The organism is Rhodococcus sp. 1168 (genome assembly GCF_002091955.1).
In the GTDB taxonomy this organism is placed as follows: Bacteria; Actinomycetota; Actinomycetes; order Mycobacteriales; family Mycobacteriaceae; genus Rhodococcoides.
Genome location: NZ_MKKY01000091.1, coordinates 345797 through 403467 on the forward strand (window position 1 = coordinate 345797; position 57671 = coordinate 403467).

The 57671-nt window shown below is 62.5% G+C and carries 51 protein-coding genes and 1 pseudogene (2 of these 52 running past the window's edge); 40 read left to right on the top strand and 12 right to left on the bottom strand.

The annotated features are described in order from the left end of the window. Together BJI47_RS22500 and BJI47_RS22505 are read right to left on the bottom strand one after the other, a co-directional pair. Window positions 1–552, bottom strand: the 5' end (the start) of a protein-coding gene (locus tag BJI47_RS22500) for a HAMP domain-containing sensor histidine kinase (RefSeq protein WP_088945776.1). It extends 840 nt beyond the left edge of the window; 552 of the gene's 1392 nt are visible here — the first part of the coding sequence; its start codon is at window positions 550–552; its stop codon lies off the left edge, out of view. Between the two features lies 1 nt (window position 553). Next, the gene (locus BJI47_RS22505; RefSeq protein ID WP_088945918.1) at window positions 554–1216 is read right to left on the bottom strand and encodes a response regulator transcription factor; all 663 of its coding nucleotides are present in this window, start codon (window positions 1214–1216) and stop codon (window positions 554–556) included. A 442-nt stretch (window positions 1217–1658) separates the two neighbouring features. Between BJI47_RS22505 and BJI47_RS22510 the strand changes: the two genes are divergently transcribed. Genes BJI47_RS22510 through BJI47_RS22525 form a run of 4 tightly spaced genes read left to right on the top strand, consistent with a single transcriptional unit; the run spans window position 1659 to window position 5398 of the window. After that, complete coding sequence (locus tag BJI47_RS22510) at window positions 1659–2915, top strand: class I SAM-dependent methyltransferase (protein ID WP_088945777.1); 1257 nt, start codon at window positions 1659–1661, stop codon at window positions 2913–2915. Beyond that, the gene (locus tag BJI47_RS22515) at window positions 2915–3709 is read left to right on the top strand and encodes a glucose-1-phosphate cytidylyltransferase (protein ID WP_088945778.1); all 795 of its coding nucleotides are present in this window, start codon (window positions 2915–2917) and stop codon (window positions 3707–3709) included. Before BJI47_RS22510 ends, BJI47_RS22515 begins: the two co-directional genes overlap by 1 nt. Beyond that, complete coding sequence (locus tag BJI47_RS22520) at window positions 3706–4356, top strand: PIG-L deacetylase family protein (RefSeq protein WP_088945919.1); 651 nt, start codon at window positions 3706–3708, stop codon at window positions 4354–4356. Before BJI47_RS22515 ends, BJI47_RS22520 begins: the two co-directional genes overlap by 4 nt. A gap of 1 nt (window position 4357) precedes the next feature. Then, a complete protein-coding gene (locus tag BJI47_RS22525) occupies window positions 4358–5398 on the top strand; it encodes an NAD(P)-dependent oxidoreductase (RefSeq protein ID WP_088945779.1) in 1041 nt (346 codons plus the stop codon). 19 nt (window positions 5399–5417) lie between these two features. On the opposite strand, the gene BJI47_RS22530 is transcribed toward BJI47_RS22525, so the two are convergent. Further along, a complete protein-coding gene (locus BJI47_RS22530) occupies window positions 5418–5990 on the bottom strand; it encodes a dTDP-4-dehydrorhamnose 3,5-epimerase family protein (RefSeq protein WP_088945920.1) in 573 nt (190 codons plus the stop codon). A gap of 73 nt (window positions 5991–6063) precedes the next feature. Here BJI47_RS22530 and BJI47_RS22535 point away from each other — a divergent pair, with 73 nt between their 5' ends. Then, on the top strand, window positions 6064–7209 hold the full coding sequence (locus BJI47_RS22535; RefSeq protein WP_088945780.1) for a transferase: 1146 nt from the start codon (window positions 6064–6066) through the stop codon (window positions 7207–7209). Continuing rightward, entirely contained in the window at window positions 7206–8654 is a 1449-nt protein-coding gene (locus BJI47_RS22540; protein WP_088945781.1) for a sugar transferase, read from the top strand. Before BJI47_RS22535 ends, BJI47_RS22540 begins: the two co-directional genes overlap by 4 nt. 24 nt (window positions 8655–8678) lie before the next feature. Here the strand turns inward: BJI47_RS22540 and BJI47_RS22545 are convergent, their stop codons facing one another. Next, complete coding sequence (locus BJI47_RS22545) at window positions 8679–9518, bottom strand: glycosyltransferase family 2 protein (RefSeq protein WP_088945921.1); 840 nt, start codon at window positions 9516–9518, stop codon at window positions 8679–8681. 256 nt (window positions 9519–9774) lie between these two features. Here BJI47_RS22545 and BJI47_RS22550 point away from each other — a divergent pair, with 256 nt between their 5' ends. From BJI47_RS22550 to BJI47_RS22580, 7 genes are read left to right on the top strand one after another with little or no spacing between them, the layout of a single operon-like run. Further along, on the top strand, window positions 9775–10836 hold the full coding sequence (locus BJI47_RS22550) for a glycosyltransferase family 4 protein (RefSeq protein ID WP_088945782.1): 1062 nt from the start codon (window positions 9775–9777) through the stop codon (window positions 10834–10836). Further along, window positions 10833–11969: a glycosyltransferase family 4 protein gene (locus BJI47_RS22555; RefSeq protein ID WP_088945783.1), complete on the top strand. Its 1137-nt coding sequence runs from the start codon at window positions 10833–10835 to the stop codon at window positions 11967–11969. Before BJI47_RS22550 ends, BJI47_RS22555 begins: the two co-directional genes overlap by 4 nt. Window positions 11970–11980: 11 nt before the next feature. After that, window positions 11981–13264 carry a lipopolysaccharide biosynthesis protein gene (locus BJI47_RS22560; protein ID WP_088945784.1) on the top strand — a complete coding sequence of 428 codons (1284 nt, stop codon included), beginning with the start codon at window positions 11981–11983 and terminating at the stop codon, window positions 13262–13264. Further along, complete coding sequence (locus tag BJI47_RS22565; RefSeq protein ID WP_088945785.1) at window positions 13264–14268, top strand: glycosyltransferase; 1005 nt, start codon at window positions 13264–13266, stop codon at window positions 14266–14268. Before BJI47_RS22560 ends, BJI47_RS22565 begins: the two co-directional genes overlap by 1 nt. Window positions 14269–14328: 60 nt before the next feature. Further along, a complete protein-coding gene (locus tag BJI47_RS22570) occupies window positions 14329–15723 on the top strand; it encodes a hypothetical protein (RefSeq protein ID WP_254900751.1) in 1395 nt (464 codons plus the stop codon). A gap of 3 nt (window positions 15724–15726) precedes the next feature. After that, window positions 15727–17130 (top strand): polysaccharide biosynthesis tyrosine autokinase, encoded by a 1404-nt coding sequence (locus BJI47_RS22575; RefSeq protein ID WP_088945786.1) that lies wholly within the window; start codon window positions 15727–15729, stop codon window positions 17128–17130. Next, complete coding sequence (locus BJI47_RS22580) at window positions 17127–18503, top strand: glycosyl hydrolase family 28-related protein (RefSeq protein WP_088945787.1); 1377 nt, start codon at window positions 17127–17129, stop codon at window positions 18501–18503. Before BJI47_RS22575 ends, BJI47_RS22580 begins: the two co-directional genes overlap by 4 nt. 1 nt (window position 18504) lies before the next feature. On the opposite strand, the gene BJI47_RS22585 is transcribed toward BJI47_RS22580, so the two are convergent. Next, entirely contained in the window at window positions 18505–19614 is a 1110-nt protein-coding gene (locus BJI47_RS22585; protein WP_088945922.1) for a glycosyltransferase, read from the bottom strand. Window positions 19615–19906: 292 nt separating this feature from the next. On the opposite strand from BJI47_RS22585, the gene BJI47_RS22590 reads away from it, so the two are divergent. Next, on the top strand, window positions 19907–20605 hold the full coding sequence (locus tag BJI47_RS22590) for a GNAT family N-acetyltransferase (protein ID WP_088945923.1): 699 nt from the start codon (window positions 19907–19909) through the stop codon (window positions 20603–20605). Here the strand turns inward: BJI47_RS22590 and BJI47_RS22595 are convergent. Then, the gene (locus BJI47_RS22595; protein WP_088945788.1) at window positions 20547–21962 is read right to left on the bottom strand and encodes a polysaccharide pyruvyl transferase family protein; all 1416 of its coding nucleotides are present in this window, start codon (window positions 21960–21962) and stop codon (window positions 20547–20549) included. The two genes, BJI47_RS22590 and BJI47_RS22595, sit on opposite strands and share 59 nt — an antisense overlap. 178 nt (window positions 21963–22140) lie before the next feature. Here BJI47_RS22595 and BJI47_RS22600 point away from each other — a divergent pair, with 178 nt between their 5' ends. The 10 genes and pseudogenes from BJI47_RS22600 to BJI47_RS22635 all read left to right on the top strand — a co-directional run bounded on the left by BJI47_RS22600 (window position 22141) and on the right by BJI47_RS22635 (window position 28892). Then, entirely contained in the window at window positions 22141–23490 is a 1350-nt protein-coding gene (locus BJI47_RS22600) for a glutamate-1-semialdehyde 2,1-aminomutase (RefSeq protein ID WP_088945789.1), read from the top strand. Window positions 23491–23677: 187 nt separating this feature from the next. Next, a pseudogene (locus BJI47_RS24845) lies at window positions 23678–24050 on the top strand (FAD:protein FMN transferase); the annotation flags it as partial. Window positions 24051–24074: 24 nt separating this feature from the next. Beyond that, a complete protein-coding gene (locus tag BJI47_RS24850; RefSeq protein ID WP_254900775.1) occupies window positions 24075–24218 on the top strand; it encodes a hypothetical protein in 144 nt (47 codons plus the stop codon). After that, the gene (locus tag BJI47_RS22610) at window positions 24218–24775 is read left to right on the top strand and encodes a ferric reductase-like transmembrane domain-containing protein (RefSeq protein WP_088945790.1); all 558 of its coding nucleotides are present in this window, start codon (window positions 24218–24220) and stop codon (window positions 24773–24775) included. Before BJI47_RS24850 ends, BJI47_RS22610 begins: the two co-directional genes overlap by 1 nt. Next, window positions 24772–25677: an NADH-quinone oxidoreductase subunit F gene (locus tag BJI47_RS22615; RefSeq protein WP_254900752.1), complete on the top strand. Its 906-nt coding sequence runs from the start codon at window positions 24772–24774 to the stop codon at window positions 25675–25677. The genes BJI47_RS22610 and BJI47_RS22615 overlap by 4 nt, the downstream gene beginning before the upstream one ends. Window positions 25678–25698: 21 nt before the next feature. Further along, on the top strand, window positions 25699–25989 hold the full coding sequence (locus BJI47_RS24855; protein WP_254900772.1) for an NADH-ubiquinone oxidoreductase-F iron-sulfur binding region domain-containing protein: 291 nt from the start codon (window positions 25699–25701) through the stop codon (window positions 25987–25989). After that, window positions 25968–26222 carry a ferredoxin gene (locus BJI47_RS22620; RefSeq protein ID WP_088945791.1) on the top strand — a complete coding sequence of 85 codons (255 nt, stop codon included), beginning with the start codon at window positions 25968–25970 and terminating at the stop codon, window positions 26220–26222. The genes BJI47_RS24855 and BJI47_RS22620 overlap by 22 nt, the downstream gene beginning before the upstream one ends. A 280-nt stretch (window positions 26223–26502) precedes the next feature. Beyond that, on the top strand, window positions 26503–26754 hold the full coding sequence (locus BJI47_RS22625) for an SHOCT domain-containing protein (RefSeq protein ID WP_088945792.1): 252 nt from the start codon (window positions 26503–26505) through the stop codon (window positions 26752–26754). A 483-nt stretch (window positions 26755–27237) separates the two neighbouring features. Further along, a complete protein-coding gene (locus BJI47_RS22630) occupies window positions 27238–27741 on the top strand; it encodes a Chromate resistance protein ChrB (RefSeq protein WP_254900753.1) in 504 nt (167 codons plus the stop codon). Beyond that, window positions 27738–28892: an MFS transporter gene (locus tag BJI47_RS22635; RefSeq protein WP_254900754.1), complete on the top strand. Its 1155-nt coding sequence runs from the start codon at window positions 27738–27740 to the stop codon at window positions 28890–28892. The genes BJI47_RS22630 and BJI47_RS22635 overlap by 4 nt, the downstream gene beginning before the upstream one ends. 58 nt (window positions 28893–28950) lie before the next feature. Here BJI47_RS22635 and BJI47_RS22640 read toward each other — a convergent pair whose 3' ends face one another. Genes BJI47_RS22640 through BJI47_RS22655 form a run of 4 tightly spaced genes read right to left on the bottom strand, consistent with a single transcriptional unit; the run spans window position 28951 to window position 33615 of the window. Continuing rightward, window positions 28951–31611, bottom strand: coding sequence for an ABC transporter permease (locus BJI47_RS22640; protein WP_088945794.1), 2661 nt, complete (start codon window positions 31609–31611; stop codon window positions 28951–28953). Next, window positions 31608–32276, bottom strand: coding sequence for an ABC transporter ATP-binding protein (locus BJI47_RS22645; protein ID WP_088945795.1), 669 nt, complete (start codon window positions 32274–32276; stop codon window positions 31608–31610). Before BJI47_RS22645 ends, BJI47_RS22640 begins: the two co-directional genes overlap by 4 nt. A gap of 35 nt (window positions 32277–32311) precedes the next feature. Beyond that, on the bottom strand, window positions 32312–33025 hold the full coding sequence (locus tag BJI47_RS22650) for an ABC transporter ATP-binding protein (RefSeq protein WP_088945796.1): 714 nt from the start codon (window positions 33023–33025) through the stop codon (window positions 32312–32314). Continuing rightward, window positions 33022–33615: a hypothetical protein gene (locus tag BJI47_RS22655; protein WP_088945797.1), complete on the bottom strand. Its 594-nt coding sequence runs from the start codon at window positions 33613–33615 to the stop codon at window positions 33022–33024. Before BJI47_RS22655 ends, BJI47_RS22650 begins: the two co-directional genes overlap by 4 nt. 297 nt (window positions 33616–33912) lie before the next feature. Between BJI47_RS22655 and BJI47_RS22660 the strand changes: the two genes are divergently transcribed. Next, the gene (locus BJI47_RS22660) at window positions 33913–35199 is read left to right on the top strand and encodes a competence/damage-inducible protein A (RefSeq protein WP_088945925.1); all 1287 of its coding nucleotides are present in this window, start codon (window positions 33913–33915) and stop codon (window positions 35197–35199) included. 300 nt (window positions 35200–35499) lie between these two features. Here BJI47_RS22660 and BJI47_RS22665 read toward each other — a convergent pair whose 3' ends face one another. Both BJI47_RS22665 and BJI47_RS22670 read right to left on the bottom strand, forming a co-directional pair. Further along, window positions 35500–37815 carry an MMPL family transporter gene (locus BJI47_RS22665; protein WP_088945798.1) on the bottom strand — a complete coding sequence of 772 codons (2316 nt, stop codon included), beginning with the start codon at window positions 37813–37815 and terminating at the stop codon, window positions 35500–35502. Next, window positions 37815–38351 (bottom strand): SRPBCC domain-containing protein, encoded by a 537-nt coding sequence (locus tag BJI47_RS22670; protein WP_217808572.1) that lies wholly within the window; start codon window positions 38349–38351, stop codon window positions 37815–37817. Before BJI47_RS22670 ends, BJI47_RS22665 begins: the two co-directional genes overlap by 1 nt. Window positions 38352–38627: 276 nt before the next feature. Here BJI47_RS22670 and BJI47_RS22675 point away from each other — a divergent pair, with 276 nt between their 5' ends. The 15 genes from BJI47_RS22675 to BJI47_RS22740 all read left to right on the top strand — a co-directional run. Beyond that, window positions 38628–40373 (top strand): fatty acyl-AMP ligase, encoded by a 1746-nt coding sequence (locus BJI47_RS22675; protein WP_088945800.1) that lies wholly within the window; start codon window positions 38628–38630, stop codon window positions 40371–40373. After that, the gene (locus BJI47_RS22680) at window positions 40370–42184 is read left to right on the top strand and encodes an acyl-CoA dehydrogenase family protein (RefSeq protein WP_088945801.1); all 1815 of its coding nucleotides are present in this window, start codon (window positions 40370–40372) and stop codon (window positions 42182–42184) included. Before BJI47_RS22675 ends, BJI47_RS22680 begins: the two co-directional genes overlap by 4 nt. Then, on the top strand, window positions 42181–43818 hold the full coding sequence (locus tag BJI47_RS22685; RefSeq protein WP_088945802.1) for an acyl-CoA dehydrogenase: 1638 nt from the start codon (window positions 42181–42183) through the stop codon (window positions 43816–43818). Before BJI47_RS22680 ends, BJI47_RS22685 begins: the two co-directional genes overlap by 4 nt. An 84-nt stretch (window positions 43819–43902) precedes the next feature. Continuing rightward, window positions 43903–44163: an acyl carrier protein gene (locus BJI47_RS22690; RefSeq protein WP_088945803.1), complete on the top strand. Its 261-nt coding sequence runs from the start codon at window positions 43903–43905 to the stop codon at window positions 44161–44163. Beyond that, window positions 44160–47159, top strand: coding sequence for a type I polyketide synthase (locus BJI47_RS22695; RefSeq protein ID WP_176225012.1), 3000 nt, complete (start codon window positions 44160–44162; stop codon window positions 47157–47159). Before BJI47_RS22690 ends, BJI47_RS22695 begins: the two co-directional genes overlap by 4 nt. Next, window positions 47159–48163 carry a 3-oxoacyl-ACP synthase III family protein gene (locus tag BJI47_RS22700; RefSeq protein WP_088945805.1) on the top strand — a complete coding sequence of 335 codons (1005 nt, stop codon included), beginning with the start codon at window positions 47159–47161 and terminating at the stop codon, window positions 48161–48163. The genes BJI47_RS22695 and BJI47_RS22700 overlap by 1 nt, the downstream gene beginning before the upstream one ends. Further along, window positions 48160–49884, top strand: coding sequence for an HAD-IIIC family phosphatase (locus tag BJI47_RS22705; RefSeq protein WP_088945806.1), 1725 nt, complete (start codon window positions 48160–48162; stop codon window positions 49882–49884). Before BJI47_RS22700 ends, BJI47_RS22705 begins: the two co-directional genes overlap by 4 nt. A 2-nt stretch (window positions 49885–49886) precedes the next feature. After that, a complete protein-coding gene (locus tag BJI47_RS22710; RefSeq protein ID WP_088945807.1) occupies window positions 49887–50120 on the top strand; it encodes an acyl carrier protein in 234 nt (77 codons plus the stop codon). Then, the gene (locus BJI47_RS22715; RefSeq protein ID WP_176225013.1) at window positions 50117–50905 is read left to right on the top strand and encodes a 2-oxo acid dehydrogenase subunit E2; all 789 of its coding nucleotides are present in this window, start codon (window positions 50117–50119) and stop codon (window positions 50903–50905) included. Before BJI47_RS22710 ends, BJI47_RS22715 begins: the two co-directional genes overlap by 4 nt. Before the next feature lie 4 nt (window positions 50906–50909). Next, a complete protein-coding gene (locus BJI47_RS23860; protein ID WP_125458792.1) occupies window positions 50910–52016 on the top strand; it encodes a S9 family peptidase in 1107 nt (368 codons plus the stop codon). Next, window positions 52013–52738, top strand: coding sequence for a thioesterase II family protein (locus BJI47_RS23865; RefSeq protein WP_125458793.1), 726 nt, complete (start codon window positions 52013–52015; stop codon window positions 52736–52738). The genes BJI47_RS23860 and BJI47_RS23865 overlap by 4 nt, the downstream gene beginning before the upstream one ends. Next, complete coding sequence (locus BJI47_RS22725; protein WP_088945810.1) at window positions 52735–54030, top strand: MFS transporter; 1296 nt, start codon at window positions 52735–52737, stop codon at window positions 54028–54030. Before BJI47_RS23865 ends, BJI47_RS22725 begins: the two co-directional genes overlap by 4 nt. Continuing rightward, window positions 54027–55532, top strand: coding sequence for an MFS transporter (locus BJI47_RS22730; RefSeq protein ID WP_088945811.1), 1506 nt, complete (start codon window positions 54027–54029; stop codon window positions 55530–55532). Before BJI47_RS22725 ends, BJI47_RS22730 begins: the two co-directional genes overlap by 4 nt. Then, window positions 55529–57046, top strand: coding sequence for a class I adenylate-forming enzyme family protein (locus BJI47_RS22735; protein WP_088945812.1), 1518 nt, complete (start codon window positions 55529–55531; stop codon window positions 57044–57046). Before BJI47_RS22730 ends, BJI47_RS22735 begins: the two co-directional genes overlap by 4 nt. Continuing rightward, window positions 57043–57671, top strand: partial view of a phosphopantetheine-binding protein gene (locus BJI47_RS22740; RefSeq protein ID WP_088945813.1) — the 5' end (the start) only. Its footprint extends 919 nt past the window's final position; 629 of the gene's 1548 nt are visible here — the first part of the coding sequence; it begins with the start codon at window positions 57043–57045; the stop codon falls past the right edge of the window. Before BJI47_RS22735 ends, BJI47_RS22740 begins: the two co-directional genes overlap by 4 nt.

Genomic DNA, 57671 nt, shown 5'->3' on the forward strand with positions numbered 1-57671 from the left:
GACCCAGCGCGACAGGGCGGCAGCGATCACCGCGACAGTAGCAAGAATCAGCAGGGCCCCAACAGCGATGACCAGCCACGCCACGGCAACGTCCCTGCGGACGGCATCGGTGGACGCTGCGATCACCACAGCACCGTCGACCTGCGTACCCCCGCCGACCGGGGCGGCGATCAACACCGAGGAGTGCGACCATGGCGTCACACTCGACGGGGGGTGCCCACGTTGGTTCCGAAGCGCTCCTGCCACCGCCTGCTGCACGTCGGCTCGCTCGATATCCAGACCCGCCATCGCACGAGGCTCACCGGAGCGATCGACGATGACGATCCCCTCGTCGTACAGACTGTTGTAGCGCTGCAGGGACTCTCGGAGGCGAGGTACACCGGATTCGCCTTCTCGTGAACTGAGTTCGGCGAAAAAGGTTGCTGCAGCCGCCCGGTTCTCGCCGAATCGTTGGGCTCGTTCGCGGCCGACCAGCAACCCCAGGGGCACCGACAGTGCGAGAACGACGACGGTAGAGTAGATCATCAGCACCACGAGGACACGGCGACGCATCTCACGTGTCCCAGCGGTAGCCGAAGCCGCGAATGGTGACGATGGTGCCGGGTCGCCCGAGCTTGGAACGCAACGCCGTCATGTGCACGTCGAGTGTGCGTGAGATCGCGACGTAGGCATCACCCCAGATGGCGTCCATCAACTGTTCCCGGCTGACGGCTTCACCGCGTCGCGTCACGAGATGAGCGAGGAGTTCGAACTCCTTGGTCGTCAGTGCAATGTCGTGTCCGTCGACTTCCGCAGTGCGGCCGACGAGATCGACGACGATGTCGCCGAGAACCAGACCGTCGTCGGTGGCAGGTTCGCTCGACGCGATTCGACGCCGCGCCGCAACCTCGAGTCGCGCGTGCAGCTCGCCCAACCTTGCAGGTTTGACGACGTAATCGTCCGCGCCGCCGCGAAGGGCCCGAACCACCGAGCGTTCGTCGTCACGCGCAGTCAGCACCACCACCGGGACCGAACTCAACGTCCGAAGCTTGCGGAGAACCTCCAGGCCATCCATATCCGGCAGACCGAGATCGAGCAGCACGACGTCCATGTCGTGGTAACCCAGCAACAAATCGGCACCGCGGCGCATGCGGACAGGCGCATGCCCCACGAGGGTCAGCGCATCGGTCAGCGCGTCACCGACCCCGTCGTCGTCCTCCACCACTGCAATGCGCATCCACGCCAACATAGGCCAGCGCGGCAGCTAGTTTTCCAGCGCCTCCTCTGTAAGCATCGAGTCCTGGCGTTTTCAACGACCTGGTCGAGAACATGTTCTTCAGCGTGCACGTAGCCGGCATTCGGTTCTCGAACCCTTGCGTGGCGCAACCGATTTACGGTCTCACGCCCCTGAAATGCACCTTCAGAGCTCAAAAATGTAGCGAAGTCCGACGCTTCCGTCTCGACATCCGGTATCGCCCGAACCCGTATTGACACATGTTACAGCCATGTTTCAGTACCTTTATCGGTTTCTATCTCGGTTTTTTCTACCTAGTCGGACTATTCACCCATTAAAAGCTTGTATAGCAACCGGAGGTGTGGTTAATTGGGGGAGAAGATCGACTGTGACAAACGTCACAGCCTGAATGGCCGTCGGGGGTCGACTCTGAGAAGGAGTCAGTGTGCGCTGCCGACTGTGCGATTCCGACCGAATGCGTAGCATCCTGGATCTGGGCGCTACACCGCCGTGCGAACTCTTCCTCACAGAGTCGGGCCTGGACATGCCCGAGATTACGTACCCACTTCACCTGCGACTGTGCGAAGACTGTCTACTGCTACAGATTCCGGCCTTGATAACTCCGGAAGCCACTTTCACCGAATACGCCTACTATTCATCGTTTTCAGATTCCTGGGTCGAACACGCGCGTGAATTCGTCGTCTCCTCGGTCTCTCGCCTCCACCTGGACGCTGCATCCTTGATCGTGGAGGTCGCAAGCAACGACGGGTACCTACTGCAACACTGCAACGATGCCGGCATCCGCTGTCTTGGAATCGAGCCGTCACACAACGTGAGCGAAGCTGCTCGCGAACGTGGAGTTCCCACTCTCACAGCATTTCTCGACGAGGACCTCGCAGGTCATGTACGGGCCGAGTACGGACCAGCCGACCTGGTGGTCGCAAACAACGTATACGCCCACATTCCCGACCTGCTCGGCTTCACGCGCGCACTTCGCACCCTGGTAGCCGACGATGGTTGGTTGAGTATCGAGGTTCACCACGCATTGAATCTCGTCCTGGAAGCACAATTCGACACCGTCTACCACGAGCACTTCCAGTACTACACAGTGCTGTCCGCTTCCCGGGCGCTCGCGACAGCGGGCCTTGCGGTCGTCGACGTTGAGTTGCTCGACACTCACGGCGGATCGATTCGTCTCTGGGCCCGTCCCGACGCTGCTCGGGACGTACCGACCCCCCGCGTCGCCCAGGTTCTGAAGCAGGAGGAGTCGGCGGGACTGCACGATGTCGATGGCTACCTTGCACTGGAACCGCAGGCCCGAGCGGCGCGGCAGGAGGTACTGCAGTTCCTGCTCGAGTGCCGTTCCAACAACAAAACCGTCGTGGGCTACGGCGCTCCAGGTAAGGGAAACACCCTCCTGAACTACTGCGGGATCCGCCCAGATCTGCTCGAGTACACAGTGGACCGCAATCCGTACAAGCACGGACGCTTCACACCCGGCACCAGGATACCGATCCTCGATCCGGCGATGATCCGAAAGGATCGACCCGACGTCGTGCTGGCGCTTCCCTGGAATCTCGAAGTCGAATTGACCGAACAGCTGCACTACATCACGGAGTGGGGCGGAGAGTTGGTCTTTCCACTGCCCACTCTTCATAGTGCTTCTTTCGAATCTCCCTCCGAATCAAGGAGTCTCACATAATGAAGGTAGTCCTGTTCTGCGGTGGATACGGCATGCGTATGCGCAACGATCGCAATGACACCATCCCGAAACCGATGCAGATGGTTGGGCCACGCCCCCTCCTGTGGCACGTGATGCACTACTACGCACATTTCGGACACACCGAGTTCATTCTGTGTCTCGGCTACGGTGCGGATGCGATCAAGAACTTCTTTCTCGATTACCGCGAAGCCGAATCGAACGATTTCGTTCTGCACGGCAACAAGATAGAGCTGTTGCATTCCGATATTGCCGACTGGTCTATTACCTTCGTCGATACCGGCTTGGAATCGGCGATAGGCGAACGGCTCCGCCGTGTCAGGGAGCACCTCGATGAAGACAGGTGCTTTCTTGCAAACTACGCAGACGTCCTCACCGATGCTCCCCTCGACGACGTCATCGCTCAGTTCCACGAGTCCGGTGCTGCCGCTTCGATGCTCGTCGTACCGCCGCAGTCCTCGTTTCACTGCGTACACGTCGCAGAGAACGGCGAGGTGAAAGAGATCATTCCGGTCGGGCAACTACCTGTCTGGGAAAATGGCGGATACTTCGTCCTGACCGACGAGATCTTCGATTTTCTCCCACCTGGCGGCGATCTGGTTGCGGACGTATGCGGAACACTTGCGGGAGAAGGCCGCCTGTTCGGATACCGACACGGCGGGTTCTGGAAGCCCGCAGACACCTTCAAGGAACGCGCCGAACTGGATGCCAACTACTCCAAAGGCATACATCCGTGGATGGTGTGGGAACACTCGTTGCCGGTGCCGAGCTCATGATCGAGTTGCGCACGTCCAAGCTGAGCGAGGTGGCGGTGCTCGGCGCGCATTGCGACGATATTGCAATCGGGCTGGGTGGGACCCTGCTGATGCTGTCGTCTGCGCACCCCCGACTCCGTGTCCACGCTTTCGTTCTGTCCGGCAGTGATTCTCGTCGCGAAATCGAGGAACGACACGCGTTGGCTGCCCTGTGTCCAGGAGCCGAACTGGAATTCACTATTCTCGATATTCCCGATGGCCACGCTCCCGCGTACTGGGACCCGATCAAGTCCGGGCTAGAGGGTTTTCGACGATCATGCGAACCTGACGTGGTATTCGCGCCACACCGAGGCGACGCGCACCAGGATCACCGACTCCTGGCAGAACTGGTACCGACAGTGTTCCGCGACCATCTGGTGCTGGGGTACGAAATCCTCAAATGGGAGGCCGATACCCCGCGACCGACGATCTACCACCCTCTTACGCGCACAGTCGCAGAGGAGAAGGCGCGATTGCTCATGAAGCACTATCCATCACAAACTTCTCACGACTGGTTCGACGAGGAAGCATTTTTCGGGCTCTCCCGGTTGCGGGGAGTGCAGAGCAGGCAAGTCCACGCGGAGGCGTTCACCCTCGACAAGGCCACGATCCGATTCGGAAGGAACTGACATGCGTGTACTCGTCACAGGCCATCGCGGCTACATCGGGTCGATCGTCACTCCCCTACTTCGCGCCGCCGGCCACGATGTCGTCGGACTCGATTCGGGGTTGTTCGCTTTGTGTCTGCTCGGGCCGGCGCCCGAGAATCCTCCGGAGTTCGACGTCGACCTTCGTGACGTCACCGAAGCCCATCTGCAAGGAATCGACGCCGTGATCCACCTCGCGGCGTTGTCGAACGACCCGCTCGGGTCGCTTGCCCCTCAGATCACCCATGACATCAACCATCACGCATCGGTCCGGTTGGCACACCTCGCAAAGAACGCGGGCGTGCGGCGATTTCTGTATGCTTCGACCTGCTCGGTGTACGGCTCGGCGGGTGCTGACCTGGTGAGGGAAGATGCTCCCCTCCGCCCCTTGACGCCTTACGCGGAGAGCAAGGTTCGCGTCGAGGACGACGTGGCGGCCATCGCCGACTCGGGGTTCTCACCCGTTTTCTTGCGAAACGCCACAGCGTTCGGATTCTCGCCGTGCCTACGCGCCGACATCGTGCTCAACAATCTCGTCGGAAGGGCGGTGTTGACCGGCAAAGTCCGAGTCCTGTCGGACGGGACTCCGTGGCGCCCGCTGGTGCATGTGCAGGACATCGCGGCTGCGTTCACATACGCGCTTACCGCACCGACCGACAAAATTCACTGTGCTGCATACAACGTCGGCACCGAGGCCAACAACATGACGGTGGAACAGATTGCGGGAGCCGCAGCGGACGCAGTACCCGGATCCACGGTCCTCGTCACAGGCGATACCGGACCTGATCCGAGGTCGTACCGGGTGGACTTCTCGGCAATTCGCTCCGCTTTCGACGGCTACGACCCCCAGTGGAGCGTGGCCGACGGCGCCGCGGAACTGTACGAGAACTACACCCGCTGGGGACTCACCGAATACCTGTTTTCGGAACGATTCACCCGCCTGAACCATCTCGAAAAGCTCTTGGCAGCCGGCGTTCTCGATGCATCGCTTCGATTTCAGTTGATCGGTGCGGGTTGTGAATGACCTGCGGGGCTGCCGGCGCCTACGCCGACTCCATGAGCTGGGACCAACTGCCCGCCGCAGCGTCCCGAGTACTGACATGCGATACCGGCAACGGCCAGGGTATCGCGAGCTCGGAGTCGGAATATGCCACGGCGATGTCTTCTCGCGGGTCATGCTCTCGATCGATCCGATAGCAGACATCGGCGGTTGGGGTCAGCGCCTGGAAACCGTGCAGGAATCCCGAGGGAACGTAGAGAAGCGCGAACGCCACATCATCGAGAGTGAAAGCCTGCTGTACACCGAAAGTGGGCGATTCCCTTCTGATGTCGACCAGCACGTCGAATACTGCACCGTGCGAGCATCGTACAAGTTTGGCCTCTCCACGTCCCGACCGTCCGTGCATTCCGCGAACCACGCCCCGGTTCGATCTCGACTGCGAATCCTCGATGAAATCGCTGGCGCGCGTCGGAACTCGCCGGTTCTGTCGACTCTTCGAAAGTTCCGAGTCGAACAGGCGCGATTCGAAGGTCCGGGTGAACAGTCCGCGCTCGTCCCTGAATGGTTCAGGGGTGAACAGCAACACGTCCGCGAGTTCCGCAGTTTCGACACGCATGTAGTCATTCTGCCGCATCTCTGCAGGCGAAACAGGCAGATCCGGCACGCTCGGATTTCGAAAGTGTGACGCGATGGTCTGCAGAGGTTGCTCGTGCACCGAAACCGACCGAGTACTCGATCTCGGACGGGTGCCGGCCGCCGATTTCTTCCCACTCGCATCCACTCCGAACTCATCGGAGGAATCGGTCCATCCGCTCACGATGGCACTCTGCCGGGCCTGCGGTCTGGCGCAGCTCGAAGACGACGACACCACAGCTGAAGAACCACGCGGTATCGAACCGCAAGTCTTGCGGGATCAGGCGGCCCAGGCCGTTCGAATTGTCAGCGAAGCCGGCGCTCTGACGGGCGACACAGTGATGGAATTCGGCAGCCCGCACGGCGGTAGCTGGCTACCATTGCTCGCCGAGCGGGGACTGCGTTCGCCGCCGCACGCTACCAGGGCCGCGGTGGTAGTCGACTGTTTCGGAGCTATGCACGAACCAGACCAGCGCGAGGCCTTCCGACATCGGGCGGCAGCCACAGCCGACGACGGTGTGCTCCTGATCCAGTTCCATTCCCTACGCGCGATCGTCGGGGGCGGGCAGTGGAACGCGTTGCGCCACGGTCACTTCGCTTACTACTCGCTGACCGTCCTGCGCAGTCTGCTCGCGAACGTCGGAATGTGCGTCACGGCTGTGTGGGAGTTCGATCTGTACGGTGGCACCGTCTTGGTGGCGGCCCGCCACCGGCCAACCGGGCCGCTACCGGCCGACGTTCGTTGCATGCTCGCCGACGAACAGGCCGTAGGTCTCGGTGACCCTGTAGTGCTTCGTTCCCTGCAGCGCGCTGCGGACGAGCAAACAGCCGTGCTGTACGAGTGGCTGACCCTGATGGCCCGTCGAAATCTGCGCATCTTCGCGTACGGAGCCGCGTCTCGGGCTGTGCCGCTGTTCGCCAAGGCCGGTGTCGATCGCAGCCTCGTCACCGCCGTCGCCGATGTCTCTCATGCCAAGCAGACGCGGCGGATGCCCGGCACCGATGTGCCGATAATCTCCCCCGAGCAGTTGGTCGAGGCCCGCCCGGACCACGTTCTGCTCACCCTGCCCGAACTCCTCCCCGAGGTACGAAGTCGGATTCCAGCACTCGCCGGGCGATGGGTGGTCCCCCCGACGCATGCAGTCGGCGATGAATTCGGTGCATACCGTACGACGGGCGTCCGACTGGCGGCGGAATCATGACCACAGCGTCCCGTCGGACAGTGCTCGGCGCCCATCGCCCCCGTCCGCGGACCACTACGACCTCCACCGCCCGCCATGCCACCGGCATCGTCCCGATTCCCTCGGACACACCCAGCCGGCTGATCAGCCGGATCAGTGCGCACGTTGACCTCTACGCGCTGGCCGGCGATCTGATCGTCCTCCTCTTGGTCTGCTGGTTCGTTCGGATCGATTACCCGGTGCCGGCAGCTCTGATGCTGGTGTCTGCCATGGCAGTGATGGGCGGATATCGCACCCATCTGACGCTGTCGGTGCTCGACACTCTGCCGCGGACGGCGATGGCCAGCGTGTTGGCGTCTGTAGGAACGCAATTGGTGTTGGCGTCGAGGACCGAACTGATGGACGCAATAGAGTTGACCGTCGTAACACTTGCTGCGGTGATACTTTCACGAAACCTCACCTATGGAGCAGAACGATTCCTCAGGAGGAAGCTCACTCGTCGACACCGCACGGTGATAGTAGGCAGCGGTTCGATCAGTTCGATGCTTGCGGACAGCATGGTGGCGGAGCGTTCGTGCGGACTCGAGCTGATCGGGGTACTCGACGACTCTCCACAGATCATGACCGACAAGCGATCGGTGGCGGTCCTGCCTTTGCGTGGCCGCCTGAACAGGTTCCTCACCACTGAACACGTAGATACGGTCGTACTCGCCTTTTCCACGATCCGTGACAGCGACATGCTGAGCATTCTGCGCACGTGCGATCGCATCGACTGCGAAATTTTCGTTGTGCCCCGGTTGTGGGAAATGACAGCAGTGTCCGGTGACATGGACCGTATCGGCGCGATCCCATTGACCAGAGTCCGCAGAGCAGCGCATCGGTCACTGACGTGGGGCGTGAAGCTCTGGACGAGCCGGGTACTGAGCGCAGCGCTGCTTTTGTTGCTGTCGCCGCTGCTTCTCGCCACCGCTGCCGCGGTCTATTTCTCCGACCGTTCGGCACCGATCTTGTTCCGACAGGAACGTATCGGGCTGGATGACCGCAAGTTCGAACTGCTCAAATTTCGCACGATGAAACCAACCAGCGAGGATGAGTCGGCGACGAACTGGTGCATCGCCGACGACACACGCGTCGGGCGCCTCGGTCGGATCATGCGAGCGACCTCGCTCGACGAACTGCCCCAGTTGTGGAACGTCGTCCGCGGCGACATGACTCTCGTCGGACCACGACCCGAACGTCCGTATTTCGTTGCAAAGTTTTGCGGGACCATCCCAAACTATTCGGCACGCCATCGCGTGCCCGCAGGACTTACGGGATGGGCCGCGGTGAACGGGTTCCGCGGAGACACCTCGGTCGAGGAGCGAGCTCGCTACGACAACTACTACATCGAAAACTGGGGACTGTGGTTCGACGTCAAGATCATGCTCCGAACGTTGTCCGCGGTCCTGATGATGAAAGGTCGATGATGCATCGAGCGGAGGCCTGTCGACTTACACACCGACTGCGGGGTGACGCGGTACGAGGGCGTTGGCTCGCACCACTACCCGCGCGAAAGCGGCTCGCACCAAACGCATGTCACCCGCCAATACGTCGGCACCGGTTACGAATTCCGGGTATTCGCGCGCGATGCGATGATGAAATCGCAGCAATTCCGACAACTTGCTGTAGGTCGAGGTTTGGCTACACAGATTGAACGTCGAGTCGCGCCACGCGGCGACACGTTCCGAAATCCCAAAGAACATGCCGCACACACAGACTCGCGCGAACAGGTCCACGTCCATGGGAAACACAAGGTCTCCGCGAAATCCACCTACACTGTCGAAGTTCTCTCGCCGGAACATCGCAGCAGCTGTAGGACCGAAGTCGGCGGGGCCTCGGCGAACGATGAGTCGCATCAGTGATCGCGGGGTCTGGAGTCCCTCCAAGCCTGGTACACCGAGTCCAGCCTCCCGTACTTCACCGGCCTCGTCGATCACGTCGAACCGTGCGGACGATATCGCGATTCCTCGGTCGTCCATCACGCGTACCTGTGACTCCAGCGATCCGGGAAGCAGGATATCGTCCGCGCAGACGACCTTGACCAGCTTGCCGGTGGACAGTGCCACGGCCTTGTTCCAGTTGTCCCCGATGGACAACACGACTTCGTTGCGGATTACTCGCACACGAGAATCGTCGACGGAATGCGCAATCACGCCGGTGTCGTCCCCGCTCGCGTTGTCGAGCACGATCACCTCTACATCGACATCCTGGCTGAGAATCGACCGCAAGGTCGTGTCGAGGGTGCGGCCAGCGTTGTACGCGGGAACGCAGATTGAGACCGAAGCAACCATTGCGCCACACCCACTTGCCGATTGCGCATCGAGATCGTATCGAACGATAGCACGCGTCGTCGCATCCATGCCTTCGAAAAGCAGAGTGCAAAAGTTTACAACGGAAGTCGCACAACGACATCGAACGCCACCGCACCGCGGTAGAGTTCGATCATTCGGTACCGAATGGATCGAAACTGCAGCACCCGACAACGACAGCCGTCACATGAGACTCAACTCGTATTCCGCGCAGTCCTCGAGAGTTATCCGGCTCCACATGACTGGATCGGAGTGGAACTCGGCCGTTCCTGGTGGATTGAATCGATATTTCACCGACTTGTACTGTGCACTGGACCGACGCTCCGACATCGAGGTCTCCGCGGTGGCGTTCGGCAGCCCCGTGCCAGGAGGGCAGTCCTGGGGCAGCGTCGGCGGATCAACACTGCGCCGTTGCTCGACAGCTTTTCTCGACCCTACGGCGTTGCCCCGCCGTACTGTCATCGACCGACACTTCTGCCTCTACGGACGCTCGGCGATGACGTATCCCGGCAATCATCGGCTCGTGGTGCATTTTCACGGCCCATGGGCAGACGAAAGTCGGATGGCGGGTTCGACGGAGATCGCGGCGCGGGCCAAGTACATGATCGAGCGAGTTCGCTATGCCGGCGCCGACCGATTGGTGGTGCTGTCCAACTACTTCCGGCAATTGCTCGTCGAGCACTACCGTGTACCGCCAGACGACATCAGTGTTATTCCACCCGGTGTCGATCTCGACCGCTTTCGCTCGACCGACAGAGAGCATCCCGCACCGATGGTGCTGTGCGTCCGGCGTCTCGAACGCAGGATGGGAATTCATGTGCTCATCCGATCCTGGCGATCGGTCGTAGCGGCACACCCCGATGCTCGCCTCGTCATCGTAGGTACCGGCACCCAGGGATTCGCGTTGCGCTCCCAGGCCGCGGAATCCGGTTGCGGGGGGTCGATTTCGTTCGAAGGCCACGCCACCGACGAGCGACTGACCCAATTGTACGAACAAGCAGCCCTGACCGTCATCCCCTCGGTCGCGTTGGAGGGGTTCGGTCTTTTCGCACTGGAATCCTTGGCCTCCGGTCGCGCTCCGATCGTGACCGAGTGCGGTGGTCTTCCCGATTCCGTCAGAGAACTCGACGCCTCCCTGATCGTTCCGGCCTCGGATGCGGATGCACTCGGAGATCGAATCGTTCGTGGATTGAACGGGCAGGTTCCCGGACCACAGCAGTGTCGGGCCAGGGCGGAGTCGTTTTCGTGGGAATCGTCCTCTGCGCGCCACATTTCGATGTACGAGAAATTAAGCTCATGACCAAGGTTCTTTTCGTCACCCACACTGCCGCGCCGTCCGGTGCAGAGTTGGCCACACTTCGCCTGGCAATTTCTCTGCACGACATCGACGTCGGTGCAGTGTTCACCGAAGACGGGCCGATGGTTGCGCGCATGCGTGCACAGGGGATCGACACTGTGGTACTGCGCAACACCTTCGACAGCCGTTCGATCACAATCGCGAACCGGACACCCCGTCGACTCATTTGCGGATTCGTCGGTCTCGTCAAATTAGGCTGGGGGGTCGGTGCGGCAGCCAGGGATTTCGGAGCGACCGTCTTGGTGGCGGAGAGCACCAAAGCACTGGTAGTCGCCGCCGTCGCGGCGCGACGTGCGCACTTACCGCTTGTCTGGCACGTGCACGATCGGATTTCCGTTGCGTATTTCGGGCGCATCCTGTCAGTCCTCATCCGGATGTTCGGATGGGTGTTCAGCCGCGGGTACATTGCCAACAGCAGATCCACGATGAGCCTGCTCTTCACCTGGCGCAGAGAATCGCTCGTCGCCTACCCCGGTGTGCTTCTCGACGATCTGGACGATCGAGAAGATCAACGCGATCCGACAGAAACGATCGTCGCCGTGGTGGGTCGCCTGACACCGTGGAAGGGTCAGGATCTCTTTCTGCGTGCACTTGCCGATGTGACAGTGCGTCCTAGGCTCGTCTACCTCGTCGGGGGAACATTTTTCGACGAGGAGCCATTCCGTGACGAACTCAGGCGCCTGACTGCGACACTCGACCTGCCCGTTACCTTCACCGGGCACGTCGACAACCCTGGCGTTTTCATGGGACGCGCCGACATTCTGGTCCACTGCTCGGTCGTGGCAGAGCCGTTCGGGCAAGTCGTGGTGGAAGGCATGCATGCCGGCTGCGCGGTCATCGCTACGCAGCCGGGCGGCACTACCGAGATCGTCGACTCCGGCGTGAACGGGTTGTTGGTCGATGGTGGTGATCAGCAACAACTCACCGATGCTCTGAATATCTTGATCGGAGACCGTGAACTACGTCAGCGACTGTCGGTCGCAGGCAGGCTGCGTGCCTCACAGTTCGACGTCTGCGTTTCTGCTCGCGCAGTAGGACTGTTCCTCGAGGACATCGCCTCGCGCGTGGCGAAATGAGAGGGGCAAGAATGCGCGAGGATCGGACGCTGAGCCGCCTTGTTGCGATCGTCCGCGACATCTGTTTCGTCAGCTTCGGAAAGTACGGCCAGTACCTCGTCACGGTCGTGACCCTCCCCTTGGCTGCGCGATTGCTCGGCACCGAGGGGCTCGGCTTACTGGCAATCGGCATGGCGTCTTACTTCATCGGTTCCATGCTCGTCGATTTGGGCATCACGACATTTCTTGCCGCCATGATGAACGGCGCAAACGTCAATCAGCTTCGGGGTAGCTATCTGGCAATCCGAGTGGGGACCCTCGGAGCTATCGGAATCGGCCTGATGACGAGCATCGTGATCGGTGTCGACATCCACGTGCACATGGTCTTGCTCGGGATGTTCGCGGGTGGGTTCTGGTCCATGTCGGAAGACTGGGTTCTGATCGGGCAGGGTCGCTTCGGTGCCTCCATGGCCTACCAGGGCGCAGGACGACTCGGATACCTCGTACTACTGGTGATCGTCCTACCGCAACTGCCCACTGCATCGGTCGCAATCCTGTGCCTTCTAGCCTCGTCCACCCTGACTGTGTCGCTGACCTGGCGAGACTCTTTCAAGAAGTTCGGCCGTCCGGAGCGTCCACGTCAGGTCAAGACGATTCTCAGAGTCGGCGTACCGGTTCTCACGTCGCGATTACTGGTGACGAGCTACGGCCAGGGGGCTGCGGCGGTGTATTCGTCCGTACTCGCCGCGTCTTCGCTCGGACTCTTCGCGGCCGGCGACAGGCTCGTACGCGCCGTCCAGTCGTTGCTCGACCCGATCGGCTTCGCGATGCTACCGAGGATGGCACGCAACAGCCAAGACACTCTGTTCTGGCGGCGCGCAGTCCAAGCACTGCTTGCGTGCGTATGTGCGGCCGCCCTGGCGACTGCCGCATTGTGGATGGCCGCGCCGACGCTGATCGACATGGTCTTCGGCAGCGCTTTCGCCGACGCTGTCCCACTGTTGCGGGTCGAGGTGCTCATTCTCCCCGCGACCGCTGTGTCTTCGTTCATCACCACCGCCATACTGCCGGTGCGACAGGACACTTCCGGTGTCTTGATCGGCGCAATCGTCGGAACTTCGATAGCCGCTATCGCGCTGTATTTCGCGTTTCGAACACACTCGGTCTGGGCGCTGGTCTACGGCACACTGTGCTGCGAGTTCATCGTCGCGTGCTGGTACCTCCTGAGGTTGAGGAGGCTCGTCGTACGTGACAGAAGCGCACGGAAAACCGAGCCGTGTTTGATCCACAGCGCCGTTCTCGAGGAGCATCTCTGATGAAAATCCTGTATATCGGTGACGATTGGGTCGGTAGCAATGCGCGTTCTCTTGCAAACGGTTTCCGCCAAGCGGGTCATGAAGTCGTCATGATCGACTCGACGTCGGTGACGCTTCCGAACCGGTTGTCACCACCCTGGATCTACTCGAAGATCAAGCATCGACGCGCCTCCTGGAGCGTCGATGCAGTTCACACCCGGATCGACGACATAGCTGCCGAGTTCCGGCCGGACATAGTTTTCGGCTTCAAAGCGATTCATCTGAACCAGCAACGACTACTCGATGTTCCAGCCAGACTGCACGTCCATTACAGTCCCGACGACGTTTTCAACCAGTGCAACACCACTCCCGGCTACCTCGAGTTCGAGGGCGAGTGGGACCTCATCGTCACAACCAAACGCTACAACGCACCCGAGTTGCTCGAGCGTGGAGCGCGGGCAGTGAAATTCGTCATGAGTGCTTACGACCCGGCCTGGCACCACCTCGCCGCGCGCCGTGGCGCGCGGCGGTACCTGATCGGCTTCATCGGCGCATGCCGTCCCGATCGTCGCGATCACGTTGTTGCGCTCGCAAGGCATTACGGCGCTGCGATGCTTGTCCGCGGGCCGGGTTGGCGGCGCGTTCCGGAGTTGCAGAGCACACCGGCCAGGGTCGGAGGGCCTGTGTACGGCGAGGACTTCTCGTCCGAGATATCCTCCGTCACAGCCAATCTCGTACTTCTCAATTCGGCGAATCGTGATACTCACACGTGCAGGACGTTCGAAGTTCCGGCGTCGGGTGGTCTTTTCGTGGGTGAACGAACCGCCGAGCATGCAGACCTTCTTGCAGACGGCACAGAATGCGCTCTCTTTTCGAACCAAGACGAACTGAGAGCGATCGTGGACATGTGCGAAAAGTGGCCTGACAGAGCACACAGGATCGCCGAGTCGGGGTACCGCCGCATCGTGGGGGGCAGTCACCGATATGTGGATCGAGCTCGGGAGATCGTCGATGCGATCGGGTAGCGCTGTTGTCTCGTGCAGCGCCTGGAACTCCGACAGCGCCAGCGAATCGGAGCCCCAGCGATGAACGACGCCGTATACGAGGTTCTACTCGTCGTCGGAGCGCTGACGACGATCACGGTGGCCGCGATGCGGATCAAAGGAATCGTCCGTGTCTTTCTCATCGCTCAAGCTGCGTATTGGAGCTTGTCCTACGTGGTGCGGCCCATCGTTCTCCTGTGGGTGCAACCCCAACCTACCTATGGCGACAGCGTGGCCGACCCGCGGTTGTCCACCATCGGGTACGACCGCGGGATCTCGTTGATCCTTCAACCGGTGGTGTTCGGATTGTGGACCCACGCAATCGTCGTAATCGGATACACGATCTGGATTCGACGGCGGGCAGACGGCAACCGGAACACAGTCATTCAGCCGCGATCGATCGCGGATGGCAATTTGATCCCTACCCTCTGGACTGCTTTCGGAATTGGGATGTTTGGACGCGCGCTCCTGTACGCAACCGGTTCCAGTGCCACAGCCGGTCAGACGCAAAGCTCCAACCCCATCCTCAGTTTCATCACACTGATGGCGGTCATCGGAACCCTGGGGCTCATCGTCTTCCTTCGCCTCGACAATCCCCGGGTCACTTTCGCAGTTATTGGATGCCTGACGATCATTGAGCTGCTCTGGACGGTCGCAGTCGAATCGAAGACACCGATCATGGGCGCCGCCTTGGCGATCGCAGTTCGTTTTGCGCTTACCGGGTGGACGAGGGTCAAGATTGGTGCAATCGCGGCGATTTCGGTTTTGGGAATCGCTGCATTCGGGTGGCTCCAATCCTTCAAAGCATCCGATCTGGCGAAATCACAATCCGCGGTGCTGGATGCAAGCTATCCACAGATCCTGCAGCCATTTCTGAGCATTCTGCGACGGTTCGACCTCTTGGAGGCCGCGACGGACAGCTACTACATGGGGGGCCGTCCATGGCTCACGATGACAGAAGTCGCCCACCATGTGATCTTCAGTTTCGTGCCCGAACAGTTGGTCGGGGGGACCAAGTTTCATGCGGGGACCGCGTGGGCGAACGAGGTTCGTGGCGCGTCCGTCGATATGTCGAAAGTATCGGTCTCGCTCGCCGAGGGAAACATCAACGAGGGTTTCGTCCTCGGCGGGTACCCGGGGGTGGCTGTGGGCGCGGTTTTCACGTTCGTGTTGGTGCTGAGTTGCGTATGGGCGCTGCGCACCCGACACATATTTCTCATCTCTATTGGTCTGTTGATGATCGAGGTTCCGGTCTTCTTCGAACGTGGGATTCTCGGGAGCGCGGAACTGATCGGGAAGTCGGTTCAAGCAGCGGTGTTGATCTGGATCATCTATCTAGCTGTCGGGGAAGTTCGAAGGCGACCTGGGCAATCTTCGAATAATCAATCGTCGTATCTGGGCACACAGCTCCTCGATGCGGCGCGAGAGAAGGAGTAAGCGATGCGATTGATCGACTTTTGGCACATAGCCCGCAGGCGTTGGATGATCATCGTGGCGTGCACGCTACTTTGCCCACTCGCTATCCTCGGCTACAGCGCTTCCCAGCCGACCACATATCAGTCGTCGAGTCGTCTATACGTGACGATGGCGACCGGAACTTCGGTGAACGATGTCTACCAAGGCGGACTCGCGGCGCAGCAACGCGTCACGTCGTATGTAAACCTGGTCAACAGTTCCAATGTCGCCCAACGAGTCATCGATGCACTGTCGTTGCCGCTCACCGTCGGCGAGTTGCAGAGCAAGATACACGCCTCCTTTCCGCCCGCAACAGCACTTCTCGACATCACCGTCACCGACTCGTCCGCCGAGGGCGCCAAGATGCTGACCGACGCGGTCGTGGCCGAGCTGAGGACTCTGGTCGGTCAACTGGAGACGATACAAGCGGACGCAGCACCTGCCGCGAGGGTTTCCGTAGTCGATCCCGCAGCCGTTCCGACGACGGCCACCGGCCCGAGCACCACACGCCTCCTGGCGCTCGGCCTTCTCGCCGGGCTCGCATTGGGTTGCGTGGCTGCGCTTGTCCGAGACCGTACCGACCGCAGACTCCGTACATCGAACCAGCTCGAGGACGTTGTGACGGTTCCTGTTCTCGCCATCGTCGACGTGGGTGAACCCGGGGCGAACGGCGAGGTGCGTCGACTACGCGCTCGGTTGTCGCGAGCGATGGGTGGCATCCGAGGGACGACCACGATGCTGACGAGTCTCTCGGCGCGTTCACAACCGGACATTACGGTGGACCTGTCGAAGTCATTCGCCGATGCAGGCAGACAGGTCGTGGTCATCGATGCCGACACCTCCGGTCACGGAATCTCCAAATATTCGGGCTTGGAGGCGGATCCGGGCCTGGCTGAATTGCTTCGCACGACGTTGCCGCCGATCGAGGCGCTATCGACCTACTCGATACCCGGAATCAGTGTGCTGTGCCTCGGCTCGGTCGATGAACAAACCTGCGATCTGCTGGCATCCGACCGGTTTGCTGAAATCTTAGGCATCCTCCGAGCCAAGTTCGATCACGTCATCATCGACACCGCTCCGATAGCGACTGCGGCAGGGGCTCTCTCGGTATCCGCCTTCTGCGACGCGACAGTTGCCGTGGTGGAGCTCGGGAACACGACGTCGCCCGAGGTGCTGGGGGCCCTGTCGACGTTCGAGCAGGGCGGTTCCGGGCTGATCGGCGTCGTCGCGGTCTCGAGGAGGCCTTCGCGGTCGTTCAGCAAGGTCTTTCATCGATCGGAATCGAGGCACCGAGCAGCGCATGTGATCGCCGACATCAACGCTGACTCGGTCGTGACCTACGACCGAGAACCTGCCCCCTGCAGTCCTGGCGAACCGGCGAACCGGTGAACGACGATCACGTGTCGCGCCGACGACTGCTAGCGGCTTCACTGGGTGCCGCAGCAGCTCTACCTCTCGCAGCAGCGTGTGCATCGCCTACCGGAAGTCCCGGGAACGGAAATTCCGGCAACGAGTTCGAATCGCCGAACGTTACGGATGCGCCCTCTGCGCGCAACGTCCGAGACTTCGGAGCTGTAGGCGACGGAATAGCTGATGACACAGCGGCGATTGCACGGGCATGCGCCGGTAGCGCCGGCCCCCTGGTCTTGTACATACCCGCTGGCACCTATCGCGTCACGGAATGGCCCCAACTCTCCGACTACGCAACGGTACTCGGCGACGGTCGTGATGCAACTACGATCGAATACGACGGCGACCGCCCACTGATCAATCTCCGTGGCGTACACCGAGTGAGCTTTGCGCGCCTCGACATCTATGTGACAGGAACGAATGGTGCAGCGGTGTCCTTGTCCGGGTGTTTCAGATGCTCGTTCGATTCTGTCGTACTGCGCGGTGGCCACGTCAGTGAGAATTACCCTGAGTTCGCCGAACAGCGTGGGGTGATTCTCGACGAGAACACCGGCGGCACAGCATTTATCAACTGCGACATCGGCAACTTCGGCTACGGACTCACAACCAGTTGCATTCAGAACTACGTTACGTCTTCGAAGTTCGCGAGCAACTACATCGGTGTGCTGGGAACAGGGAATGACCATAATGCGGGATTATCGATGGTCAACGTCGAATTCGTCTCCGACACCGATCCGAACACCACCGACAAACATGTGCTCATCGACGGCGCGGCGAATGATTGGTGGTTCACCAATGTGTGGTTCGAGGGCGCCGACGTCGCAATGTCGGTCGGCGATCTCGATCGCGGTGGACCAGCGCAATTCGGCTTGGTCAATTGCAAGATTGCGGCCATCACGGTCTGCGTGGACTTTGTCTATTGTCGACAACCGTATCTCGCCAACATCCAATTCGATTCCGATACCGACAGTCCAGCAGTCGAATTGCGAATCGATCCCAGAGGGTGCCCAGAGGGCACGGCGGTGAATCTGCTCTCCAGCACCTCATCGGACGTCGATCCAACATCGTTTCCCAAAGGTTGGAATGTAACCGGTCGGGGTCGAATCAGCGGAGCCACATTCGTTGGAACCGTGTCCACAGTCGCAGGGTCGGACAACGCGGACCTATTGCAGGCCCAGGACTCGGAGGGCAGGGTGCTTTCGGCAGTTCTGGCGAACGGGGCCTGGCTCAGCGAACGGCCCGACAGTGGCGTGATCCTCAAAGACTCGGCAAACAAATACTGGCGAATATCGGTATCGACCGATGGCAGCCTCGAGACCTCTCCCCTGGGCGAGCAACGACCGTCCGGTTGAGTCAGGTTCCGGACACCTCATCGACGACCGCTTGCATCTTCCGCCGAAAGGCTTGATGCGAAAACTGTTCGGCGTGTGCACGAATGACGGATTCGTCGTAGTTCGAACCGTCGAACCCCAGCATCGCCGACGCGAACTCCGCGACCAGCTCGCGGTCGGATGCACCTCGAACGAATTGGCCTGTAACGCCCGGAACCACACTATCGAGAACGCCCCCGCTACCGAGCGCGATAACCGGTGTGCCGCAGGCCATTGCTTCCACGGGCACTATTCCGAAATCCTCGACACCCGGCATGAGAAGCGCGCGGGTCCGACGATGCAAGCTCAACAACTGCGTATGCGTCACGCGGCCGAGGAAGGTAACCGTCGGACCCGCAATACTTCGGCAATAGTCGAGGCTACGGCCACCACCGGCAACCACCAGACGCGTTTTTGCGGCGTTCGCTGCCAGAATCGCCACATCCGGCCGCTTGTACGGCACCAATCTTCCGGCGAGCAAGAAGAAGTCTTTCCGCACGATATCCAGGTCGGGTGTGAATGCCTCGGTGTCCACGGGCGGGTGCACCACGGCCGCTTCACGATTCCAACACTGCTCGATGCGCTGCTTGACCATAGTCGAATTCGCCACCAAGCGACTCAGCCTCGGGGCGGCAGCGATCTCAGCTCGACGGGCAGATGAAGCCAGCATTGTCAGGGCCGCTGCACCCACCCTTCCGCCGGCTTCTCCTCGACGTAGTGACGCGTTCCATGCCCAACGTGCGGGGCTGTGAACATACGCAATGGTGGAAGCCGAAGTCGCGAAGGCTGCTTGGGTGGCGAAGGCATGATGGCTGATGATCACCACTTCCGCGTCGCCGAAGTCGATCCGCCGAAAGTAGCTTGGCATCAAGGGCATCAAGGGAGCGTACGAGCGCTCACCACAGCAACGGTACAACCGGTTGAGAAGCGCGGTTTCCGGCGTCGTTCGCAGTCCCGAGGGGATTCCGCAAGCGCGCACGATCGGAACGTGTACGCGGGCTTGCGGCCATTGTTTCGATAATTGTTCGACAACCTTCTCCGAACCGGCCACTTCAGTGAATCGTTCGTGAACCAACGCGATACGCGGCGTCATCGTCGCGCACCGAAAACGCCGGTGCGGCAGCAGATGAGTGACGTTTCCCTCCGCCACGATCTTGTACACCGTGTGCATGGACCGACAGTCAGAAACACGCCGCCCATCCCTCTCGATTGTCGTTCCCGACCATCACGGAGAACGTTACCCGCACGCCTTCCCCGCTGGGTAGACTATGTTCCCGTTGCGGGTGGCATCGGGCTTCGAGTTCGGTGTCGATATATGACTGCACTCGCTGTCCGAGGTGCAGCACCACCTGCGCATTCCGACCCTTGCGGCCAGAGGTGAGAGTATGAAGCGCTACCGTCCACTGGTTGTGCTCGGCGCCGTCTGCAAGTTCTATTCGCGGCCGATCAGGCATTGGGCCGAGTCTCGTGGGGGCCGCGGACCGAACTTTCGACTCGGTCCGCTCACTCTGCCGGGCCATCGGCTGATTCTTCGGTCCCCGCGACTGGCGGACGCTTCGGCATGGCGGTTTCTCCGATTGCGCGATCAGCAGTCGATAGAGCCATTCTGGGTGTCATCGACTCGCCCCTGGGCGGAACGCCATACAGAGGGCGCATGGGTGGACGACTTGCTGTATATGCGCAAAGAGGCTCGTGCAGGTCGCGCCCTTCCTCTGGTCATCGAAGTCGACGGTAGATTCGTCGGCCAACTGAACCTCGATCACATCGACAGGTGTGCAAAGAATGCCGAGATGGGGATCTGGCTCGACTCGGAGTGCAGAAATTTGGGCATCGCCACCACCGCCGGCAACCTGCTCTTCGACTACGTGTTCAATACCCTCGGACTGCGCAGAGTCACCGCGCCCGTGTGTGTCGACAATCGGCGTGCGGAGCACAGCGCGAAGCAGTTCGGGTTTCGCCGCGAGGGCACGATGGTGAGCTACCTCGATGTCGGCGGGCAGCGCAAGGATCACGACCTATATGCGATCACTTCGGAAATGTGGGCGGTTCGATCGGGCGGGGGTTCGTTTGCCTCGACACAGTAGCCTCGTGCTCGACCAACTCGGCAGCACGGGCGAATGCAAGACGGCTCGCGTCGATTTGTTCGAGGGCACGAGCGAGCAACACCGACCTCGTCTCGGAAGCAGTGTCCCAGGCATTGCGCATTGCCAGAGGCAATCGATCGGCGACGTCGTCCCGGTCGAGCCTCACGACGTCGATCCCGCTGTCGAACATCGAACCCAAACCACCGAACTTGTCGTCGTAATACTGCGAAGTCGACAGCGCAACCACGGGAATTCCTTGCGACAGAGCGAATACCGCTGTGTGATAGGCGCCCGTGACGACTATTCTGCATCTACCGACCTCACGCGCCAGTGCGCGGGCCCGGGTGAAACGCCCGAGTGGGCGTGCCACCGCAGGGAAACCGGCAAGGAGGGGAAGAGTCGATCGGCGATCTTCCGAGTCGTGCTCGGAGACAATGAGGGGCACCAACTTGGCGCCTGTCTCGGCGGCCACCCCACGAGCAATGCGTCCCACTGAGTCCTGCACCGAGGAGCCGACCGGCGCATAATCCGCAACTCGCAAGCACACGCCGATGTCTGTCCCGAGTTCTTCTCTCCGCAGGCAATAAGCAAGTTCGACTGCGTCGTCACCTGTCACCACGATTCGCTCGGACCGTACACCGAGCGAGCGTAGGAGGTCCGGACCCCGTCGGTCCTCGCGAACCGCGATGAAGTCGACCTTGGGTAGCACCGCAGCCGCTCGTTCGATCAGTTCGGGGTCACGTATCGGACCTATCCCCTGTCCCAACATCACCGCAGGGATCCGATGGGTTACTGCGTATTCGAGGAGATCCAAGGTGCGCATGGTCTGAAACTTGTCGACGTCGGCCAGATAACCGCCGCCGATCGCGATCACCAAAGAAGCGTCGGCCACCGCATTCGGTAGCAGACCACCATCGCGGCTCAACGCCACTCGGGCGGGGTTTTTCGTAGTCGAGGACGACTCACCCGCTTTGGGCTTCGTTGCACGCACTGGCGCGACCGCGGTCCGCACCAATCTCTCGATACGCGTCATCGCGGCGACACAAACACGCAAGACGGGCCCAGCCACCGTCGGTCCGAAAAACCCGGGAACTCGACCCAGTCGATTCCAGCTCGACCAATCACCACCCGTCGAATAGCTGACGGGTTCTGCAGCGGGCTCGAACGCCCTGAGGAGAGACGGCCTGTTGGTAAGAACGCCGATCCGTGCAGAAGGCCACCGCTGCGCGATTCTACGAATTGTGATGTCGAGAATCGCTAGGTCGCCCTTGTTGCCGAGCCAGTACTCACCGTTCTCCAATAGAATGCGGAACTCGCGCTTGTCCACTGTCATCGAAGGAGCCTCGCTACTCGCCATGGCAACAGCTCCTTGGACTTCCGACGACTCGACTCGAAGATACCGCAGCTCTCGCTCGACCGCCGCGGTTCGAGCCCAGAAACCATGCTCCCCACTGGGACTTCACCGGTTCACCACTGGGATCGGTATCGCTGGTGCCAGAATAGGAACGAACACCCCTCGAGCTTGGAGCTCGGCCATGACCTATCCCACCGCGGGCGCACCTCGATCGTTCGATCGCTCCGACACGATGCAGTCGCGTCTACACCACTTGGTTCCCGGCGGCGCCCACACGTATTCCCGTGGTGCCGATCAGTATCCCGAGCACATGGCTCCGATTCTGGTGGGCGGATCCGGTGCTCGGGTGTGGGACGTCGACGGGAACAGTTTCGTCGAATACGGCATGGGTCTGAGATCGGTGACCCTGGGCCACGGGTACAGACCTGTCGTCGATGCGGTGTCCGCCACCATTGCCAACGGCACCAATTTCAGTCGGCCGACCGAATTGGAGCTGCAGGCAGCCGAAGACTTCCTCGAACTCGTTCCAGGGGCCGACATGGTCAAGTTCGCCAAGAACGGATCCGACACGACGACAGCGGCAGTGAGACTTGCACGCGCCGTCACAGGCCGCACCGTGGTTGCGGTCTGCGATCAGCCGTTCTTCTCCGTGGACGATTGGTTCATCGGCACCACTCCCATGAATGCTGGGATCCCCACCGAGCACGTGAACTCGACCGTCCGATTCCAGTTCAACGACCTCGAGTCCCTCTCTCGTGTGTTGACCCTGCATCGCGTTGCGTGTGTCGTGCTCGAGGCGGCAACGGCCACAGCCGAACCAGTTCCCGGATTCCTCGAGGGGGTTCGTCGCCTCTGCGACAACCACGGTGCGTTGTTGATTTTCGATGAGATGATTACCGGATTCCGGTGGTCGGAGCACGGTGCGCAGTCCGTCTACGGGGTCCGTCCCGATCTCTCGTGCTGGGGAAAAGCAATGGGAAACGGATTTCCAGTAGCGGCTCTCGCGGGGCGGCGGGAGTTCATGGAACTCGGCGGACTCAGAACAGACGAGGATCGTGTGTTCCTACTGTCCACTACCCATGGTCCCGAAACCGGTGCGTTGGCAGCATTCCGCGCTGTCGTCCGCGCCTATGCCGACGAGGATCCGATCGGACGGATGGAGCGCGCCGGCCGAAGGCTCGCCGACGGTGTCACTGCCGCCGCCGAGGAACTGGAATTGGGCAGGTACTTCCAAGTGTCGGGTAGGCCGTCGTGCCTGGTTTTCGTGACCCGTGGCCCCGACCTCGAGCGCTCCCAGGAATACCGAACCCTGTTTCTGCAAGAAATTCTTTCCCACGGGGTGCTTGCCCAGTCTTTCGTGACATCGGCGGCCCACACGGACGCCGATATCGACCGCACTGTCGAAGCGACGCGGTCGGCACTGAGGGTGTATCGCAAGGCAATCGACTCGAGGAGCGTCGCGGGTTATCTCAGGGGACGACCGGTGGCACCGGCCTTACGATCAGGCGCCTCCCCCAGGCGAATCGACTGATTGCGGTAGCGGAATGCGCGTTCACCACGACACTCCAGTGACGGGATGTGGTGTCAGGCAGCGCAAGAAATGCGTTCGACGATGGCTACTCTGCACCACCGACCGCGCCGCGAACACACACTCCGCTGACCCTCCGGTTACCTTCGTGCGCCGCGCGAACTGGTCGAGCGTGTCACTTCACGACGGGATGCTGAATTTGCCCGTGGGAGTAATACTTGACTTGGGAGCGACCGCCAAGGCACTCGCTGCTGATCGCTGCGCCGAACTCGTAGCTTCCACGCTCGGCTGCGGTGTGTTGATCTCTCTCGGCGGTGATATCTCGACCAGCGGACCCGCCCCCGAGGGGGGGCTGGCAGATTCGAGTACGCGATGGCGAGGATGAGCCGTCGACGACGATCTCGATCGGATCCGGCGTCGGGGTAGCGACTTCGAGCACCCTGCGACGGCAGTGGGCGCACGGGGGACAGAGGATGCACCACATTCTCGACCCGCATCTACTGCAACCAATCGAACCCTACTGGTGCACAGTCACAGTCGCAGCTACTAGTTGTCTACTTGCCAATACGGCGAGCACAGCGAGCATCGTGAAAGGCCCCCAGGCTACCGAGTGGCTCGAGCGGATCGGGCTTCCTGCCCGTCTCATCGATGCCAATCGGAACACCATTCTTACATCGCAGTGGCCGGTCGGTATCGCTCCGCCCACCGAGTCGACGCCCGAGGAGAACTGATGGATCAAGCGTTCTGGGCGTTCGGACGTGGCGCTGGCGTCGCGGCGTTGGTGATACTCACTCTCGCTGTGGCTTCGGGTATCGTCACGCGGTCGGGTCGCCCTTTGTTGTCCCTTACCAGATTCGGCGTCGCGGAACTACACAAGAGCACCTCATTGCTCGGATCACTGTTGATCATGCTTCACCTCACGTCGTTGTTTTTCGACCCCTACGCGCAGCTCGACATCACCGACTCGCTTGTCCCTTTTCTCGGTCGATACCGACCGTTCTGGCTTGGACTCGGCACTCTGGCGGTGGATCTGGTCATTTTGATCATGATCACGGTAATGCTCCGACACAGATTGGCACACAGGCTCTTCCGGGTAGTCCATTGGAGTTCGTATGCACTCTGGCCGATCGCATTCGCCCATGCCCTCGGGAACGGAACCGACGTGGGGCACACGTGGTTCCTTGTAATCGCTGCACTGTGCGCGGCACTTGTCGCGGCCACCGTGGCATTCCGGCTACGCCACGACTTTCTCGAACTTCATCACACGAGAGCAGGAGCACAGCGGTGATCGCAGCGTCGAGCACAATACCCCTCCTCTCGGGTGCACGGTTCGACCTCGAACGTCACGCCCAACTCTTCGGGCCACTCCCCCACGCCGACCACTCGGTGATCGCTTCGGTGGGTAGTGCCGGACTCACCGGCCGTGGTGGAGCGGCATTCCCCGCCGGCAGGAAAATGGATTCGCTCCGCGGCCGCCGAGCTGTCGTGATCGCAAACGGCTCCGAGGGTGAACCGTTGAGCAGTAAAGATGCTGTGCTGCTTAGCGATTCGCCGCATCTCGTCCTGGACGGGCTGTCCATAGCGGGTGCCGCTATCGAGGCCACGGACAGCTATCTCGTCGTACCAGAAGGACGCGCCGAGCAACTTCGACGAGCCGTTCTCGAACGTCGAAAGAGCGGCTGGGACACAACCGCCGCCCACATCGTCGTGTCTACTGCAGGATTCGTATCCGGGGAAAAGTCCGCGGTGATCGCAGCTGCGGAAGGCCGGCGGCCGGTCCCGAAGTACTCACCGACATCATCGTCGGTATCCGGGCTGAAAGGTCGACCGACGCTCGTGCACAACGTCGAGACGTTGGCACACATCGCCACTATCGCCAGATTCGGAGTCGACTGGTTCCGATCGTCCGGCCTGGCCGGCGAGCCTGGGACGATGCTAGTGACGTTGTCCGGTGCCGTGAACCGGCCCGGAGTGGTCGAAGTTTCGATGGGAATCCCGATCGGAACGCTGCTGGCCGACATCGGCCGGACGGACCTACGGCGAGTACGCGCAGTTCTGATCGGCGGATATCACGGGAATTGGCTGAACAGCAACGAGTTCGCCGGTCGCTCGCTGTCGAGGGCCTCACTGGCACCGTTGGGAGCGGGCCCCGGTGCAGGGGTCGTGCATGCACTCTCGGTCGAGACCTGAGGTCTGCGCGCAACGGGTGATATCGTCCGATACCTGGCGAGCGAGAGCACCCTTCAATGCGGCCCGTGCTTCAACGGACTACCCCGTCTTGCCGAGGCTTTCCACGAACTCGCATACGGCAATGCGGCCGAACGCACCTGCAACGAGATCCGTCGGTACGCGGGGTTGGTCGAGGGCCGAGGAGCTTGCCACCACCCCGACGGAACCGCACGCCTCGTCAGATCGGCATTGACAGCCTTTGCTCACGACGTCGAATTGCACAGAACAGGCCACTGCGAAGCCGCACCCTCATGCGTCCGGAGCCAACGGTGAGGGCCGACCGAACAACCGACAACAGACTGCTCATCCACTGGTCGCGATGCGACGGGCGAGGTCTGTGCACCGAACTGCTCCCGGAGATCCTGACGCGCGACGAATGGGGATACCCCATGGGGAACACTCCCGATCTGCTGGTCCCAGTGGAGTCACTCGACAATGCACGCAAGGCCGTCGAGCTATGCCCTCGAATGGCGCTGATGCTTCGCCCGCACAGACGATCTACATAACGCCACTCCGCTGACGATCGTCGCCGGCGGTCTGGGCCTTCGAAAAATAAGTCCGTTCGAAGACGCAGACATGACGACCAGCATTCTCGGGAACACATTAACGCGGTTGGCCGAACAGTTAGTTCAGCCGGTGCCCAATTATTCTGCGGAATAGGACGAAGGACCCTATCCTTGCGCGCTGACGTGCACCGATACTCAAATTGCCGCCTTCTGAAATGGCCTCCGGTGGCATTGAGGTCAGCCGCTGGCCGATCCACCGACAGTCCGAGGAGCAGTCGAAATGATGTACTGGTATGGCAACGATCCCACTGGGTGGGGTTACGCGTTGATGATCATCGGGATGGTGGTGTTCTGGGGTGTACTGATCACCGGAGTCCTCCTGCTACTCCGATCGCAGGGGGCGCGTGGATCCCAGCAGACGCATCCCCCCGTGCTGTACACCGCTGAGCAGTTGCTGGCTGAGCGGTTTGCCCGTGGTGAGATCGACGAGGATGACTACCGCGCACGGCTCACCACTCTGCGCCAACAGTAGAAAAGTCCATGAACTGCATGACGCATACCCATGGGGGGTGTGCTCGATCAGCCGGAGCCAAGTTGTGGCCGCGCTCGACGAGGCCGGTGACTACTGTTCGGCCTCCGACTGATCGAGCCGTGTACTGAAACATGAAGGCACCTATGGGGCGTGTTGAGTCTGGGGCGTTCCGAGTCTTTCCGCGGCAGGCGTCGGCGCTGAATATGCGCTACCCATGCGAGCACAGTCGACCGCCCCACGGAGACCGCTTGGAACCGGTGGCCCCACCGACGTGGCGCGGGACCACCAGTTCGATCGCACCGTGCTCGGCCACCTCACAGTTGCCATCACCGATCGCCGGTCGTTGACAAAGGAGCGACAAGTAACCAGAGTGCGTCATACGAATGTAACGGCTGATACATTGTCCGGGTGCGTGATAAGGAAGTTCCTACCCTCTGGCGAATAGTCTTGACCCAGATTCCGGCCGAACCATCGCGACACCGTGTGGCGGTATGGCGCGAACTTCGTAAAATCGGCGCATTGTCGATCGGCCAGGGCACTTGGGCTGTACCGAACGTGCCCGCATTCTCCGCCGGGATCGACCGCGCCACCGCTCTGGTCGAACGGGCCGGAGGTGAGATCATCTTCCTTCACGCGACCGGTGCCACCACCGAGGACGGTACCCGGTTCGAGGCGATGTTCACCGCTGCACGCGAGGATGACTGGAACGAATTCCTTTCCGACTGCGCCAAATACAAGGCTGAACTCGACAAGGAAATCAGGATTCGCAAGTTCACCTTGGCCGAACTCGAAGAAGAAGATCAGAGCCTCGACCGATTGCGCCGTTGGCATCGTGATCTCAAAGCACGGGATGTGTTCGGCACGAACAACTCCGACCGCGCCACGGAAGAATTGCAAGAATGTGGGCAGCGATTCGAGGACTACTCCGAACGCGTGATCGCCGCCCTGCACGATCCCGAATCCATCGACAACAACCACCATGCATGAACAATGAGACCGCCGTGGAACGCTGGCGCATGTGGCCCCTCTACGCGGCAGGTTTCACGACGGCATTCGGCGCCCATGCCGTCGCAGCGAATCTCGTCTTCGACCTCGACAACCTCGCCGACTCTCTTCTGTACCTCGGTCTACTCCTTGCCCTCTACGACGGCGCCGAAGTGCTCCTCAAGCCGGTTTTCGGGACACTCGCCGACAAGGTCGGCGCCAAACCTGTTCTCCTCGGCGGTTTGATCGGGTTCGCCGCAGCCTCACTCTTGTTCGTCCTCGTCGCCGACACGAACTGGTTATGGCTCGCACGCCTGGGGCAGGGTGCAGCGGCGTCGGCATTCTCCCCGGCAGCGAGCTCCCTGGTAGCGCGCCTGAACCCGAAAGCCAAGCGCGGAAAAGGTTTCGGAACCTACGGCTTCTACAAGAGCCTCGGCTACACCGCCGGCCCATTACTGGGCGGCGCAATAGTGTGGTTAGGCGATCTGGCACTGCTGTTCGCCGTGACCACCGTCCTCGCGGCCGTTGTCGCGATCTGGGCTCGAGCAGTCGTGCCGGCACTGCCTGCGCTTCCTCGTCAACGCCAAACAGTCGTTGATCTCGCCCGCCGTTTGAGCGACTCCCATTTCCTGCGGCCCACCATTGCGCTCGCTGCTGCAACCGCAGCTCTGTCAGTCGGAGTCGGATTTCTCCCGGTCTCCGGCGCCACCGCCGGCCTGGGGTCCATCGAGACAGGAGCAGCGGTGTCAGTACTGGCGTTGTGCGCTGCACTGACGCAACCACGTGCAGGCCGCGCCCTCGACAGTGGCACGATCTCCGCTACGGCAGGGATAACCGCCGGGCTGGGCTTGACTGCTCTCGGGCTAGCCGCCGCGATGCTTCCCGGACTGGCCGGCCTCCTCGGTGCGGGCATCGCCATCGGAATCGGTACCGGGATCATCACTCCCATAGCGTTCGCCTCGCTCGCCGCCTCGACTCCCGAAGAACGCATGGGCCAGACCATGGGTGCCGCTGAGCTAGGCCGTGAACTAGGCGACGCCGGCGGCCCACTCCTCGTCGCCGGGGTCGCGGCCGGCGCGACCCTCACCGCAGGTTTCGGCGCACTCGCAGCGCTGGTTCTGCTCGTCGGTGTTTCAACCGCTCGAAGGCGATAGTCCGCATCCAGTCGCAATCTGGTGGATCCCCGGCGTCGAATCGGTGTTCGCGTTGCAATCACAGCTCACGCAGGACAGTGATCGCCGGACGACGTGCACCTCGTATGGTTGCGGCGCTGACCACGGCGAGCGCGAAGATGCTGAGGCCGCCGACTCCGGTCACATAAATCCACGGGACAGTAATCGAGGCCGGTGGTGGGTCGAAGACACCGGTGAGGACCTCGATCAGCATGACGGACAAAGCGGCGCCGGTAACTGCACCGGCGAGGAGTCCCAAACAGGTGAGGATGACGGCTTCACCGAGGATGAACGCGCGCAGATGGCGTCCTGAGCCACCCAACGCGGTCAGGATGGCAAAGGTGCGGCGGCGCTCGGCCAAACCGAGCGCGAACACGAGTCCCCCCGCACTCACGGCGAGGACAAGCGCGAACACGAGTTCGACGCGAGTGAGTCCGGCAAGATCGACGGAGGTCAGGCTGGACCCGACCGTGTTGCGCATTGTGCCGATATCGGTGACGGTGGCGCCAGTTCCGACGAGCGCTCTGGTGCGTGCAGCCACTGCGCCGACATCGCGGCCGCCCGTGTCGAGAAGGAACGCACCGACTGCGTCAGTGCCGGTCTGCGCAGCGATAAAAGTGGAATTGGCGACAAAAAAGCTGTCTTTCGGTGCGGTCGGAAATTCGCTGACAACTCCGACGTAGCGGAAGGCAACGTTTTTCGGTTGATGGGTGATGGCGTCGGTAAGCCGCAGGGTGAGCGGATCACCGAGGTTGAGTTGATAGTCCTTGACCGTTTCAGTGGAAACAAGGACGGAGTCCGGCTTTGCGGCGAGAGTCGCCATCGCATCGACGGCAGTACTGCCGGGAAAGTACGAGTCTTGCAGTGCCGTCGCGCGGGTGATGGTGGCTGGGTTGACACCGTAGAGGTCCTGAAGGTCGGTCCCGACGTAGGCGAAACGGTGCTGTATTGGTTCGACCGTCCGCACGCCGACCACGCCCGCCAGTTGCGCAGCGTCGACCGGGACGGCGTTGCTATCAGGGACAACTGTGACGGTGACGTCCGCACCGTTGGTCAGATGCGCGTCGACTTCGGCTTGCTGACGATAGGTGGCATTGAAAGAAGAGGTGGACACTGCGAACGCGATAGCAAGGGCGAGCAGCACGATGGCACGAACCAGTGGTCTCCGTCGCCGCGACATTGCATTTGCCACTGTCTCGTCCAGACGCCCTGCGATCGGGCGAAGCAGACGGGCGAGAATTCTTCGCCCCGGCCCCAAGAACAGGTCGCCGAGTCGCCAAATCAGCAATGCTGCCCCGCTCCACAGCAGCGCGGGGCCTACAAAGGCCCAGTAGGACACCGAAATGGTCGAGACCCCTTCGGGTGCGACGACGAGTTGGTAACCCTGGCCGCTCGTCGCGGTGAATACGAGCCCAGCCGCGATGAGCAGGGCCGCGTCGAATCCATACCGTGCCCAGGTCGGGTACCGAAGCCTGCCGATCACGGCACGCCCAGAGGCGACGGTGGTTGCACGAAGATCTCGCCGCGCCGGCAACAGGACGGTCGCGGCCGCGATAGAAACCCCAACCACGGCAGGGCCGAGCGAGGAGATCAGCGCGGTTGTACTGGTGGCCCCGAAACGCGTGACCCCGAAGGCGAGATACCCGGCCAGTGTTGCACCGAACAACCCCACGACGGAGCCGACGACTCCGATGAAGATCGCTTCTGCAGCGGCGAGCCGCAGTAGCTGTCGGGCTGACGCTCCGCGGGCGCGCAGAAGCGCTTGCTCAGCGCGTCGGCGGCCCGCGCCAGCGGCGGCGACTGTCGCGGTGACCATCGCCGCCAAGACTGCTCCGGGGACCCCGAGGAACAGGAACAACACCCGGGCGTATGCCGCATCGGCGCGGGCCGCGTCCAGCACGGTACCGAGGTTGTCGCCGACCACTGCTCCGCCGACGCTACGCGCCTGCAGGTTGTGCGCTGCGCCGGTCACAGTCGTATAAGCGCTGGCGGGGTCTGCCGGTAACTCGTGTTCCCGCAGTACGTGCACCTGAGTGGCGACCTGATCCGGCCTGGCCTCGGCGAGCGGGTCGAACACCTGGTGCCACTGGGTCTGCGGCAACAGCAACACGTTATCCGGTGGTGCAACGGGTTGCGCGGTGGCGGGGCTGCCGATCTTCTGAAAAAGCGAGTTCGCCTGGGGGAGATCGACCACGCCCGCGATGGTGACGGTTGCTGGGGGCAGACCTACGCGGCCGATTGCGATCGTGTCGCCTTGGGTGGCGTGCAAGTTCGCGGCGGTCTGTTGCGCAAGCAGCACTCCGGTGTCGGCTCCGATCAGCGAGCGGATCTCGCCGGGAAACAGACTCCGATAGTCGGTGGGCAAGCCGAGGACTACCCCGGGCCCGGTTTTTTGAGTGCTGGCCCCGGTGGTCGTAGTCAGGCCGGTCGTTTGCGCGTAGCCGACCTGCACACCAGCGCGCACTCCGGGGCTCGTGTCGACCAGTTGCGTTATCGCCGCGGGGTCGGCGCCAGGCGTCACCTGGACCTGCCAGTCGACGGACACCCCGCGGACAGCGCGGTCCGTCATTGTGGCCTGGGCACTGCTCAGGAACGAGCCGAGGCTGGCGAGCAGCGCTACAGCCACTGCCACTCCGCACGCCGTAGCGAGCAGGCGGGCGGGACGTCGACGGAGCAGACCGCGCAGCCAGCGAAGCATCATCGTGGCTCGCTAGCGGATACCGGCTGGAGGTCGAGCAGGGTGCCATCGCGCATCGTCCATCGGGTCGCCAGTCGCTTCGCGATTTCCGGGTCGTGGGTGGATACGACCAACGCCGCGCCCAGTTCGTCGGCGGTCTGCAGCATCACATCGAGCACCATCGCGGCGGTCTGGTGATCGAGTTGACCGGTCGGTTCGTCAGCCAATATCAAGCGCGGTGCCGCTGCCAGCACGCGGGCGACCGCAACACGTTGAGCCTGCCCACCGGAGAGTTCCTCGGGCAGGCTGGTGGCAAGGTCGCCGATCCCCAGCCGGTCCAACGCGACCCTGGAGCGTTGGGCCGCGTCGGATCGGGTGGTGTCGCCCAGCAGCATCGGAAGCGCAACGTTCTCGGACACGGTCAGTGCGGGGACCAGACTCGGGCCCTGGAAAACCACACCGATTCGGCCCGGCCGAGCCAATGGATGACCGTCGAGGCCAGGCCACGTCACGGTGCCGGACGAGCTCGATTCCAAGCCCGCCATCACATGTAGCAACGTCGACTTTCCTGACCCCGACGGCCCGGTCACCGCGATCCGGGCGGCCGGCCACACTGTGCAGGTAACTTCGGCGAGCGTATTCTTTGCGGTGCGGCCAACACCGAACGTACGAGTGAGGTTCTGGCACATCACTAATGGCGATCCTGTGTCGATAGCCGATGGGTTCACGATGTGACCAGTCCGTCGGAGAGCCGGATGAGCCGATGTGCTGTCTCCGCGACGGCTGGGCTGTGGCTGGCTACGAGGATCGCGGCCCCGCGCTCGGCGTACTCGGTGAGGATCTCGAGCACAGCTGATTCGTTGTCGCTGTCGAGTTCACCGGTGGGTTCGTCGGCCAGGATCACATCGGGATCGTTGGCCAGCGCCACGGCAAGTCCAGCGCGGGAGAGTTCGCCGCCCGATAGCTCACTCGGATACGCGCTGCCGCGAGCGACTATCCGCAGCGACTGCAGCAGTTCCGCGACCGGAATCCGATTTCGGCGTCCGACAAGCTGTTGAACCAGCCGAATATTGTCACTGACGGTCAAGTGCGCCAGCAGGTTTCCACTCTGAAACAGCAGCCCGATGTGTCGGGCACGCAGCCGGGCCCGAACTTGTTCGGATTGGTGGCTCACCCTTCGCCCACCGATCCGCACTGTGCCTCCATCAGGCTCGTCGAGACCCGCCAGACACGAGAGCAGGGTCGATTTTCCGGACCCGGAAGGGCCGACGACCGCAACTAGTTCACCGCCCCGAAGCTGCAGCGAGACTCCTCGCAACGCGAGGACCTCCTCGTCGCCCGAGCGGTAGAAGCGGTACAGCGACGATGCCTGCAGGGCGGCCGGCTGCTCGCCGACGGGCTCGACAGGGTTGCTGTGGTCCGAGTCGACCACGCTCATGGCAACCAGGCAAACGAATCGGTGACCGTGCGCCAAGGATCGACATTGTCCGAACCGTCCGGCGCGGCCAAGGTGAGCACAACATCTCGGCCGGATTCAAAGAACTCGTACTGCTCGACAGCCTCGGTCACCGATTTGCCGGTCACCGCACTCGGCGCCGACTGGTCTTGATAAGTGATCAGCATCACCGACCCGGACTTACGGTCCACCGACTTGACATCGCCGGGTGTGTATCCGGGAGTATTTGCCGCCAGCGCAGGCAACTCGGTCGACCGGGCTGACTCCACACTGGGGGCAACCGCAACGTTTTCGCGGGATGAGATGGTGATCGAATTGAATTTGTCGCTGAACTTCACACCCTTAGGCGTATCAGTTTTGGCCCAGCCCTCCGGAATACTCATCGTGAACGAATCGTCCGGTGCGGTGTAGGGCACAAATGCCTGGTTGTCGGGTATATCTCCGGCGGGGTTGACTTCACTCGTCGGAGCCGCTGCCGTTGATCCGCCAACCGTCGGTGTGGGGTTGGTGCTGCAGGCGGTGAGAACGGCCGCAGCGAGCGCGACCCCGATCGCGTATCGCGTATCGATCATTGTTGCGCTCCTCTTTGAGTAGACCCGCCTGGATCAGCCAAATCTTCCTGACCGCGATTTTGCTCGTGTGTAGCTGTGCAAACGCTGAAAGGCGTAGTGCGCGCTATGCGCTTGACTCGAAGCGTCGACGGAACCGGGCTGGGCCCCTCGTTGCGAGGACCTCGGCGGCACCTGGGTGGCGGGTCGACGACGCCGCGCTCGACGACGTCGTACTCGCCCACATCACCGTCGGGAATGCGTCGCGATCCGGGTGACGTGGAGGCGGTTCCGACGAGTCGTCGCCAGTATGGTCGAACAATGACTGTGCGAGCGGGTGTTGTGGTTACCGGAACCGAAGTTCTGGCCGGCCGAGTCACCGACAGGAACGGCCCGTGGGTGGCCCAGCGACTACTGGAGATGGGAGTGGACGTTGCACACATCACGATCTGCGGTGACCGGACCGAGGACCTGACGGCGCAACTACAATTTCTCGCGGATCAGCGCGTCGACTTGATCGTCACGACCGGAGGCTTGGGTCCGACCGCTGACGATCTCACCGTGGAGACCGTTGCCGCTCTGTACGGCCGCGAATTGCACCTCGACGACGAACTCGAACAGCGCATCCACGCAATCGTGCAGCGATGGCGAAGCCGGTTGAGTTCTGCAACCGACTCAGAGCCGTTGTTGGCAGGTATTCGCAAGCAGGCAATGGTCCCGCACGGTGCGTATTCCATTCCACCGACCGGAACCGCCCCCGGTGTAGCGATACCTGCCGGAGACTCCGGGGCACTGCCCGCTGTCCTGATATTGCCCGGCCCGCCTCGCGAACTGCAGGCGATGTGGCCGGAGGCACTCGACAGCGCACCGGTCGCCGAAATCCTGGCACGAAGCACACAAATCCGTCAGAACACCATTCGTGCGTACGGGCTGTCCGAAGCCGACCTCGCTGCAACGCTTCGGACAGCGGAGCGCCAGATCACGGGGTTCGGCGATCTCGAGATTACCACCTGCCTGCAACTCGGCGAGCTCGAGATGGTGACCCGCTATGCAGAGCCTGCCGCCACCGCATACACCGACCTCGCAAGTCTCATCGACGAACAACATGGCGCGCAGGTCTTCTCGATCGACGGATCCACCATCGACGATATCGTGGCGAACCGGTTGGCGAGCCATCGAATTGCCACCGCAGAATCGTGCACAGGTGGCATGATCGCCGCACGCCTCACCGATCGCGCGGGATCTTCGGCATACGTCATCGGTGCGGTCGTGTCCTACGCGAACGAAGCCAAAACCGGCCTCCTCGACGTCCCCGCCGAGATGATCGAAGAACACGGCGCTGTCAGTGAAGAAGTGGCCGCCCAAATGGCGGAGGGCGCACGAAGCAGACTCGGCGTCGACATCGCGGTATCGACCAGTGGAGTAGCGGGACCGGGGGGCGGCACCGACCTCAAACCGGTCGGCACTGTCTGCTTCGCAATCGCCTCCTCAGACCGACCGACCCTCACCCGCACACTCCGGCTCCCCGGCGACCGCGCAAGCGTGCGTGCGCTGTCCACCACAGCGGCGATGCACATGCTCGCCGACGCGTTGGGGCCTGTGAACTGAGCGCCGTCGTTCACGCGCGGCGCGGTGAGCGGAAACGTCTGCTACCAACTGTGCGAGTCACTCTGCTGCTCAACGCAATCAGTGACTCGGTAGCCGTTCGGTCGAGCCGGCGACCAAGGCGACAGTGACATGGTCGATACCCATTCCTTCAGTCCGAGAGTTCGGCCACCTGGTCGAACTCGAAGAACTGGAAGAACCTCAGGATCTTGGTGGTAGTCGTCTCGTGCAGTGCTGCAGCGCGGGCGGTGGCTGCATCCATCTGATGTATCTACTCGCACCTTCAGCACTACACGGACAGTCCTAGGCCTGCACCTTGTCCGTCGAATCTGCCGTATCGGCGGACAGGACGGAACCGGCGGGCCCGGACGCGTCGTCGGTCAACGACTCTCCGTCGATGTCGATCGTCGGGAGAACCTTGCGTAGCTGCGCCGGCATCCACCAGGCGCGTCGCCCGAGCAGGAACATTGCCGCAGGGATGATCGTCATTCGCACAACGAAGGCGTCGAGGAACACGGCCGTCGCAAGCGCGAAGCCCATGGATTGAATGAACAAGTCATCCTGTGCAACGAACGCTGCGAACACGGACACCATGATCAGCGCAGCGGCAGTGACGACCCGTGCGCCATGGGTGAATCCATCGACAACTGCAGTCGTCGCATCGGCCCCTCGCGAATACGATTCCTTCATTCGAGATACCAGGAAGACGTGGTAGTCCATCGCGAGGCCGAAGACGATCCCGATGAGAAAGATAGGCATGGACGATGCGAGCGGCGCCGCCGAGAACATCCCGAGTACTCCGTCCTGGAACAGCAGCACTGTAACTCCGAACGTCGCTCCCACGGAGAGCAGGAAGCCGGCCGCTGCGGTCAACGGCACGATGATCGAGCCGAACACCACCGTGAGCAGCAGGAACGCGAGCCCAACGACGATCAGCAGGTAGACCGGCAGCGCTGTCATCAGGCGTTCGGTGACGTCGGTCTGAACGGCCACGATTCCCGTCACGCCGATAGTGGTCCCGGTAGCTGCCTCGACGGCGGTAGTTCCGCCGCGCAGGTCGGCCAGGAGTGTCTTGGTCGAATCGTCGTTGGGCCCACCAGACGGCGTGATCAGTACACGGGCACCGTCGGCGGTGTCGTTGAGTGCGATCACTTGCGCTCCCTCGACGCCGGGAACTTCGGCTGCCCACTCGACCACGGATGCGAAGGCATCTGGCACGGTCGCTTCCTTGCCGTCGATCACCATGAGCAACGGCGCATTTCGCCCTTCGCCGAAGCCGCGGTCGATGAGTTCTGCTGCGATACGCTGCGGCGTCCCTTCGGCCGCAGTCGCGTCGGAGGGAAGCGCCATTGCCAAATGCGTCACCGGGAGCGCCAACAGCACGAGGGCCACGACTGCGGCGACGAGCATCCGAACAGGGGCGCGTCGGACGACACCGACCCAGCGGCGACCCAGTGTCGTGTCTCCGGTGGCAGACTCCGTTGTCGGAGCAACTCCGGGTATGCGTCCGGCGAAGGTCTTGCGTCCGAAGACCCCGATGAGAGCGGGAAGCAGCGTCAGCGCGATCAGCACTGCGACGGCAACAGTGCCCGCCGCGGCAAGGCCCATCGACGTCAAGAACGGTATGCCGACGACGGCCAAGGCCGCGAGAGCGATCACGACCGTCGCTCCCGCGAACACGATCGACGACCCCGCTGTGCCTACCGCACGGGCGGTAGCTTCCCGACGGTCGGCGGAACGATCGAGCTCATGGCGGTACCGCGACAGAACGAAGAGCGCGTAGTCGATGCCGACAGCCAGACCGAGCATCGTTGCGAGCAGCGGGGTCGTCGACCCCAGATCTGCGAACGCGGTTGCTGCGACGACACCCAGTACACCGATAGCGACACCCACGACCGCCGTGAGCAGCGGCAGCCCCGCAGCGACGAGCGACCCGAACGTGAAGACCAGAATGACCGCGGCGACCGCGAGGCCGATCAACTCGCTCGCCGGATCGATGATGCCCGCATCCTCGACACCCGCGCCGAGGTAGCCGACCTCGAGCCCGTCCTCGCGTGCCGTCTCGGCGATCGCGCTCACTTGTTCCTTGGTGCTTTCCAAGACATCGGCGGCGGCAGCGACATCGAACGCCCACTCGATCGTCCCGACTGTGCCATCGGCGCTGAGCGGGCTGAGCGCCGCAGCATCGGCACGCGCACGGTCCTCGGGCACCCCTTGTTCGAGTGCGCTGCCGACGAGTAGGTCGGTCTGCACTCCGGCCGCCGTCGCGGGATCGACGATGGTCGCCGACGATCCCAATTGGGGAAGCGCCTGCAGATCGGTCACCACGCGCTGAACGGCGGAGGACACTTCGCTGTCGAGCAGGGTCGAACCTGCAGGAGCACCGAGGACCATCGTCACGTCCGCTGCGGCTTCGGCGAGCTCACCGGCGAACAACTCGGTCGACATCGCCCGAGCCTGCTCGGCCGGGGTATTGGGAATAGTGAGGGAGTCCTGCATGGGCTTCGACATAGTGGCGGCGATGATGCCGGTCACGAACAGGGCGAGCACCCAGGCTGCTACGAACGACCACTTGTGGTCGAAAGCGAAACGCCCCAACCGGTAGAGACGGTGCGCCATCAGTTCTCTTCCGACACGATCGTGGCCGACTCTGAACGCACACGTACCTCATGCGCGAGAGCGTCGTTCATCGCGCGGAACTGGGCGAGTGTGTCCTTGCGCAACATCGAGCGCATGGGTGGGACAGCGAGTCCCCGAAAATGCTCTTCCTGCACCAGGCGGACCCGACCGGGACCGGACGGATCGATGGTGAAGAAATGCTCACCGTCGAACACTCCCGTGATCCAGAACTTTCCCTTCCAGCGAAATTCTCGATTCTTCGACACCGTCAGCACCGTCGGTGTGAACGTCGTCGTACTGCCTTTGGTATCGGAAAGAACGTTGGTGATTGTGGCCCCTTCGGTCAGCGGGCCCGTGGACGAGACGACGAACGGATTCCATCGCGGGTACGACTCGCGATCGACCAATACGTTCCAGACTTCGTCGGCCGAGGCCTCGATCTCGCGCTCGGCACGAATGACGAACGACGTGCGGGTGGACCACACTGCATATGCGACAGCCGCTCCGATCAGTACAACCATGACAATAATTCCCATCTTGGGCATCTTCTCTCGATCATTGACCGGTGTCCGTGTTCCGACACCCTCGGATACTGCGACGCCTTCGACCGTTCGGCCGAATCACGTTTGCGCACAGAAGGTAACAGCTTCCAAGCAGGATTGTCATGGGGCGCAGCCCATCGCGGCGACAGCAGATCGAATCCGCAAGAGTTCCTTTAGCGCCGTCGAAGTTCGATTCAAGGACAGCAGGATACGTTGGGTTTCCTTCCGAAACATCCGTGTCCGAAGACCTTCTCCAGGGAGCCGCGTTCGATGTCGAACTCCGATGGCACAACACATTTCGACGACTTCGTTTCACACTTTCGCGGCGTCGTCGCCGGAAACTCCGACCGCCTGGCCATCTCGTTCCTCTCCGACCGCGGTGAACCCGACGCGACGAGGTCGCTGACGTTCGGCGAGCTCGACACCCTCTCCGACTCCGTCGCGCGGCAGCTGCGTAGCGACTACGACGCCGGTGAGCGTGCGTTGCTGCTGTTCGCTCCCGGTCATGAGTTCCTCTACGCATTCCTCGGGTGCCTGTACGCACAGGTCATCGCAGTGCCTGCACCGGTACCGACCGACGCAAAAGGCATGGAGCGCCTCAGCAAGATCGTGCGCGACTCCGAGATCGGGGTGTTGCTGACCACCGACGCATTGCTACCTGCCATCACGACATGGTTGGCCGACTGTGGCCTCGACGAGGTCCGCAGTGTCGTCGCTGTCGACACGATCGAGGTACCCGATTCGCCGAACCCGCCGCTCGACATTCCGGCGGCCGATACCGTGGCGTTCTTGCAATACACATCCGGATCGACGACCGACCCGAAGGGCGTCGTCATCACTCATCGCAATCTGCTTGCGAATCAACGGGAAATCCATCTCGTCACCCGCGCCACCCCGAACGACGTGGCGGCCGGATGGTTACCCCATTTCCACGACATGGGCCTGATCGGGCAACTCCTGCATCCGCTGTACGTGGGATTTCCAGGACACTACATGTCACCGGTCACGTTTCTCAAACGTCCGATGTTGTGGCTGGAGACGTTGTCCAGGTTCTCCGGGACCATGACGGTGGCACCGAATTTCGCATTCGAGATGTGCACCAGACGTGTCACGGACGATGTGGTGGCAGGCCTCGATCTCAGCCACGTCCGCATCATCTTGAACGGTTCCGAACCGGTTCACCCGCAGACACTGGTCGACTTCTGCGAACGGTTCGCTCCCGCCGACCTCGATCCGAACTCGGTGTACCCCTGCTACGGCCTCGCTGAAGCGACCTTGCTCGTGTCGGGTGTGCGTGGAACCGGCTTCACCGTGTTCGATGCCGATTCCGATGCTCTCGAACGCAACGAAGTCCGTGCCGCGACGCTGCACGGGTCGGCTCGACCGCTCGTAGGTAGCGGAGTCGTCGGCGAATCCGACGTCGCAATCGTAGATCCGGTCACTCTCGAGCGACTCGGACCCGGACGCATCGGCGAGATTTGGGTTCGCGGAGACATTGTCGCACAGGGATATTGGAAGAACGTCGAAGCCACGGCCGCTACATTCGGCTTGTCCCTCGCACATGAGCCCGGGTACATGCGCACCGGGGACCTCGGTTGTTTCGTCGGTGACGAGTTGTTCGTCACCGGCCGGTTGAAGGATGTCATCATCGTCAACGGCAAGAATCACTACCCGCACGACCTCGAACAGACGGCGAAGTCGGCGCACCCGGCTGTCGCACTGGGCCTGACCGCGGCGTTCGGGATGGGCGAGTTCCCGGAACGAGTCGTCCTCGTTCAGGAATTCCGCGAGGAGGATCTCGGCGAACTGGAGGTGGCCGATCTCAAACCGATTCTGCACGAATCGATTCGGCAAGGACACGGATTGATACTGAGCGAGATCGTTCTCGTCGATCGTAAGGTCGTCTCGCGGACGACGAGCGGAAAGATTCGTCGGGCGGAAATGCGAGACCATTTCCGCCACGGGCGGCTCGAGGACCGCGGTGTCGTACCGATCGCCGCATCGGTAGTTCGATGACATTCGGTGCCGTGGACTCCGGTGCCGACCTCGGTTCCGACCCGGCGCGATCGATCGATGAACTCGAGCGTCGGCTCGAAGTACTCCTCGAATCCGTCGACATGCAGTCCGTGGAAGATCTCGATGACGCCGACGAATTCCCCACCGAGTTGATTGCTGCACTGGATCGTCTCGGAGTGCAGCGGTGCTACGTTCCGACCCAATTCGGCGGGTTGCTCGACGACTATTCCAACGCTGGTCGCATCGTTCGTGCACTCTCCAGGGTGGATGTGACCCTCGCCGTCGCGCATGGGAAGACATTCCTCGGAGCAGTGTCGGCGTGGGTCGCCGGTGACGAACGACAACGCGAGCGTTTGGCACAACTCATCTGTGAGGGCAAGCAGATCTCATGGGGTTTGACCGAACGTGCCCGCGGAAGCGACCTGCTCTCGGGCGAGGTTCGTGCGGATACGGCCGAGATGCAAGTGGATTCGAGCCGAACCGGCGACGAGCCCGACACCGCCGGGTTCCGGCTGTACGGAGAGAAGTGGCTGATCAACAATGCGACTCGCGGCCACGCGGTATGTGTGCTTGCCCGCACTCGTGACGGCGGCACTGCCCGCGGTTACAGCTTGTTTCTCGTCGAGAAGTCGGAGCTGGACACCGCTTCGTTCGATACGCTTCCCAAGGAACCGACTCACGGTATCCGAGGCGCGGACATCAGCGGAATTTCGTTCGACGGTGCGTTCGTGCCGGCCAGAACGTTGGTCGGGCCGGAAGGCCACGGACTCGAGATCGTGCTGAAAGCACTACAGCTGACTCGCACAATGTGCTGCTACCTTTCCCTCGGCGCAAGTGATCACGCGCTGGCCATGACCGCTCGATTCGCGCGAGCTCGGGTTCTGTACGGTCGCTCGCTCGGTGACTTACCCGCAGCCAGGACGGTGCTCGTGGAGTCGTTCGGTGGACACCTGCTGGCCGAGGCGCTGACCGTCGTCGCGTCCAGATCGTTGCACGCGCTCCCCGGCGAGCAGTCCGCGCTGGCGGCCGCAAGCAAGTACCTGGTCCCGTCGACCGTCGAGAAGTCGTTGCTCGATCTGCGCAGGCTCATGGGAGCGCGGTCCTTGGTGCCGGGACTGGGGTCCGACGGGACGCTGTACAAAGTGGAACGCGATCATCGAATCGTGTCGCTGTTCGACGGAAACACGGTGGTCAACCTCAACACGATCGTCAGCCAATTCTCGGTCCTGCTCTGGAAGAACACCGCGCGTACGACTCAGGACGAGATCGACTTTCGTATCTGCACGACGATCGCAGAACCGCTCCCCGCGCTCGACCTCGCGCGACTGTCCCTGGTTCCCCGTCGCGGGCTCGGTCTTCTGGCCAACCTCGAGAGTTCGGTGACAGCACTCGGCTGTCTCCTCGACCGCCAGCACGACGGCCAGGCCTACGCACTCCGGTGTGCTGAGGTTCTGGTCCGTACGGTCGAGACGTTGTCTCAGCAGACTCGACTGCTGGACCGTGATCCGGTCGAGGTGCCTACCGCTGCCTTCGTTGCGGCGGAACAACTTTCCGCGTGCATAGCTGGGGCGGCGGCCATACAGATCTACCTGAACAATCCCCCCACCGGACCACTCTGGTCCGACGCACTCTGGCTCCAGTTGGCACTGCATACCGCACTCGACCGAATCGGTGTGCGCAGTTCGGTGCCGATCGACAGCATCGACGCAGGATATTCGGTTCTGCTGGACCAACTCGACCACCGTTCGCATCCCACCATCTTCGATGCGACGACCTCGGCGTCCGTGAAACAGGAACGGGTGAATACGTGACCATTCTCGACACACTTCTCGGTGACCCGTACCAGTCCGCCAACCCGTACGGAGTGGCCGATGTCCTCGAAGCCGACGAGGCTCGCGAGTTCACAGCCGGAACGCTGACGCTGTTGGACGACTACGGCTTCGGCGCGGAGTTCGTGCCGATCGCCCTCGGGGGTCGATTCACCTCCATCGAACGACTCGTGCACGTCATGCGTCCAGTATTCGGGCGTGATGCGTCTCTCGGGCTCGGATACGGTCTGACCTCGTTCATGGCGGCGGTCAACGTGTACGCGGCCGGTCGCACCGATCAGCAGGTTGCTGTCGCACGAACGCTGATGTCGGGCCGGGCGATCTCGGTTGCCTATCACGAGTCGGACCACGGTAACGATTTCGGCGCGAACAACCTCATCGCTACCGAGGACGCGGGAAATTACCGGCTGAACGGCGCAAAGAACGTCATCAACAATGCCGACCGCGCGCAGTCCGCAGTTGTGTTCGCCCGCACTGGCACATCAGGATTCGGCGGGCGCGAGCACTCGTTGTTCCTCGTCGACCTCGACGGTCCCGACTCGCCGGCATCGACGCCACGCCACCTGAGCCTGGCCCTTCGCGGTTGTCGCCTCGGTGGGCTCAGTTTCCGAAACACACCGGTCGACGCGTCGACCATGATCGGCGCACCCGGTACCGCAGTCGAGACGGCGCTCACCTCGTTTCAGGTGTCCAGATGCGTGGCAGCAGGTGCGGGTCTGGGACCTGTGGACGAGAGCCTCTTCGCAGTGGCAGGCTTCGCAACTCGGCGGCGGCTGTACGGCAGCGATCTGTCGGATCTGCCACACGTCAAACACACGCTCGCGTCGTCGTTCGCGGATCTCATGGCTGCCGAATGTATGGTGGCGGACTCCGCGAACACACTGCACGAACTGCCAGCGTTCGGCAGCGCCCATTCTGCGGCCGCGAAATACATCGTGCCGAGGATTTTGGAGTCCGCGATGTCCGATCTCTCGGTCGTTCTGGGCGCGCGCTTCTACCTTCGAACTGGTCCGTATGCACTGTTCGGTAAACACTTTCGGGATTTCGCAGCGCTTGCGATCGGCCACGCAGGTGGCGCGGCCTGCCAATTGGCGATCTTGCCGCAACTGAAACGCCTTACCTCCCAGGGTGACGCTGCTCCCAAGACTGTGCCGGGAGCGGACCTGGCACCCTTGAACTTCGGATCCCTTCGAATGTTCGCTCCTGGCCCCGACCCCGTACTGAACCGACTGCGAGTCAGCTTGGAGTCGCGCCCTGTTCATCCCGCACTCACCGACGTCTGGCAGATTCTGACGCAGGCTCTCCTCGACCTGCGCTCCGAGTCTGCGGCTCTTGCCCCGCACGACCTGGGCGTGGCCGCGCCTGCGGCCGCTATGCGGCTCACCGAACGATATGCACTGCTTCTGGTCACGGCAGGGATCGTCGAGCGCCTCGACGGTGACGCGCCGTCGTGGGCCGTTCTCGCGCTGTATCGCACGGCCGAGCGAATCGGCGGCGTCCGGTTGGAACCACCGCAACACGTTGTGCTCGAGACGTTCACCGATGTTCTTCGGCGAATACAGGAAGGCCGAGCCTTCGATCTCCGAGCCCGCACAGTCCCCCGCACGATGCCCTGACATCGCCGCAAAGTCACCCACCCCCGTCAACGATCACGCACCACCACTCAACCACGCACTCCCATCACGCCAGAAGGAACGACTATGCCTGCTCGTCCGATCGACGAAACCGAATGGCTGATCGAGAAGGTCGCGGGATTCCTGCGAATCCCACCGAACTCGGTCGACATGGACCGCCCCCTTGCCGAGTACGGGCTCGACTCGGTCTATGCCCTCACCCTGTGCGGCGACATGGAAGATGCGTTCGGAATAGAGGTCGAACCCACCATGGCGTGGGACTACCCGAGCATCGCTGCCATGGCTGGCTTTCTTCGCACCCAGGTTGCGGCCAAGGCCGACTCGTGACCTCCGATCCCGCGATCGCAGTGACCGGAATCGCCTGCCGGTTCCCAGGTGCATCGGACGCCTCTGCTTTCTGGAAGCTTCTGCTCGACGGACGGCACGGCGCGAGCGAGGTGCCGCCCGATCGGTGGATCACCGACGATTGGACGAACGGGTCGGATGCTCCGCGCCCGCCGAGCCGATTCGGCGGATTCATCACCGGACATTCGGATTTCGACCACGCCTTTTTCGGAGTTTCGCCGGCCGAGGCGAGCGAGATGGACGTGCAGCAGCGGCTGATCCTCGAAATGTCCTGGCATGCAATCGAAGACGCGGGAATCGATCCGACGGCCCTGGCAGGCAGCACAACGGGTGTCTTCGTCGGAATGATGTCGAGTGACTGGACATCGATAGCGATGTCGAGTCCCGCGGAAATGACCCCGCACCGAGGCACGGGAGGTGGATACTGTATGGCAGCCAACCGGGTGTCCTACCACCTCGACCTGCACGGACCCAGTATGACCGTCGATACTGCGTGTTCCTCGTCCCTCGTCGCTCTTCATCAGGCCGCCAGTGCAATTCGCGCAGGCGACATCGACACGGCTATCGTCGCCGGGGCCAACATGATGCTCTCGCCTGCACTGTCGGTGTTCTACGCTGAATCCGGCCTTGCCTCCACCGACGGCAGATGCAAACCGTTCTCCGCCGGGGCCGACGGGATCGGGCGCGGGGAAGGTATCGGCGTCGTCGTACTGCAACGGGAAACCGATGCCATCACCCGTTCGGGACTGTCGTACGCCCGCATTCTCGCCTCGGCTGTCAATCACGACGGGCGAAGCAACGGGATCTCCGCACCGAGTATGTGGTCGCAGATCGCAGTCCTCGAGTCTGCTTACGCGCGCGCTTCCGTGAACGCTGCCGACATTGATTTCGTCGAAGGCCACGGGACCGGAACCGTACTGGGTGACATGATCGAGTCCCGTGCCCTCGGAAAGGTTCTCGGCGTCGAACGCAGCCGACCGTGCCTGCTCGGATCGGTGAAGGGCAACGTGGGTCACCTCGAAGGAGCCGCAGGGATCGCGGGATTCATCAAGGCAATTCTGTCCGTCAAGAATCGCGTTCTTCCGCCGTCGCTGTTCGCCGATGCCGAGAACGAAGCCCTTGGACTGAGTGGCAAGGGCCTGAGGCTCAACGATTCCGTTGCGAAGCTGCCACGCACACCAATCGTCGGGGGTATCAGCTCCTTCGGAATGGGCGGCACAAATGCGCACGTGGTCGTCGGCTCACCGACCGACGTCCGTTCTCCGAGTCGACTGTCCGGGACCTCGGTGCTCACGATCTCGGCGACCGACGACAGCGCATTGACGTCGAACGTAACCGCGCTCGCCGATTTCGTAGACGACGTGTCGCCGGATCGGTTCAACCAGATTGCGTACTCGACGAACATCGTCAAGACCGGTCTCCGCTCGCGTATCGCCGTTGCCGCCGACACTCCGAGCCAGGGCGCAGCGGCGCTGCGGCGCGCGGTCCTTCTCCGATCCGGCACCGCGTCCGGGCGCACCCCGGCCCCGGCCTTCCTGTTCACCGGCCAAGGGTCGCAGTACCCGGCTATGGGTCGCGCACTGGAGCGTTGCTGCCCGGTCTACTCGGATAGGTTGCGCGAAGTGGTCGACGCGGCGGCCGACGACCTACGTCCACACCTCGACCGCGTCCTCTTCGACGAAGATTCCGCCGAACTGGTGGCTCGGGCCGCAATAGCTCAGCCGGCGCTGTTCGCAGTGCAGTACGCCTTGTCTGCTGCCTTCGTCGACGTGGGCGTTCGTCCGGTTGCGGTTCTCGGCCACAGCTTGGGTGAATTCGCGGCCGCCGTGACGGCAGGTGCACTGACGATGTCGGACGCATTGGGTCTGGTGTCCATGCGGGGCACTGCGATGGACACAGCAGCAGGCGCAGGTGGAATGCTCTCGGTCCGTGCCGATGTGTCGACGATCGTGGCGCACGTCGAACTGGACTCGACGCTGTGCATCGCTGCGATCAACGGGCCCGGCAGCACGGTCCTAGCCGGTGCGACCGAGGCACTCGAGCGTGCAGAACGGGCTCTCGCGGCGTACTCGCCGAAACGCCAACGCGTCACCCACGCGTTTCACTCCCCCACCATGGAGCCTGCCGCGTCCATGCTGCGAGCATCGGGGATCAGAGTGCCACCGAACGCGACCACCGTTCCCTTCTATTCGACACTTCGCGGCGGCGAGATCGACGGCGCCGATCTTACGCTCGCCTACTGGAGCGAACAGATGGTGCGGCCCGTCGATTATCTCGGGGCCATGCGCGCCCTTCTCGCGGACGCCCGCCCGTCGCATTTGATCGAGATCGGTCCCAACGGTGTCCTGACGACACTTGCCCGCGATATCGACACCACCGGGGCCGAGCGGCTCGTTCCGATGCCAGGGCCTGCGTCGGCGGGCACCGAATTTGCCGAGGTTCTCGCAGCCCTGTACAGCCAAGGTACCGACGTCGTCTGGGCACCTCTGTACCAGCAGCAACATCGAACCGTCCGACGTCTGCCTGGGTATCGATTCGACCACGATCGGCACCGGCTGGCGGGCAAGCCGACACTGCGGTTCCGTTCGAATGTGCCTGCTGTCGAGCCGATTCTGGACGATACCGCGGTCGGGGCTGCCCTCGGCGGGGTCAGCGCCGAGTCGCCGCTGTTCACCACCGCCACAACCGTCCCGGACGAACTCGATCTCGAGACGTCGATCTGCACCCTGATCGCGCAGCTGGGCGGGTTCGAGACCGGAGAATTCACCCGATCCTCCCGCCTGCGCGACGACCTGGGGTTCGACTCGATCATGGCCGTTCGGCTCGGCGACCGAGTGAACGAACTTCTCGCTCCGACTCCGCCGATCGCGGTGGTCGATCTGGCCGACAATCTCGACACCGTCGGCAATCTCGTGGACTTCGTCCGTCACCACACCCGAACGTACCCGCACACAGTGATTCTCGAAGGAGCGAACTGATGCACGTGCTCGCAACCGGGACCTGCCTGCCCGGCGCTGCCGTCGACAATGCAGCTCTCGCCGGCCGTTTCGGAATGAACGCCGAATGGATCGAGCTGTTCGTCGGAACACGGACACGATACTTCGGTGTCGATCTCGACTCGGGTGCGCGCACCCACTCGATCGTCGATCTCGGTACGCACGCCGCACGGCAGGCACTCGATCGGGCCGGGCTGGAGCCGTCGGACATCGATTTTCTCGTGCTGGCCACCGCAACACCAGATTCGTTGATGCCGACATCGGCCACCGGAATCGCCGACCGGCTCGGCTTGAATCTCATTCCCGCGTATCAGCTCCAATCCGGCTGTTCGGGAGCGATTTCCGCGTTGGACGTCGGTGGGCGCATGCTCGACGACGATCGACGTATCGGCTTGGTGATCGGTGCCGACCTGTGCGCCAAGCACATGGTTCTCGACCGAGACATCAGCGGTATGCCGCCCGCGACGCTCGTGAACTACATGCTGTTCGGCGATGGTGCAGGCGCAATGGTGATCGCAGCCGATCCCACGGACGCCGTCATGCGGATCGACACCGTGCACTGTGTGTTCACCGGTCTCGACAGCGCTCCTGGACAGATCATCGAGTGGTTCGGAGAGGCCGATCGACTCTCGGACGTCACCGCCGTGCGGGAGGACTACAAGGCCATCGAACGACGTGTGCCGGGCATGAGTGTAGAAACGGCAGGCGAATTGCTTCGCCGTTCATCCTGGTCCGCGGACGATATCGACTTCCTCCTCCCACCTCAGCTGTCCGGCATCATGACCGCCCGCATCCGGAAGGAGATGGGAATGGACGGTGCCCGAGAAATCAGCTGTGTCGCCGCGACCGGCAACAGCGGAAATGCCCTGGCTTTCCTACAGTTCGACAGCCTTGCCGGAGTCATCGAACCCGGCAACCGGGCTCTCGCGATCGCCATCGAATCCAGCCGCTGGATCCGAGGCGGCATCACCTTGGAGGGACTGTGACCGTCACGAACGTCACGAGAGCGGTTGCGATCGCGATCGTCGGCAGCTCGACGGTCCGAGGGCTGCAGGCTCCCCTCGGCGCCGAACTGGCGCGTCACGGATTCGAATCCGATATCCGAGTGGGTGGATTCGGCGGATGGGCTCTGGAACTACTCCAGGACCGAGCCCCCGTCTTCGAACACGACCCGGACATGACGATCGTGATGCTCGACGCGAGCATCGTCCTCGATCGTCTCCCCGACACCTGGACCGCACGAGACGTAGCGGTTGCACTCGACGACGTCGCTACGACACTCGAGCGCTCGGTGCGGAGCCACGCGGCTCGACGGTTGACGGTTGTCTCGACCGTGCCGCTGCCGGCAGCGGTGCTGTCGATGGCGATCGACCTGGTGTCCAAGGCGCAGATCGGGGCCGCCTGGCGTCGGTTCAACGCACGATTGCTCGATCTTGCCGTAGCCGACCACTCGATCGTCGTGCTGGACGCCGACGCCGTTCTCACGGAGTCCGGTCCGCTGTCCGACCCCCGTATGGCGTCGTATGCCGGCGTCGCGCTCGGTAACGAGTTCATGGGGGCATGCGCTCGTCAGATCGGACACCTCACCCGATCGCGCCTGGGCCGGGCCAGCAAGGCACTCGCGCTCGATCTCGACGGAACACTTTGGGAGGGCGTTCTTTCCGAGGACGGAATCGAGGGAGTGAACCTAAAGCACGGTCTGACCGGCGAAGCATACTCAACGTTCCGACGCACCCTGCGGCAGCTCGCCTCCCAGGGCGTGATGCTCGCGATTCTGAGCAAGAACGACGAGGCGCTCGTCCGGCGAGCATTGATCGAACACCCTGATTCGGACATGAGCGAGGGTGACTTCGTTGCCATTCGTGCCGATTGGAATCCGAAGCCGGGAAACCTGGTAGCCATGGCCGCCGACCTGGGCATCGGCGTCGAGTCGTTCGTATTCGTCGACGACTCGGAATCCGAGCGGGGCGCAATGCATTCGGCCTTGCCCACCCTTCCTATCGTGGCGGTGGATGCAAACGAACCCGCATTGCACGTCGTATCACTGCTTCGTGACGGGTGGTTCACCACGTCGACGATCACCGCCGAGGACACCGCCCGAACTACCAGATACCGAACGGAGTTGCAGCGCAAGACCCTCCGCGATGCAGCGCAGGACGTCGAGTCCTACCTGACCGATCTCGACACGAGGGTGGTCGTCTTCGAGCCACAGGGTGTCGAGATCGCCCGAATCGCTCAGATCACACAGCGCACCAATCAATTCAACCTCACCACGCTCCGGATGGACGAACGTTCGGTTCGAACCTGGATCGATGATCCACATCGTGCCGTCGTAGCGGTCGAATGCGCAGACCGCTTCGGCGATCACGGGATAGTGGGGGCGCTCTTCGTCGAGCGGTCCGAGAAGACCACCTTCGTCCGAAACTTCGCGCTGTCCTGCCGGGTCCTCGCACGGGGGGTCGAAACGGCCTTGCTCGCGCACGTCGCACAGTCCGAATTCCAACTCGGCAGAACCGAACTGATCGGCTGGTACGCAGCAACTCCGAAGAACTCGGCCACTGCCCGTCTGTACCCGGATCACGGGTTCCGGCCGTCGGGCGGTGACCACCGCGGCCTGCACGGGCTCGGGGCCGACTCGGAGGAATTCGTACTTGCCCCGGCAGACGCGCCGTCGGTACCCCCGTACGTAGACATCAAGGAGAGATGAGCATGAGCATGAGCATGACGAAAGAGCGATTCGTCGAATTGGTCCGTACCGAAAGCGGTCTGGAGATCACCGAGTTCGGTTTGTCGACCCCTTTCGACGGCGTTGCGGGGTGGGACTCGATGTACCTGCTCAAGGTCATCACCGTGGTGGAGGCGGAAATAGGCAGACCGCTATCGGTCGTCCGGGCCATGGAGAGCAAATGCCTGGACGACATCTACCGGGTTGCCACCGCATGACGTCCCTCGTGCGGATGGTCGGCGGTCTCCGCGTGGTGCCGAACCACCGCTGGCACACCCTTGCATTCCTAGCCGGCAGCAGCGGTCGCAGCCCCGTCTACCTCGGCGTCGAGGTGGACGCGTCGGCCATTCTCGCGAGACAGAGCGAGTCGGCTGGATGTTCGGTCGTCGCGCAGGTCGTCGCGGCTGTTGGGACCGTGTGGGCACGGCATCCCGAGGCGAACTCCTCGTTCGAGTCACTTGGTCTACCTCTCGTGGTTCGGCATCGTGATGTCGACGTCAAGCTGGCGTTCGACGTCTCGGTCGACGGGACCAGGACGGTGCAGTCCGCTGTTCTCCCTGCTGCACAATCGATATCGCCCGCAGCGATCACCGAATGGATCACCGACACCCGAGAGCGCCTCGAGTCGGGAGATCGCGGACCTGCGCAGGCATTTCGGTTCCTACCCGGCGTCGTCGGCCGAGCCGTGTTCGACATTGCCACCTTCCTTCCGTGGAGCCACCGGGCCCTCGGAACAGTTGCGGTGACCTCGCTGGGACATCGCCCGATTCGGCATTTCTACTCCGATGGAGGCACCACCATGACTGTCGGAATCGGCAGGATGATCGACTCCGTCGCACTCGTGGACGACCGAGCAGTCGACCGAACGATCCTTCCACTGTCGCTGACATTCGACCATCGTGTGATCGACGGCGCACTGGCGGCCGAGGTCGCAGCGGACCTCGCGTCGGAGCTGGAAATGTCCGGATCGACCACTGCAGCCGAGCTCGAACGGATCGTATAGCGCCATGGACTATCTCGACGAAGTGAAGAATCTGGTCGTCCTGCACGCACGGGCACAGGGAATGAGTGCTCGGCGTTGTCGGTCGACATTGGCCTCCATCACCACCCTGGACGACGGGGATGGCGGTTGGGCCGACGCATGGGTCGGTGCTGCAACCGCATTCGCGCATGAGGGGAAGCACCGAGACGCCGTTCAGTGTCTGAATCTGGCACGATTCCCGTTCGCGTCGACACCAGGGCAGAAGCAGGCCTACAAGGACTGCACCGTCCGGTTCGCAGCGTGGGCCGCCGACGTCGAGGGTGTGGAGAAGCTTGCGGCACGTATCGACGGCACCAACGTTCCCGTTTGGTTCCGTGGCCTGCCCAGCGATGGTCCGGCCCCGTTGCTTTTGGTGATCGGCGGGATCGTGAGCCCGAAAGAACAATGGGCGGACATCCTCGTTTCCGCCCGCGCCCTCGGCATGGCCGTAGTGATCGTCGATTTCCCCGGCGTCGGCGAGAACTCGACTCGATACACGGGGGCCAGTTCGATGCTCATCTCCGCGGTGGTGGACGCGGTAGCAGCACGAATGATGATCGACGGCGTTCATGCTCTTGCGATGAGCTTCGGCGGCACTGTCGTCCTGCGCGCTGCGACGACAGATCCACGTATTCGTTCCATCGTGACCGTCGGTGCCCCTGTCCGGTATCTCTTCAGCGCAGCCTCTCTCGCGGGCGAACTCCCCAGGACGACGGTTCGCACTCTCGAACATGTCACCGGCGCAACGGGATCGGATTTCGAATCGACCCTGGCGCAGTGCGCGCTCGACGATCGCGAACTCGATCGGATCAAGATACCGGTGCTTTACATCAGGAGCAGTCGCGACGAGATCACACCGGCGGCCGAGTCGCAGCTGCTGCTCGACCGGCTGGTGTGCTCGCGCGTCGTCGAATTCGACGACGTTCACGGGTCGCCGACACACATGACGGCCGTACGACTGTTGACGATCGGCGCGCTGACCCGGCAGTCGGGACGAAGGCCGATCACCGGCACGGCATTGTCGATATTGCTCTCGCTCGGCTCCCGGTTTCCGTTCCTGGCACCGATCGACCTGGGCCGGACTGCGGCATGACCGTCACCGACGCACCTACAGTGCTGTGCTTCCACCACGCCGGTGGATCCGCATCGGTATACCGACGCTGGACCGAGTCCGACGCATTGACCGTGGTGCCCGTCCACCTACCGGGCCGCGACGATCGCAGGCACGAGCCATGCTTCACCAATCTCGACGCCCTGGTCGACCTCCTCGAGATCGAACTTGCAGACGAGATGGACCGCCCCTACGTCCTGTTCGGCCACAGTATGGGCGCGCTCGTCGCCTACACACTTGCAACCCGAGCCCTCGAAGCAGGCCGTCGTCTCCCGGAATCACTTGTGGTGGCAGCAAGTTCACCACCACATCTGCCGACCCTGCCACTGCCACTGGACACACTGTCCGACCTCGAAATCGCCCGTAGCCTTGCGGCATTCGGCGGTCTTCCGCCGATGTTGCTCGAGCGGCCGGAATGGCTCGGCCCGCTCCTGACGGTGGTGAAAGACGACATCAGGGTCTGCCAGAGCGCTCGCCTTGCAACGGGCACATCGTTGCCGATACCGATTCACGCGATCGGTGGGACCGGCGATCTCCTGGTCGCCGCGGCGTCGCTGACACAGTGGGACCGACACACGACGAGCGACTTCACGGTCACCATGGTCGACGGCGGACATTTTCTCACGACCGACAACAGCGACGAACTGTTCGGCTTGGTCGAACGCATCGTTCGCACCACGGCTGAGTCGGTGGGCACCCGATGACACTGGACTCCGATCGTGACCTCCGTGCCGCGCGGCATGAGGGCGGCGACACGTCGCCGCCGCGCGGACTCGAGACCAGGCTCGCTCTCGCCGGACTGGCTGCATGGGTAGCCTTCTTCGCACCGACCCAAGTTCTTCTCGCTGTGGCGGCGGAACGCATGTACCCGGCCGACAAAGAGCTGTTCTTCGGTCTGATCTCCGCTGCAGGCAGCGTGGTGATGCTTCTCGCGTACCCCATAGTCGGTGCTCTGTCGGATCGTTGTCTACCTACGGTCGCCCGACGAACGGTGTCCATGATCGGTGTGGCCGTGGCCGTGGGCTGCCTGGTGATGGCGGGCCAAGCCGACAGCGGCCTCGAATTGGTGTTCTGGTGGTGCGCAACTCAGACCGGAATCGCCGCAATCCAGTGCGGGGTCGAGGCGAGTGTCGCCGACGAGATACCGACCCGACACCGCGCGCGGATCGGCGGAAAGCTCGCCGCCGCACAGATGTTCGCTGCTCTACTGGGAACGGTAGTCGCGTCGGTGTCGACCGATCTGTCGATTTCCTATTTGGTGGTTGCCGGCGTGGTCACGATGCTCGCGGCGCCGTTCATCGCGGTGTCGTTCATCGCGGCTCCGACGGCGCGTGACCCGGCACCGGCGCTTGCACACCCGACGGCACCACCGATTCGCGTCGGTCGGTCGAGCTCGACATCCGAACTGTGGCTGGGGTGGACCAGCCGAACCCTGGTGCTGTTCGGACTCGGCAACATCACCCAGTTCCTGTACTTCTTCGTTCACGACGAACTCGCGCGGCCAGAGCCGGCAAGCGCCCTCATCCTGTTGACCGGCCTTTTCGTGGTCTCGGTCGTGCTCAGCGCCCTGATCTGCGGCACGATATCCGATCGGATCGCGGACCGTACCGGACCCGCAGTGATCGGTTCCGCCGTCGCAGGTGTCGCCGCATCGACCTTCGGCTTCGTGGACTCGTGGCCCCTGATCCTGTGTGCAGCAGCCGTACTCGGTGCAGGACTCGGCGCGTTCATGGGACCGGCCTTCGCACTGCTCACCGAACTCCTGCCCGATCCCAAGCATTACGGCCGTGACCTCGGCCTGCTCAATACAGCGGTCGTTGCTCCCAGCGCCCTCGCACCGATAGTCGGCGTCGCCATGCTGCGGTTGGAGCACGGTTTCACGGTGCTCTACACGGTCGCGGGCACGTCGCTCCTCCTCGGCTCGGTCACAATGTACGTGCTGCGTCTTCGCACTCGGGACAGTCGCGAGCACACTGTCGCGGTGAATCCGCTGTGACCGTCACCGAGGTGCGGGCTGTGCGACGGTCCTGGGTAGTTCTGGTCGCAATGTCGGCGGCCGTCACGATCGTCATCTTCAACAGCTCGGCCGTCAACGTCGCACTGCCTTCCATGTCGACGGACCTAGGATTGTCCTCGGCTGCACTGCGTCTCGTCGTGGTCGTCTACTCGGCGACATTCGCAGCCATGCTGTTGCCCGCAGGGCATCTGTGCAACCGAATCGGTGCCCGAACAGTCTTGTTGATCGGCCTCCTGTCCACGGGGCTCGGCGGCGCAGCAGCCGCCTCCGTCGACAACGTGCCTGCAATCATGCTCGCCCGCGCACTGATGGGCATCGGTGCGGCCTTCGTGATGCCGTCGACCCTCGCACTCGTCGTGGCGACCGCCTCGGATGCCGGGCGATCTCGCGCTATCGCCGTGTGGAGCGCGGTCTCGGTGGCCGGTGCCGCAGGTGGACCGATTGTGGGTGGAGTTCTCGTCGAAGGATGGGGATGGAACTACATCTTCGGCGTGTCCGCCGCCGGATCCGCTGTCATGGCCCTGGTGGTCCTCGGTGTGGTGTCACCGACGGCCACGCTGCCACGGTCTGCTGTGAACGGTCGGCTCCTGGTGCTGGCGTCCGGAGCGATCACCACCTTCGTCCTGGGTGTGACGGTCGTCAGCGACGAGACTATCGTCGGTGCCGTCCTCATCGGGGTCGCCGGGATCCTGGCTCTCGCGGCATGGGTTTCTCGGTCGCGCAAGCAATCCGGTTCGTTCTCGGCCGATCTCACGGACTCGGATCCCACGACAGCGCGCCATCGACGTCGGGAGTTCTTCGGGGCGTCCGTATCGAACATGTTGTTGTTCTTCGCGCTCGCCGGCACCCTGTTCGTGCTTACGCAGAAGCTTCAGTTCCAATTCGAACTGTCCCCATCGTCGGCCGGTCTCGCCGTAGCCCCGGTAACGGTCGCGCTGATCCTCGGGGTCACGTCGTCCACACCGTGTTCGAACCGTTTCGGTCGACGGCCGGTGGTAGTGGCCGGACTGATCGTCGCAGCGCTGGCATCGGTGACCCTGTCGCTGGTCGGAGGCGAACTCCACATCGTGCTCGGAGCGGTATTCGTAGCCGGGCTCGGCGTCGGGTTGGCCCTACCTCTGGTGACCGAGTCGATGGTCGCGGCAGTGCCCTCGCATCGGGTGGGTGAAGCCGCCGCCGTCCACGACACGATGCAGGAGATCGGGTACGCACTCGGCGTCGCCGTCCTCGGTTCCGTGCTGTCGGTCGTCTATGGCTCGAACCTGCACGGACCATCCGTCGACAACGCATCGCTCGGGGCCACTCTCCTCGAGGCCGATCGACTGGGTGACGACGCATTGCGCGAATCGGCCATGTCCGCTTTCTCCACAGGGTCAACGGTCGCCTTCTGTGTGGGCGGGGTGTTCCTCGTGGCCGGCGCAATCATCGCCCACCTGTACCTTCCCCCGGCAGAATACCGAGTCCGAAACGGAGTGCAATGAACACGACCCTTATTTCGACGCCCCCGACCTCTGAACCCCTGCACGTCATACCTTCTGATCTGCTCGACCTGACCGCGATCGAGTCACCGACGTCCGTCGCGCTCCACGCACCCGATGGGCGAACGGTCGACTACCGGACGCTCGCCGAGTTGGTCGCGACCACATCGACGGCTCTTGTGGCCGCGAGTGTCGGCCGCGGTGATCGCGTCGTCACCCGATTGACCAACGACGTTCCTGCTGTGGCGATGGTGTTCGCGGCTTGGTCAGTCGGCGCCGTTGCAGTCCCCCTCCCACCGTCCATGACGGACATTCAATTAGCCTCTGTCGCAGACGATTGCACACCCGCACTCGTGGTCGTCGAGCAGCTCCCGGAAAACACGGCGGCCTTCGCGTCTCCGGTGCTGACCTGGGTCGGCCTCGGCACCGCGAAGCCACCCGAACCGACCCTCCGACGACCGGTCCACGACGACGAACCAGCACTGCTGATGTACACCTCCGGCAGCACCTCCAAGCCCAAGGGCGTCATCTGTCCGGCAGCGGCAATCGTATTCGCTGTAGGTTCGATCGGGCGGCAGCTCGAGTACCGAGCAAGCGACACCGTTCTGCTCATGTCGCCTCTGTCCTTCGACTACGGCCTCTATCAGGTTCTGCTGTCGTTCGCGTCCGGTGCGTCCGTGGTACTCGCCGATGCCTCGAACGCCCTGGGCCTGCTCAGGACGATCAGATCGCGACCCGTGACCGTGGTGCCTGCGGTTCCAGCAGTTGCAGGAATGCTGCACACTCTGCTGTCCCGCGGTGGCAGCGTCGACACGGTTCGGATGGTCACCAATACCGGCGCGGACCTGCCGCCGTCCCGGATCGCCGAGCTTCGCATCATATTTCCCCATGCGGCGATCATCGCCATGTACGGCATCACCGAATGCAAGCGCGTCACCATCGCCGAGCCGGACCTGGACCTTGATCGTCCAGGGTCGGTGGGACGAGCTATTCCGGGAACTCGGATCGCCGTGCTCGACGACTCGGGGCGCCCTGTCGAACCTGGGACCGACGGTCAGATCGTTGCCATCGGACCACATGTCATGGCCGGATACTGGGGCGCGGGCGAACTGACTGCCGAACGCTTCGGCGTCGACGCGCTCTCGGGCGAACGAATGTTGCTCACCGGCGATTACGGTCGCATCGACGCCGACGGCTATCTGTACTTCACCGGTCGTCGCGACGACATCTTCAAAGCCGCCGGCGTCCGGACCAGCGTGTCCGAAATATCCGCCGCCGTCGAATCACTGGACATCGTGCAGTCGGTAATCGTCCTCAAGCCCACCGACGAACATGGTTTGTCGATCGTCGTGACGGCCACCGCGTCGGGAAGCGAAATTTTGAGCGCTCTCGCCGCAGTACTCGAACCAGCCAAGATACCGACACGATGCGTCGTACTCGACGAACTCCCCCTCACTCCCAACGGAAAAGTCGACACTCGCCGCGCAGAGCTCGCACTGACGAAGGACACACCATGACACGCAACACGGACATCGCTCGTACATTCGGGACACCGGTCTACATCTTCGACGCGGACAAACTCGACGCGGCCGCGCGCGATCTCACCCGCGCGCTACCACAGCCGAGTTCCATCTATTTCTCACTGAAGGCAAATCCCAATCCCGCAGTGGCCGAGGTACTTCGACTCGCAGGGTGCTCCGCGGAAGTCAGCTCGATCGGCGAGCTCGACGCAGCCTTGTCCGCCGGATTCCCCGCGGCGGACATCATCTACACCGGGCCGGGAAAGACGGACGAGGAAATCGTTCACGCCATTGCCAGCGGCGTCCGGGAGTTCTCCTCCGAATCTCGAACCGACCTTCGGCGCCTGTCCGCCCTCGCCGACGGATTGTCCGTCGGAATCGGCATTCTGCTTCGGGTCAACAGCGATTCGGCCCCGGGCGGTGCAGGGATGCGCATGACGGGAGCGTCGTCGCAGTTCGGAATCGATACCGGCACAATGCCCTTGACCCGCGACGACATCGACCTTCCGTCGATCGAGGTGCACGGGTTCCACTTCTACCCCCTCAGTAACGCATCCGACGAGTCCGCGCTCGTGGTCGAGATGATCAACAGCATCGATACGGCCTGCAGACTGCGCGACGA

Coding starts and splice junctions, on each gene's coding strand:
- BJI47_RS23860 (WP_125458792.1), top strand. CDS start 50,910: ATGGACTATCTCGACGAAGTGAAGAATCTGGTCGTCCTGCACGCACGG.
- BJI47_RS22565 (WP_088945785.1), top strand. CDS start 13,264: ATGAAAATCCTGTATATCGGTGACGATTGGGTCGGTAGCAATGCGCGT.
- BJI47_RS22540 (WP_088945781.1), top strand. CDS start 7,206: ATGACCACAGCGTCCCGTCGGACAGTGCTCGGCGCCCATCGCCCCCGT.
- BJI47_RS22535 (WP_088945780.1), top strand. CDS start 6,064: ATGGTCTGCAGAGGTTGCTCGTGCACCGAAACCGACCGAGTACTCGAT.
- BJI47_RS22515 (WP_088945778.1), top strand. CDS start 2,915: ATGAAGGTAGTCCTGTTCTGCGGTGGATACGGCATGCGTATGCGCAAC.
- BJI47_RS22595 (WP_088945788.1), bottom strand. CDS start 21,962: ATGGCGAGTAGCGAGGCTCCTTCGATGACAGTGGACAAGCGCGAGTTC.
- BJI47_RS22735 (WP_088945812.1), top strand. CDS start 55,529: ATGAACACGACCCTTATTTCGACGCCCCCGACCTCTGAACCCCTGCAC.
- BJI47_RS22675 (WP_088945800.1), top strand. CDS start 38,628: ATGTCGAACTCCGATGGCACAACACATTTCGACGACTTCGTTTCACAC.
- BJI47_RS22665 (WP_088945798.1), bottom strand. CDS start 37,815: ATGGCGCACCGTCTCTACCGGTTGGGGCGTTTCGCTTTCGACCACAAG.
- BJI47_RS22625 (WP_088945792.1), top strand. CDS start 26,503: ATGATGTACTGGTATGGCAACGATCCCACTGGGTGGGGTTACGCGTTG.
- BJI47_RS22650 (WP_088945796.1), bottom strand. CDS start 33,025: ATGAGCGTGGTCGACTCGGACCACAGCAACCCTGTCGAGCCCGTCGGC.
- BJI47_RS22715 (WP_176225013.1), top strand. CDS start 50,117: ATGACGTCCCTCGTGCGGATGGTCGGCGGTCTCCGCGTGGTGCCGAAC.
- BJI47_RS22555 (WP_088945783.1), top strand. CDS start 10,833: ATGACCAAGGTTCTTTTCGTCACCCACACTGCCGCGCCGTCCGGTGCA.
- BJI47_RS22640 (WP_088945794.1), bottom strand. CDS start 31,611: ATGATGCTTCGCTGGCTGCGCGGTCTGCTCCGTCGACGTCCCGCCCGC.
- BJI47_RS22725 (WP_088945810.1), top strand. CDS start 52,735: ATGACACTGGACTCCGATCGTGACCTCCGTGCCGCGCGGCATGAGGGC.
- BJI47_RS22635 (WP_254900754.1), top strand. CDS start 27,738: ATGAACAATGAGACCGCCGTGGAACGCTGGCGCATGTGGCCCCTCTAC.
- BJI47_RS22700 (WP_088945805.1), top strand. CDS start 47,159: ATGCACGTGCTCGCAACCGGGACCTGCCTGCCCGGCGCTGCCGTCGAC.
- BJI47_RS22575 (WP_088945786.1), top strand. CDS start 15,727: ATGCGATTGATCGACTTTTGGCACATAGCCCGCAGGCGTTGGATGATC.
- BJI47_RS22525 (WP_088945779.1), top strand. CDS start 4,358: ATGCGTGTACTCGTCACAGGCCATCGCGGCTACATCGGGTCGATCGTC.
- BJI47_RS22660 (WP_088945925.1), top strand. CDS start 33,913: ATGACTGTGCGAGCGGGTGTTGTGGTTACCGGAACCGAAGTTCTGGCC.
- BJI47_RS22505 (WP_088945918.1), bottom strand. CDS start 1,216: ATGCGCATTGCAGTGGTGGAGGACGACGACGGGGTCGGTGACGCGCTG.
- BJI47_RS22670 (WP_217808572.1), bottom strand. CDS start 38,351: ATGGGAATTATTGTCATGGTTGTACTGATCGGAGCGGCTGTCGCATAT.
- BJI47_RS22620 (WP_088945791.1), top strand. CDS start 25,968: ATGCGTCCGGAGCCAACGGTGAGGGCCGACCGAACAACCGACAACAGA.
- BJI47_RS22590 (WP_088945923.1), top strand. CDS start 19,907: ATGAAGCGCTACCGTCCACTGGTTGTGCTCGGCGCCGTCTGCAAGTTC.
- BJI47_RS22545 (WP_088945921.1), bottom strand. CDS start 9,518: ATGGTTGCTTCGGTCTCAATCTGCGTTCCCGCGTACAACGCTGGCCGC.
- BJI47_RS22570 (WP_254900751.1), top strand. CDS start 14,329: ATGAACGACGCCGTATACGAGGTTCTACTCGTCGTCGGAGCGCTGACG.
- BJI47_RS22585 (WP_088945922.1), bottom strand. CDS start 19,614: ATGACGCCGCGTATCGCGTTGGTTCACGAACGATTCACTGAAGTGGCC.
- BJI47_RS22690 (WP_088945803.1), top strand. CDS start 43,903: ATGCCTGCTCGTCCGATCGACGAAACCGAATGGCTGATCGAGAAGGTC.
- BJI47_RS22560 (WP_088945784.1), top strand. CDS start 11,981: ATGCGCGAGGATCGGACGCTGAGCCGCCTTGTTGCGATCGTCCGCGAC.
- BJI47_RS22520 (WP_088945919.1), top strand. CDS start 3,706: ATGATCGAGTTGCGCACGTCCAAGCTGAGCGAGGTGGCGGTGCTCGGC.
- BJI47_RS22530 (WP_088945920.1), bottom strand. CDS start 5,990: ATGCGTGTCGAAACTGCGGAACTCGCGGACGTGTTGCTGTTCACCCCT.
- BJI47_RS22610 (WP_088945790.1), top strand. CDS start 24,218: ATGGATCAAGCGTTCTGGGCGTTCGGACGTGGCGCTGGCGTCGCGGCG.
- BJI47_RS22645 (WP_088945795.1), bottom strand. CDS start 32,276: ATGTGCCAGAACCTCACTCGTACGTTCGGTGTTGGCCGCACCGCAAAG.
- BJI47_RS22655 (WP_088945797.1), bottom strand. CDS start 33,615: ATGATCGATACGCGATACGCGATCGGGGTCGCGCTCGCTGCGGCCGTT.
- BJI47_RS22710 (WP_088945807.1), top strand. CDS start 49,887: ATGAGCATGAGCATGACGAAAGAGCGATTCGTCGAATTGGTCCGTACC.
- BJI47_RS22550 (WP_088945782.1), top strand. CDS start 9,775: ATGACTGGATCGGAGTGGAACTCGGCCGTTCCTGGTGGATTGAATCGA.
- BJI47_RS23865 (WP_125458793.1), top strand. CDS start 52,013: ATGACCGTCACCGACGCACCTACAGTGCTGTGCTTCCACCACGCCGGT.
- BJI47_RS22600 (WP_088945789.1), top strand. CDS start 22,141: ATGACCTATCCCACCGCGGGCGCACCTCGATCGTTCGATCGCTCCGAC.
- BJI47_RS22680 (WP_088945801.1), top strand. CDS start 40,370: ATGACATTCGGTGCCGTGGACTCCGGTGCCGACCTCGGTTCCGACCCG.